The 49,887-nt window shown below is 46.3% G+C and carries 35 protein-coding genes, 2 tRNA genes, 1 pseudogene and 1 other annotated feature; of the genes and pseudogenes, 10 read left to right on the top strand and 28 right to left on the bottom strand.

What is annotated here, in order from left to right; all coding sequences use genetic code 11:
* Positions 1-340 precede the first annotated feature (340 nt).
* The 4 genes from QUA02_RS23235 to QUA02_RS23220 form a co-directional block, all read right to left on the bottom strand.
* Complete coding sequence (locus QUA02_RS23235) at positions 341-1,270, bottom strand: J domain-containing protein (protein ID WP_333031100.1); 930 nt, start codon at positions 1,268-1,270, stop codon at positions 341-343.
* Positions 1,271-1,372: 102 nt separating this feature from the next.
* Complete coding sequence (locus QUA02_RS23230; protein ID WP_333031097.1) at positions 1,373-2,188, bottom strand: inositol monophosphatase family protein; 816 nt, start codon at positions 2,186-2,188, stop codon at positions 1,373-1,375.
* 304 nt (positions 2,189-2,492) lie between these two features.
* Positions 2,493-3,008: a thermonuclease family protein gene (locus QUA02_RS23225; RefSeq protein WP_333031093.1), complete on the bottom strand. Its 516-nt coding sequence runs from the start codon at positions 3,006-3,008 to the stop codon at positions 2,493-2,495.
* A gap of 37 nt (positions 3,009-3,045) precedes the next feature.
* Positions 3,046-3,414 carry a 2Fe-2S iron-sulfur cluster-binding protein gene (locus QUA02_RS23220; RefSeq protein WP_333031091.1) on the bottom strand — a complete coding sequence of 123 codons (369 nt, stop codon included), beginning with the start codon at positions 3,412-3,414 and terminating at the stop codon, positions 3,046-3,048.
* Between the two features lie 214 nt (positions 3,415-3,628).
* Between QUA02_RS23220 and QUA02_RS23215 the strand changes: the two genes are divergently transcribed.
* Positions 3,629-3,713 (top strand) — tRNA-Ser (locus QUA02_RS23215).
* Positions 3,714-3,982: 269 nt separating this feature from the next.
* Here the strand turns inward: QUA02_RS23215 and QUA02_RS23210 are convergent.
* The 4 genes from QUA02_RS23210 to QUA02_RS23195 form a co-directional block, all read right to left on the bottom strand.
* Positions 3,983-4,381, bottom strand: a complete 399-nt coding sequence (locus QUA02_RS23210) for a helix-turn-helix domain-containing protein (RefSeq protein WP_333031089.1) — start codon at positions 4,379-4,381, stop codon at positions 3,983-3,985.
* The gene (locus tag QUA02_RS23205; protein WP_333031086.1) at positions 4,365-4,664 is read right to left on the bottom strand and encodes a type II toxin-antitoxin system HigB family toxin; all 300 of its coding nucleotides are present in this window, start codon (positions 4,662-4,664) and stop codon (positions 4,365-4,367) included. Before QUA02_RS23205 ends, QUA02_RS23210 begins: the two co-directional genes overlap by 17 nt.
* 163 nt (positions 4,665-4,827) lie before the next feature.
* Positions 4,828-5,268: a HEAT repeat domain-containing protein gene (locus QUA02_RS23200; RefSeq protein WP_333031085.1), complete on the bottom strand. Its 441-nt coding sequence runs from the start codon at positions 5,266-5,268 to the stop codon at positions 4,828-4,830.
* 82 nt (positions 5,269-5,350) lie between these two features.
* Positions 5,351-6,160, bottom strand: a complete 810-nt coding sequence (locus tag QUA02_RS23195; RefSeq protein WP_333031083.1) for a pentapeptide repeat-containing protein — start codon at positions 6,158-6,160, stop codon at positions 5,351-5,353.
* A gap of 70 nt (positions 6,161-6,230) precedes the next feature.
* Between QUA02_RS23195 and QUA02_RS23190 the strand changes: the two genes are divergently transcribed.
* A complete protein-coding gene (locus tag QUA02_RS23190) occupies positions 6,231-7,133 on the top strand; it encodes a phosphodiester glycosidase family protein (RefSeq protein WP_333031082.1) in 903 nt (300 codons plus the stop codon).
* 369 nt (positions 7,134-7,502) lie between these two features.
* On the opposite strand, the gene QUA02_RS23185 is transcribed toward QUA02_RS23190, so the two are convergent.
* Complete coding sequence (locus QUA02_RS23185) at positions 7,503-7,631, bottom strand: hypothetical protein (RefSeq protein ID WP_333031104.1); 129 nt, start codon at positions 7,629-7,631, stop codon at positions 7,503-7,505.
* Between the two features lie 107 nt (positions 7,632-7,738).
* The gene (locus tag QUA02_RS23180; RefSeq protein WP_333031078.1) at positions 7,739-11,962 is read right to left on the bottom strand and encodes a chemotaxis protein CheB; all 4,224 of its coding nucleotides are present in this window, start codon (positions 11,960-11,962) and stop codon (positions 7,739-7,741) included.
* Positions 11,963-12,151: 189 nt separating this feature from the next.
* Here QUA02_RS23180 and QUA02_RS23175 point away from each other — a divergent pair.
* The 3 genes and pseudogenes from QUA02_RS23175 to QUA02_RS23165 form a co-directional block, all read left to right on the top strand.
* Positions 12,152-12,349, top strand: a pseudogene (locus QUA02_RS23175) (phycoerythrobilin:ferredoxin oxidoreductase); the annotation flags it as partial.
* Between the two features lie 809 nt (positions 12,350-13,158).
* A complete protein-coding gene (locus tag QUA02_RS23170; protein ID WP_333031075.1) occupies positions 13,159-15,066 on the top strand; it encodes a ribbon-helix-helix protein, CopG family in 1,908 nt (635 codons plus the stop codon).
* A 184-nt stretch (positions 15,067-15,250) separates the two neighbouring features.
* Complete coding sequence (locus QUA02_RS23165; RefSeq protein ID WP_333031072.1) at positions 15,251-16,858, top strand: FAD-dependent oxidoreductase; 1,608 nt, start codon at positions 15,251-15,253, stop codon at positions 16,856-16,858.
* 409 nt (positions 16,859-17,267) lie between these two features.
* Here the strand turns inward: QUA02_RS23165 and rplL are convergent, their stop codons facing one another.
* From rplL to rplS, 9 genes are all read right to left on the bottom strand, one after another.
* On the bottom strand, positions 17,268-17,654 hold the full coding sequence (rplL, locus tag QUA02_RS23160) for a 50S ribosomal protein L7/L12 (protein ID WP_333031069.1): 387 nt from the start codon (positions 17,652-17,654) through the stop codon (positions 17,268-17,270).
* A 124-nt stretch (positions 17,655-17,778) separates the two neighbouring features.
* Positions 17,779-18,435, bottom strand: a complete 657-nt coding sequence (gene rplJ / locus QUA02_RS23155; RefSeq protein WP_333031067.1) for a 50S ribosomal protein L10 — start codon at positions 18,433-18,435, stop codon at positions 17,779-17,781.
* A gap of 29 nt (positions 18,436-18,464) precedes the next feature.
* Positions 18,465-18,637 (bottom strand) — a sequence feature (ribosomal protein L10 leader region).
* A gap of 109 nt (positions 18,638-18,746) precedes the next feature.
* Positions 18,747-19,460 (bottom strand): 50S ribosomal protein L1, encoded by a 714-nt coding sequence (rplA, locus tag QUA02_RS23150; RefSeq protein ID WP_333031065.1) that lies wholly within the window; start codon positions 19,458-19,460, stop codon positions 18,747-18,749.
* A gap of 249 nt (positions 19,461-19,709) precedes the next feature.
* Positions 19,710-20,135: a 50S ribosomal protein L11 gene (gene rplK, locus QUA02_RS23145; protein WP_333031062.1), complete on the bottom strand. Its 426-nt coding sequence runs from the start codon at positions 20,133-20,135 to the stop codon at positions 19,710-19,712.
* A gap of 3 nt (positions 20,136-20,138) precedes the next feature.
* Complete coding sequence (nusG, locus tag QUA02_RS23140) at positions 20,139-20,777, bottom strand: transcription termination/antitermination protein NusG (protein ID WP_332953948.1); 639 nt, start codon at positions 20,775-20,777, stop codon at positions 20,139-20,141.
* Positions 20,774-21,007, bottom strand: a complete 234-nt coding sequence (gene secE, locus QUA02_RS23135; protein WP_172186534.1) for a preprotein translocase subunit SecE — start codon at positions 21,005-21,007, stop codon at positions 20,774-20,776. The genes nusG and secE overlap by 4 nt, the downstream gene beginning before the upstream one ends.
* 151 nt (positions 21,008-21,158) lie before the next feature.
* Positions 21,159-21,368 (bottom strand): hypothetical protein, encoded by a 210-nt coding sequence (locus tag QUA02_RS23130; protein WP_172186533.1) that lies wholly within the window; start codon positions 21,366-21,368, stop codon positions 21,159-21,161.
* Positions 21,339-21,411 (bottom strand) — tRNA-Trp (locus QUA02_RS23125). The genes QUA02_RS23130 and QUA02_RS23125 overlap by 30 nt, the downstream gene beginning before the upstream one ends.
* Before the next feature lie 134 nt (positions 21,412-21,545).
* Complete coding sequence (gene rplS / locus QUA02_RS23120) at positions 21,546-21,929, bottom strand: 50S ribosomal protein L19 (RefSeq protein ID WP_333031059.1); 384 nt, start codon at positions 21,927-21,929, stop codon at positions 21,546-21,548.
* Between the two features lie 67 nt (positions 21,930-21,996).
* On the opposite strand from rplS, the gene QUA02_RS23115 reads away from it, so the two are divergent.
* A complete protein-coding gene (locus QUA02_RS23115) occupies positions 21,997-23,406 on the top strand; it encodes an inorganic phosphate transporter (RefSeq protein WP_445305199.1) in 1,410 nt (469 codons plus the stop codon).
* A 32-nt stretch (positions 23,407-23,438) separates the two neighbouring features.
* On the opposite strand, the gene QUA02_RS23110 is transcribed toward QUA02_RS23115, so the two are convergent.
* The 5 genes from QUA02_RS23110 to QUA02_RS23090 form a co-directional block, all read right to left on the bottom strand.
* Complete coding sequence (locus QUA02_RS23110; protein ID WP_333031057.1) at positions 23,439-27,566, bottom strand: non-ribosomal peptide synthetase; 4,128 nt, start codon at positions 27,564-27,566, stop codon at positions 23,439-23,441.
* Positions 27,567-27,658: 92 nt separating this feature from the next.
* On the bottom strand, positions 27,659-28,261 hold the full coding sequence (locus QUA02_RS23105; RefSeq protein ID WP_333031053.1) for a HEPN domain-containing protein: 603 nt from the start codon (positions 28,259-28,261) through the stop codon (positions 27,659-27,661).
* 9 nt (positions 28,262-28,270) lie between these two features.
* A complete protein-coding gene (locus tag QUA02_RS23100; protein ID WP_333031051.1) occupies positions 28,271-29,305 on the bottom strand; it encodes a ParA family protein in 1,035 nt (344 codons plus the stop codon).
* A 36-nt stretch (positions 29,306-29,341) separates the two neighbouring features.
* Positions 29,342-34,156 carry a non-ribosomal peptide synthetase gene (locus QUA02_RS23095; RefSeq protein ID WP_333031048.1) on the bottom strand — a complete coding sequence of 1,605 codons (4,815 nt, stop codon included), beginning with the start codon at positions 34,154-34,156 and terminating at the stop codon, positions 29,342-29,344.
* A 560-nt stretch (positions 34,157-34,716) separates the two neighbouring features.
* On the bottom strand, positions 34,717-34,872 hold the full coding sequence (locus tag QUA02_RS23090) for a hypothetical protein (protein WP_333031046.1): 156 nt from the start codon (positions 34,870-34,872) through the stop codon (positions 34,717-34,719).
* A 227-nt stretch (positions 34,873-35,099) separates the two neighbouring features.
* On the opposite strand from QUA02_RS23090, the gene QUA02_RS23085 reads away from it, so the two are divergent.
* Positions 35,100-36,842 carry a DUF262 domain-containing protein gene (locus tag QUA02_RS23085; RefSeq protein ID WP_333031042.1) on the top strand — a complete coding sequence of 581 codons (1,743 nt, stop codon included), beginning with the start codon at positions 35,100-35,102 and terminating at the stop codon, positions 36,840-36,842.
* 349 nt (positions 36,843-37,191) lie between these two features.
* Here QUA02_RS23085 and QUA02_RS23080 read toward each other — a convergent pair whose 3' ends face one another.
* The gene (locus tag QUA02_RS23080) at positions 37,192-37,986 is read right to left on the bottom strand and encodes an SDR family NAD(P)-dependent oxidoreductase (RefSeq protein ID WP_333031039.1); all 795 of its coding nucleotides are present in this window, start codon (positions 37,984-37,986) and stop codon (positions 37,192-37,194) included.
* 599 nt (positions 37,987-38,585) lie between these two features.
* Positions 38,586-41,921 carry a non-ribosomal peptide synthetase gene (locus QUA02_RS23075; protein WP_333031036.1) on the bottom strand — a complete coding sequence of 1,112 codons (3,336 nt, stop codon included), beginning with the start codon at positions 41,919-41,921 and terminating at the stop codon, positions 38,586-38,588.
* Positions 41,922-42,459: 538 nt separating this feature from the next.
* Here QUA02_RS23075 and QUA02_RS23070 point away from each other — a divergent pair.
* The gene (locus QUA02_RS23070; protein ID WP_333031033.1) at positions 42,460-44,235 is read left to right on the top strand and encodes a DMT family transporter; all 1,776 of its coding nucleotides are present in this window, start codon (positions 42,460-42,462) and stop codon (positions 44,233-44,235) included.
* 76 nt (positions 44,236-44,311) lie between these two features.
* Here the strand turns inward: QUA02_RS23070 and QUA02_RS23065 are convergent, their stop codons facing one another.
* Positions 44,312-46,339 carry a bifunctional serine/threonine-protein kinase/formylglycine-generating enzyme family protein gene (locus QUA02_RS23065; RefSeq protein ID WP_333031031.1) on the bottom strand — a complete coding sequence of 676 codons (2,028 nt, stop codon included), beginning with the start codon at positions 46,337-46,339 and terminating at the stop codon, positions 44,312-44,314.
* A 256-nt stretch (positions 46,340-46,595) separates the two neighbouring features.
* Between QUA02_RS23065 and QUA02_RS23060 the strand changes: the two genes are divergently transcribed.
* Positions 46,596-46,760 (top strand): hypothetical protein, encoded by a 165-nt coding sequence (locus tag QUA02_RS23060; protein ID WP_333031030.1) that lies wholly within the window; start codon positions 46,596-46,598, stop codon positions 46,758-46,760.
* Positions 46,761-46,958: 198 nt separating this feature from the next.
* On the opposite strand, the gene QUA02_RS23055 is transcribed toward QUA02_RS23060, so the two are convergent.
* Complete coding sequence (locus QUA02_RS23055; protein ID WP_333031027.1) at positions 46,959-47,348, bottom strand: hypothetical protein; 390 nt, start codon at positions 47,346-47,348, stop codon at positions 46,959-46,961.
* Positions 47,349-48,004: 656 nt separating this feature from the next.
* Here QUA02_RS23055 and QUA02_RS23050 point away from each other — a divergent pair.
* Positions 48,005-49,887 (top strand): PAS domain-containing sensor histidine kinase (locus tag QUA02_RS23050; protein WP_333031025.1); only part of this gene is annotated, 1,883 nt, incomplete at its 3' end.

Genomic DNA, 49,887 nt, shown 5'->3' with positions numbered 1-49,887 from the left:
ATAGATAGTCTAGATGGAAGCTCATAACGGTAAATGTATTAGTAGGTACATTTTACACCATAAACTCAGGAGAGCCGTCTAACGAGTCAAGCTTAACATTCGACTTTAACAAATTAAGGTGTCATATCGTTTTTGTTATCGGAATTATCATTTTCCCCGTCAGTGCTGGCGTCCCGTTCTTTCTGGAGCATCCGCGATCGCGGGACGATCGCACTGACGGTATAATTTCGACTGCGATCCGATGTGATATCACCAACTCTTGATTTTTTTTCTCGTTCTCACTCCACTGCTGTGCAATCCACCACTTTTAAACTCTTCAAGACTCACAACTCACAACTTCTCACTTCTTCTTCCCGCCAAACAAACTTGCAAAAAATCCCGGTTTACCCTCACCTTTTTTGCTCTTTGCGGAAGCTTGTTCCAGCTTTTTCTTAACCTCCAAAGCCGTCGGTTCTTCAGGATTTGATGCTAAAGCTTTTTGCACCTCAAGTTTCGCCATTGTGGTTTGATCTTGTTGAAAGTAACACATGGCTAACATAGCGTGGGCCTGACTGTGTTTCGGCTCGCGCTTCAGGGCTTCCCTCAACTCCAAACTTGCTTTAGCGTAATTTTTGCTGTCCATGAATCCTTGAGCTCGGCGGCAAGATCCATCGGCCAGCGAGTCTTTGACTTGGACTTTGGGCTGCGGTGGCGGTGGAGTTGCGGCGGCTGGGGTTGCTGGTGGTTTTGTGGCTGTGCTAGTTGGGGTTGTGGCTTTTGGGGGCGAAACCACTGCAACCGCACCACCGCCGAGGCGCTCTTTTCGCAGCAGGTAAACCATGTTGAGTTCGCTAATTTGAGCGATCGCATCTTCGGTTTCCTTAACTGATTCGTACTGCTTGAGAGCGAGTTTGCTAACTGCTGTTTTGTAAGCTTCTTCCAAATCTTTAGCGGTAGCTAACTGTTTGGCTGCTTCGCTTTCAATTTGCATTTTCGCCTGTTCTTTAGCGACGCGCTTGCCTATGGCTGCTAATAGCAGGTTGTATTCTTTGCGATCGCTTTCCTTAGAGAATTTGTTGTAGGCCGGATTGACCACTTTTGACAAAAATTGGTTGGCCCAATCTTTATCGGCTTGGTCTTCAAAAGAGCAAGTATCCGAATGCAAGCGGCGGGCGATTTTCGTGTAGCGCTTGCGGATCTCGCTATACTCTGCGTCTAAGGGAACTCCCAAAATTGCGTGCTGATCTGTAAAGTCATACTTGAACAGCCCTTTTGTCATTTCAAAAGACATAACTTTTACTCTCGCTTTCCTGGCTTTTCACTATTCTTTAATGTAGCCTGAGTCAAGGGGTTCTGACCCCCGTACGATCCCTGAACCCTTGCCGAGGGCGCGCTACCTCCAGGAAGATAAGGGAGGAACTGCTAGCAGTGCGCCGCTGAGTTCGGCGTGTATTCTGCCGTTTGTGGCCAAAACGCGACCCGAGTCGATCTTAAAGGCACTGCCGTCATAAGCTGTAATTTGACCTCCCGCTTCGGAGACGATGAGTACACCGGCTGCTACGTCCCAAGGGGCGAGTCCCCGTTCCCAGTATCCGTCCGATCGCCCCATCGCGACGTGTGCGAGGTCTAGGGATGCCGAACCGCTGCGCCGCACGCCTTGGGTGAGGTGAGTGAGATGACAGAATTCGGCATAATTATTGTCTGCGGTTTCGCGCCGATCGTACGCAAAGCCGGTTACTAACAAGCTTTTGCTCAATTCTGAGATTTGGGAAACTTCGATCGGCGAACGGTTGCACGTTGCTCCCAATCCTTTGCCTGCCCGAAACAATTCGTTATGAAAAGGGTCAAAAATTACTCCTATTTGTGGTATGCCGTCGATTAAAAGTCCGATCGACACGGCCCAAAAAGGATATTGGTGAGCATAATTGGTTGTACCGTCCAAAGGGTCGATCGCCCACAGGTATTTGCTATTTGCATCCCCTAATTTGCCGGATTCTTCGGCGAGGATGCCGTGGTCGGGTACGTGGCGGCCGAGAATTTCTAAGATGACGGCTTCTGAGGCTTTGTCGGCTTCTGTCACTAAATCGCCCGATCGGCCTTTTTCTTGAATGTTTTCTAATTTTCCGCAGAAAGATTTCAGGACGGAACCGGCGGCTAGGGCTGCTTCTGTGGCTATTTCTAAGAAGTTTTGCAGTTGATTGTCAGTCATTTGTTAGTTGTCAGTTGTTAGTTGTTAGTTGTTAGTTGTTAGTTGTTAGTTGTTAGTTGTTAGTTGTCAGTTGTCAGTTGTCAGTTGTTAGTTGTCAGTTGTTAGTTGTTAGTTGTTAGTTGTCAGTTGTTATAGCAGTCCTAAATCAGTCGCAAAATCGATCGAGATCAGAATCCTTGTAGTGCGAGCATCTTGCTCGCGTACTATTTTTCAAATCATTTAGGATTGCTATAGTTGTTAGTTGTTAGTTGTTAGTTGTCAACAGTCAACAGTCAACAGTCAACAGTCAACAGTCAACAGTCAACTATTTCTGATTTTGCTGGCGAAATTCTCCGGGGGTTTGGCGCAAAGCTCGTTCTGGATTCCACAGCCCTTTACCCATGAGTCTCGCCCATTCTTGAGCGTTGATGAGTCGCTGTTGATATTTTGTGTTGCGCGATCGCGCTGAGGCCAAAGCATAACCTTCTTTGACTAGCAGTTCGTTGAGCAGAACTTTATCTTGCCACAAGTAGGCTAGTTTGCGATCGAACTGGTCTTTCTCTTCGATGTCTGATTCTAACAATACCTGTTTTCCCCCAATTAGCTGTTCTAGTCTTTGTTTAGCCGCTTCTCCCCAAGGCTGCTGTTTTAAATCCGGCGCATCAATACCAATCAGCCTGATTTGTTCTAATAAGGCTATTTTGTCGGCTGTACTGATAACTTCGATTGTTTGCCCGCTGATGGCCCTTTCTACTTTGGCGATCGTACCTTGGGGCATTTCTGGTTTTTGGCAGCTAGCTAACAACAGACAAAGGGCGATCGCAAATAACCGATAGAGCATGGATAATTATTGGTAGTTGATAATTTATAAAATTGCCTCACTCTTCATCTAATGGCAAACCGGCTCTAACTTTACCTTTGCCGAAGTAGCGGCCGAATTGCAGTTCGTACACTTCGTCTTCGTCTTGCGTCTCTACCTCGATGTTGGAACGGGGATAGCAGACGCACAGCAGGGCATAACCTTCTTTTTGCAGTTCCACAGAAAGCCCCATTGCTTCTGGCTGGTGCAGTTCCCCCGACTTGACGCGCACCGCACAGGCGGTACAAGCGCCGTTGCGGCAGGAAAAGGGCAATTCTACTCCTTGGTTTTCGGCGCTTTGCAGGATGTAGCGGTCTTCGGGTACTCGCACGGTGTGGCGCGCTCCCGTTTGTCTGTTATGAATTTTAATTGTGTAAGAGCGAGTCATGGAATTTTAGATTTTAGATTTTAGATTTTAGATTGGGGTTTGCGGGGCCAAATCCTTTAGATGAAAGAGTTTGCCACACAGGGAGGAGAATCCGGCCTGCCCGTTTGACACCCTACCCCCCATTAAACAGCAAATTTATGCCGTTACCCCTTCCCAAATCAGATTTGTTCTGCTAAGATAGTTTAGCTGTGGCTAAATGAATTAATTTAGCCCTGGAGAGGTGGCCGAGCGGTTGAAGGCGCACGCCTGGAAAGTGTGTTTAGGGCAACTTAACGAGGGTTCGAATCCCTCCCTCTCCGTTAAGCAAGCTGTTTAGGCAAAAAAAACAGCTTGCAAAAAAAATCTCTGATCTGAGATAAATACTTTGAGCGAGATCCCTTGAATTCTTTTAGAAAAATCAAGGGATCTCGCTTTTATATTTTTGAGGGTAAATTACGGGCGATCGCGCCGAGAATAAACGCCCAGATAATGCCAATAGTAGAAAACCATAGTGAAGATCCTCCACCAATCGCCAGCGATATGGTCTAAGAGCGTCACTTAATTGTTTTTCCCATGCCCAATTTCCACATTAAATAAACAAGCTAGGTGAGATTTTAAAATAATCTCCTAGTGCCTTAGCTTGTGCTTTGCTAATCGCTCTTTTGCCGTTTACAACCTCAGAAACCACGCCACTCGATCCAATGATACCTACCAAGTCCGCTTGACGGGTGCCGCTGGATTCCATGATGTGTTGCAAAATCTCATGAGGCTCGGATTTGTCCATCGGATAATTTTCCGTCTCATAAACTTCAATCAGCGTGACTAACAACTTGTATAAAGCTCTCTCCTCTGGGGTGCGGTTTTTAGCGAACGTTAGCCGTTCTGCCACTGCCAGGAGGCGATCGTATTCCTCTTCGGATTCGATCGCCTTTGGAGCGATTTCTGCAAGCAAGTTGCTATAAGTGACTCGATCAAAAGTAAGGATCATTTTTCCATTTATCTTTGTCGTATTCAGCGTGGGTTAGGAAAAATTTGTAGAAAATAGTTTGCTCCTGGTAGTCGATATCGACAATCAGGCGATAGTCATTGCCTTTGATATTAAATACGGTGAAGTTTCCTACTGATTCGGCATCCCCGTAAATCTTGCGAACATCCTCCAAATTCTGCCATTCTGCTTTCTTTACAGTTGCGTTCCAGCTATCAATTTGATTTTTGACATCGGGGTACTGGGCAGCATCTTTACGGAGGTTGCGGAGCGAAATTAAGTGCATCGGTTTTTCTTTTATTTTTTATTGTGTTTTGCATAGTGATTGCTAATTGTTGACAGTTTGGCGTTGCTGATTCGCGGTATGAATCAACTTTTCCCTTGAAGTTACAAAACTCACCCTCAAGCGGGCTTATAGCAATTGGGAAATCTTGAATTCATACGGTGAATCAGCAACGCCGACAGTTTTGGTTGCATACTATGCTTATACTCTCATTTTGAGAGGCAAATGTCAAGGCCCGATCGAGTAAAAATTCTTTAACGCCCTCCAAGTGGGTTTTGTGTGTATAGGCGCGGTTAGAAACCGCAGGCTTTGTCTTTAATCCCACTCTGCCTCCCCCGACTCGATCCTCATCCTGTAAAAAAGCTTCTAGCAGCGTGGTTCGGGCGATTGCCTCGCAAATCAGAGTCAGCGTTTTAGCAGAGGCTCTACGCACGACAGGGTTGCGGTGATGTGCTAGAGCTTCCAGCAAAAAAGGAGTTGCAGGTTTGCCAATTGAGGCGAGAGTGTCGGCTAAACTCAGCCTCACCATTCCCTGCGAATCTCCCATACATTCGACCATCTTTTTGAGCAGTTCGCTGTCGTTGGGATTAAAAGTTGCGAGGGCCATTTGCTCCCTCACCGTTTGCAGCAAAGCGTCGCTTTCTGCTGGCTCAATTGCTGTTTGAATATCAGTCGGGGAATTTTAGATTTTAAATTTTAGATTTTAGATAGAGGTAATTTATATCGAACTTAGCATCAGCGAGATTTGCCCCTCTGAACGAAGTACCCTCAGCATTTCCAATCTCTCGAACAATCGCCGAGAAAGACACAAACGCAAACCAAAGATACAGCAGCGACAGCAAACCGAAACACATACCCCAAAACAGTTTGTGAGTGCTCAGAAAAGCGATCGCCGTTGCACTGAACAAAAAAGCCGCTGCGTAAGTCGCCACACTTCCAGCCGATGCGATCGCCACCTGTGCAAATTGGCCGCGAATCCGGGAACTCACAAAAAACATGAACACTCCGCCGATCGCCATTCCAGCAATAGCAGCCTGGGAATTATTATTAGTTGCAGTGCCAGCATAGAAAAATCCCAACAAAGCTCCTGATAGAATAGCAGAAATTGTTCGTGCCAATCTACCCGCTTTTGAGGTTTTTCGCTGTTTGCTGGCGATCGCCGAAGCGAAACCAGCAGCGCTCAAAACCCCGTACAGCAACAGAACAAAAGGCCAACTGGGAGAGTCCGGTACTTGTCCTTGGGTTCCCAAAATCAGTCGAGTCAGAACATCGCCCACAACCAAACAAATCGCGATCGCCCCAGCACTCAAAACAGCAATCTGTCGCCGAGAAAGCCCGATTTTCGCACCGAGAAAATTCGCACCCGCTAACTGAGCATTTCTAAAATTGCAGCCTCTAACATCCGCACCGCTGAAATCAGCACCGTTAAGAACTTGTCCTTGGAACGATCGATTTCGTAAAATTTGATTGCTAAAATTATGGGAATCCGAATACTTCATATTAGTAGAGGATGCTGGAAAATATATAAATCTGTGAGTGTTCCCGTCCCAGTTCAAAATCTAAAATGGTATGACTTATCGGCCCACTATCAAACAAATTTGGCATATTCTCGGTCTCGGAATATTGCTCGCACCAATACTACTCTACAACATTCCCTACTTTTTTCGTCCCCAACAAACAAACGAAGCCCGATCGCTCTTTCAAGGAATAGGCTACCGCAGGGAATTTCGGACTAATCCGCGTCCCACCCTAATTCACATTGTTAGCATCGACCTAAAAGCGCCGGGAATAGGAATTTTTGTCACTCCCGGAAACCCAACACCCGATTTAACAGAAACCCATGCCCGCACCGCTACTGAATTCCTGAAAGAATTTAAATTGCAATTAGCAGTCAACGGCAATTTTTTTTATCCCTGCATCGAGGAAGCACCTTGGGATTACTATCCCCGCAGTGGCGATCGAGTAAATAATGTCGGACACGCCATTGCCAAAGGCCAAGCTTATTCTCAACCACATTCAGGCTTTCCCACCCTTTGTTTTGATGCCAAAAACCGCGCTCAAATCATCGAAAACGGCACTTGTCCAGCAGGAACAGCCTATGCAGTTGCCGGAGATACTTTGCTGGTGAAAAATGGCAAACCCGTAGCCCAAAGTCACAAAGAACGCAAACAGGATAAACCCTATCCCCGTGCAGTCGCGGCGATCGACAAAACAGGCGACAAGTTGTGGTTAATTCTGGTCGATGGCAAGCAGAGGCTTTACAGTGAAGGGCTGAAACTGAGCGAAATAACTGATATTTCGATGCAGTTGGGAGCCGAGACAGTGCTAAATTTAGATGGCGGCGGGTCGGTAACTTTTGCAGTAGCATCGCCGTCAGGAGCGAAACTGTTGAATGCTCCGATTCAGAATAAAATACCCATGCAGGAACGTCCAATTTCCAATCATTTAGGATTTTATGCGCGGGAAAATTAGGGTTTTAAATTGTGCTTTAATCTCCGAGAAGCTGGGTTGAAAATAATTGTGTTGTCCCTTGCACCCAAGCCGCTGATTGTAAATGATCGGCGGTTTTAAGCACTTTTACAAAAAAAAATATGCCTCCGCCGACCAAATAAAGAGGGAACTTACTGCCCACTTTTTTAATAGAAAGTTTGGCTTTTATCGGCGTTATATTTCTTATTTGCTTTTGTCTAAAAATTACTGTGAGTAATTAAAAGTACAAAAAAGGATATTAAAATAACCGTTAAGTAAGCATGAGATAATATTAACTAAAGTACCTCACACTCTCAATATAATGATTAAAATAAGGAGCTAACTTGGCTCAGTATCCATAATTGCAGCGCTTCAAAATAGCCGCTTTGATACCTGGCAAACCCTGCACATTGCCAGCACAGAAACGGCAAATTGTTGATAAAGCAAATTCATGTAATGCAGTCCTTCATCGCTGGTAAATTCGGCGGTATTTCCCGCAATTCCATAGGTAATGCAGCGGAAAAAATGCCATAACTATCGCCCACAAGCTTCAGCCCTGGCTGGGGGATAAAGGTCGCCTCCCGGCTGAGAAATATGGGGATATTCCGCTAAACCCGCCCAGCTAAAGAAGCCACGATCCATGCCAATTGAGCTGACTCAACAGGTTTAGCAACATGAATCTGAAAACCTGCTTTCATCGCCTTTTGACTATCGTCCTCTCTAGCATAGGCCGTTAGCGCGGCAGCAGGAATTTGTCCCCCACCCTCGGCACTCAGTGTCCGTACCTGGCGAATTAGCGAATAACCGTCTTGCTCCGGCATTCCAATATCAGACAAAAGTACATCATATTTCTCAGGATTTGCCGTCAACATTGACAAAGCCTCAGTTGCCGAGGCGGCCGCGCAAGCTTCAACTCCATACTGCTCCAAGATTGTGGTGAATACCTCACGCATATCTAATTCGTCATCCACAACCAGAACTCGTATACCAGCCAATGATGGAATGTCAGCCATTGTCACTGCTGGTTGCTTTGGGCAATCTACTGGTTCTAAAACACTCTGCGTCGAACTTTCTTCTATGTCTGTTCGCAGCGGCAACCTCACGGTAAACGTTGCCCCCTGTCCCTCACCTGAACTGTCTGCATCAACAGTACCGCCGTGGAGTTCTACCAAATGGCGGACTATCGAGAGCCCTAGCCCCAACCCAGAGTCTTTTCGAGAGTAGCTGCTATCCGCCTGACGGAAGCGATCGAACACGTGGGGGAGAAAATCGGGGTGAATCCCCTTACCAGTATCCCGAATTTGGATTTGAGCCATGCCATCAATGCAGTCTAATGCGATGTCAACTTTGCCTCCGGCTTGGGTGAATTTAATCGCGTTTGAAAGTAGATTCCACAGCGTCTGCTGCAAGCGGCTCGGATCGCCCAACACTTTTGCGGTTAAAGGAGTGACGCTGGATTTAAGTTGAATATTTTTGGCTTCTGCTGCTAAACGAACCACCCCGATCGCATTTTCCACCAGTGGAGTCAGCTCAATTGGATAAGCGTCGATCCGAAACTTGCCTGTGGTAATGCGCGAAACGTCTAAGATGTCATCGATGAGCTGGTTTTGTGCTTTGGCGCTCCGCTCGATCGTTTTTAGCGCCTCGTCGGTTTTAGCCGCATCAAATTTTCGCAGGCGCAGCAACTGTGCCCAGCCAATCATCGCATTCAGCGGTGTCCGCAGTTCGTGAGAAAGCACGGACAAAAACTCATCTTTGGCGCGGTTGGCGTCCTCAGCAGCCGCACGAGCCAATTGTTCTTCAATCCGAAGGCTGCGTTCTGTCTCTAACTGTTTTTGCTCCGTGATATCCTCGATCGCCACCAGAATCATCTGTGTATCGCCGATCGGAGGCATTTTGCGGGCATTGAGCCGCATTATTTTACGCCCGATCTGCTCAAAGTCATGCTCGACCTCAAAATCTTTAAACTCGGTCTTTCCTGCCAGAATTTCTGTTAGGAGCGATCGCAACTTGGGAATATTCCACTGTCTGTTACCGAGATCGAATATCGAGTGTTGCTCAGTTTGGATCGGCATCACCTGAAACGTCTGGTAGAAAGAACGGTTGGCCGTGATCGCCCGCAGGTTTAGATCGAGCACTAGCAGCGGTTCCCGCACGGTTTCCACGATCGTTTCGGCGTAGTTTTTCGCTTCCATCAACTGCTGGGCGCTTTGTTTGAGTTCGTGGATATCCACCAACATCACCACAGCCCCGTCAATCTTGTTGTCGATCGTCCGATACGGTCGAATGTGCAGATCGTACCAACGACCGTCTCGATCTTGAACCTCCTTAACTTTCAAATTAAGCGTGCGGATCACCTCTAAAATCAGTTGCTCTAAGTCCGGCACTATCAACTTGTGAGTGATGTCGCTCAAAGAGCGGCCGACATCGCTAGAAATCAAGTTGAAGATGCCTTCGACTGCGGGAGTAAACAGGCGGACTCGCAGGTCGCCTCCCAGCATCAGGATCGGAATATTGATGCTGCCCAGCAGGTTCTGCAAATCGTTGCTGACCTTGGTTGATTCCACATTGCGCCGCTGCAATTCGTCATTAATCGTGTTCAGTTCTTCATTGGTTGCCTGAATCTCTTCTTTGGCGGTTTCGAGTTCTTCGTTCATGCTTTGCAACTCTTCGTTGCTCGACAAAATCTCCTCGTTGGCGGCTCTCAAATCTTGGTTGGCGGCTTGATGCTCTTGGACGATCGCTCCGAGGTGTTCTTTTGTGGTTTTCAGTTCCTGTCGCAGCCTCGCAATCTCCAGACTTTCATCGGTTTTCGGCTCGGAGTTGACTCTACCATTGTCCGCTACCTCCGAAGACGCAGCGGTCTGCGGCTCGTCTTGAAACAGCACTAAAAAATAGTCTTTACTCGCAGCGCCGACTTGGAATGGAATCACATTAATTCTCACCTGCCGGAGGATCTCGCCCTCTCTAATTTGCAACCTTTCGCGGGCGATCGGCTGCTTCTGCTGTGAGGCCTGTTGAATTGCAGTCCGCAGTTCGACGCGCAATCCTTCTTTTGCCATTCTCAGCAGGTTTAAGCTCGCCCTACCGGGTGCCGGTTCTAGGTAGGCATTCGTCTGTCCCCGAAACTGCAAAATCTCGCTGGCGCTGTTAATCACGACCCCGACAGGGGCATAGTGATTCAAAACAATGCGATCTGCCTCTTTCTCCATTTCAATTTCGTCCAACCTTTCCGTCTGCACCGGTAAAGTATTGATGGCTGTCAGATGATAGCTGCTAGCAGTTAAATCAATGTTGAGCCAATGCGACAGCAGTTTTTTAGCATAAATTTTGTTCTTTTTGTCGAATAGCGCAAACAATTCTGCAAAGTCACCAACCGTTTCTGAAGTGCCTAACATCAAAAAGCCGCCAGGGCCGAGTCCGTAGTGGAACATTGGCAGCAGTTTTTTTTGCAGCGGGGTTCCCAGGTAGATCAGCACGTTCCGACAGGTAATCAAATCCATCCGCGAAAACGGCGGATCGCTAATCAAATTTTGTCTGGCAAAAACGCAGAGTTCGCGCACGGGCTTAGCGATTTGGTATCCGCCCTCGACTTGAACGAAGAACCGGTGCAGGCGTTCGGGCGAAACATCGGCGACTTGGCCCGCCGCATAGAAGCCGCTGCGGGCGTGGGCGATCGCACTTTCGCTGATGTCTGTGGCATAAATTTGAATCGGCAGGTTAGTAGTTCGATCTGCTAAAAACTCTAGCAAACAGATGGCGATCGAGTAAGCTTCTTCACCCGTCGAACAGCCGGCAATCCAAATTCTGATCGGTGTTTTCGGCGATTTATCTTTGACGATTTCGGGAAATATCTTGCTGTTTAAGGCCTCAAAGCTTTCGGGGTCGCGGAAAAAGCTGGTGACATGAATTAAGACATCGCCGTACAGCGCCGTTACTTCGGCCGGGGTGTTTTGGAGATATTTGGCATAATCTTCGATCCGATCGAGTTTGTACAGCAACATCCGCCGCTGCATCCGCCGCTTCAAGGTGGTTTGCTTGTAGTGAGTAAAGTCAACTCCTGTAGCCGATCGCAGCAAACTGTAGATAATGGCGATCGCATCTTTAGATGCGATCGCATCTTCGCCGGCGACCGATTCTGTTGGAGGCCGATCGGCAATGTAGGGATGACGGCCGATCTCTGCTATTTTTTGGGCAATTTTTTCCGGTGTCAAGATAAAGTCTACCTGACCCGTCGCCACCGCAGTGTTCGGCATACTGCTGACTTGTGCCGATTCTTCGCATTGGGCAAAAGTAATACCCCCTGCTGCTTTAATCGCTTTTAATCCTCGGGCACCATCGCTGTCGCCCCCGGACAGAATGACGCCGATGGCTTTGTTTCCCCGTTCTTCGGCGAGGGAAAACAGAAAGGTATCGACGGACATAAATATGCCCCGTCCTGTGCCCCGAGGCAGGAGCTTTAGCATCCCCCGATCGATGGTCATGCTAACATTTGGGGGGATGACGTATACCTGATTTGGTGCTACAGCCATCTCGTCTGTCACCTCATGCACCTGCATCTGGGTCGATCGACCCAGAATTACACTCAACGCACTTTCCTGATTCGGCAACATATGCTGAATTATTACAAACGCCATGCCTGTATCGATCGGCAAATGGCTCAGTAATTCGATAAATGCTTCCAATCCACCTGCAGAGGCTCCAATTCCGACGACTGGAAATAAGTCGTTTTGATTGTTTTGCTGGTTTCGAGCTGCTTCGATATCAGCTTTCATATCTGCTTTCATATCTGCTTTAGGTTGAGATTTCTTGGAATACTTTCCTGGAGTCATTTTTTTATACCAAATATCTTGCTTTGTCGGTATTATGTGGGTATTATCCTAATATTTTTATGGCATATATATACACATTATCTATATGCCATAAAATAAAGGATGAGGCATCTACCTGCCGATATATTTAGGCGAACTCGGCGCGTGCGATCGGGCGATTTTATCCTGATGTTTTAATTCTTATGGTGGAGATCCCCCAAGGAAACGGAAGTTGTGGAAACTCTGGTTTTTACAGCGTTCAAAGACTATTTGGGTAGTTATTTAGATTTTGTCGATCGCGCCGAACCGGTGACATCGGCCGCAAAGTTAGATAATATCTTACCAGCTCAATTGCGCTATCTGCGGTATCGTTCCGAAAAAGACCCGACCAGGGGAATGTTTAACTAAACAAGCGAGAAGTCCCGCGCCAAACACGGTACTCCTTTGAGCGACGGGATGAAAGCGCACAAAGTAAGTGGATTGAATACCCAATTACTTTGTAATTATCTTTGCCGATCGGCAAAACTTTTGATAAAATTTTTACTAAAATAGTAATTACCAGTAAAGTAAATGCTGCACAAGGTTGTGAAAGTTAGTTTATAAAGCGCAGTTAGCAGGAATCGCTGTGAAGGTTATTGAAGAAAGTTACACTTCCAAGTTTTCTGTTTGAGAGAATGAACCTTGTGTCAAGCATTCGGAGTATTCTGATGCCTTCATTCCTGATATTTGTTGCAGCATTACCATCTCTATCTCGGTCAGTACCGAGTGTGAGGACAAACCCACTCGCGAATACTAAAGACGGATGGAACAGCCGTTTCTGCTGTTGGAGGGAAGGTAAGTCCAATCTTTTATGAGGCTGCATAGAATCTGATTCCCCCTAACCCCCTTTAATAAGGGGGGGACAAGATTCTTTTCTTTCGTCCCCCTTCTTAAGGGGGATTTAGGGGGATCGTGATATGTGCAACTTCACATTAAATTGGTATAAGTCCAATTTAAGGCACTCCCCTAGGAAGACAGGAGCCCGCGCTGTATGCGATAGCATCAGCGCTGGGTAGTTCGCGCGGTTCTACGGCAAGAAATGGACCCAAGAGTATATTCACGGCTTTTTGTTCAATTTGGAACGGAAGCTGCCACAATTGGTAAGTAACAAGAATTAATTTTAATACAAGCTTCAGCCACTATACTAATAAGTGTAGGTTGGCATGAGGAAAATGCCAATGGTCAAAAAAAATCGCAATGTAGTTAGTTCCAATTCAGAAAGCAAAGTCAAAATCGGACTTTCGCTGACTCCTTCTAGTGCCGATCGATTAAACGCGATCGCTCGAAAGCTCGGAATATCAAGGTCGGAACTCCTAGAACGCTTGGCAAAAGGCGCTCTGGATATTTCCAGCGACAAGACGGAAGTTACTGTCACTTGGAAAAAAGGTGAAGAAACTGCGGTAGAGTCCGCTGACTTGCAAGAGGAAACAGCCGAAGAAAGCGACATCAATGACGCTGTAACGGCAGAAACTCTATTGGACTCGGTGAGTGTACAGCCAAATCCGCTGCAAGCAAGTTACGAATCTTTACAGCAGCAGTTGGCTGAACGGGAAAGTTCGATCGCTTCTTTGCAGCAGCAATTCGCCACCGAAAAGCAAAATCTCGAAAGCCAATTAGCCGAAACTGTAGCGAAGTCGAGTTACGAATCTTTACAGCAGCAGTTGGCTGAACGGGAAAGTTCGATCGCTTCTTTGCAGCAGCAATTCGCCACCGAAAAGCAAAATCTCGAAAGCCAATTGCAGGAAACTGTAGCGAAGTCAAGTTACGAATCTTTACAGCAGCAGTTGGCTGAACGGGAAAGTTCGATCGCTTCTTTGCAGCAGCAATTCGCCAGCGAAAAGCAAAATCTCGAAAGCCAATTGCAGGAAACTGTAGCGAAGTCGAGTTACGAATCTTTACAGCAGCAGTTGGCTGAACGGGAAAGTTCGATCGCCCAATTGCAGCAGCAATTCGCCACCGAAAAGCAAAATCTCGAAAGCCAATTAGCCGAAACTGTAGCGAAGTCGAGTTACGAATCTTTACAGCAGCAGTTGGCTGAACGGGAAAGTTCGATCGCCCAATTGCAGCAGCAATTCGCCACCGAAAAGCAAAATCTCGAAAGCCAATTAGCCGAAACTGTAGCGAAGTCGAGTTACGAATCTTTACAGCAGCAGTTGGCTGAACGGGAAAGTTCGATCGCTTCTTTGCAGCAGCAATTCGCCGAAAAAGACCAGCGGGAACAGGAGTTTCAGCAGCAGCTAGCAGAAAAATCGAGTTCGATCGAATCTTTGCAGCAGCAGTTGGCTGAAGGGGAAAGTTCGATCGCTTCTTTGCAGCAGCAATTCGCCACCGAAAAGCAAAATCTCGAAAGCCAATTGCAGGAAACTGTAGCGAAGTCAAGTTACGAATCTTTACAGCAGCAGTTGGCTGAACGGGAAAGTTCGATCGCTTCTTTGCAGCAGCAATTCGCCAGCGAAAAGCAAAATCTCGAAAGCCAATTGCAGGAAACTGTAGCGAAGTCAAGTTACGAATCTTTACAACACCAGTTGGCGGAACGGGAAAGTTCGATCGCTTCTTTGCAGCAGCAATTGGCCGAAACAGAACACCGGGCACAGGAATTTCAGCAGCAGCTAGCATCCAAGTCCAGTGCTCTGGAATCTTTGCAACAGCAAGTCGCCCAAACAGAAAGTTCGATCGCCCAATTGCAGCAGCAATTAGCTAGCGAAAAGCAAAATCTCGAAAGCCAATTAGCCGAAACTGTACCGAAGTCAAGTTACGAAAGTTTGCAGCAGCAATTAGCTACCGAAAAGCAAAATTTCGCACAGCAATTGCAGCAAACCGTGTTGAAGTCGAGTTACGAATCTTTGCAGCACCAGTTGGCAGAAAAGTCAAGTGCGATCGGCGACTTCCAAGTTCAACTGACCAAGTTGCAATATCTGGAAAATCAATTGAACCAGAGTGCGGCGATACAGCGAAATTACGACGCTTTGCAGCAACAGTCTCAAGAACAGCTAAGAACCATCAAAGCTTTACGGGAACAGCTAGCTCAAGTGCAGGCTGTGGCTGGGATTGGCGAAGCTTATCTCAACAAGTGGCGCCGTCGCTGATTCTCTCATCAGCACGGCACAGTCTAACGCTTCGGGTGCGCCCGGAGCAATTTACCCCTAAAACAAAACGTCCTCTAAACTCGGCCTCCTTCCTCTTGTAGCCATAGATTTCAACCTGTGGCTACAAGAGCTTTTTATTGCAAAATATGAGCATACTATTAAGAAATATTACAATAAATAAATTATGACGAGCGATCGCACCTCTCAACGCAAATCCCGCGTGACGGTCATCGGAGGCGGAATTGGCGGGCTCACAGCAGCAGCCCTGCTGGCCCGCAGAGGATACAAAGTGCTAGTCTTAGACCAGGCGATCGTCCCTGGCGGGTGCGCTTCCACCTTCAAGCGCAAAGGCTTTACCTTCGATGTCGGCGCCACGCAGGTTGCAGGATTGGAACCCGGAGGAATTCACCACCGAATTTTCTCAGAATTAGACATAGAACTTCCCGCCGCCACACCCTGCGATCCCGCTTGTGCGGTGTTTTTGCCGGGAGAAACCGCACCGATTAGCGTCTGGCGAGACCCGCAAAAGTGGCAGCAAGAAAGGCAGCGGCAGTTTCCCGGAAGCGAACCTTTTTGGCAATTATTATCTGCATTGTTCAAAGCTAGCTGGAAATTTCAAGGACGCGATCCAGTTTTACCGCCCAGAAACTTATGGGATTTCTGGCAATTAATTCAAGCAGTTCGGCCCGATACTCTAATTACTTTGCCATTCACTTTTATGACGGTGGGAGATGCTTTGCGGCTGTGCGGGTTGGGCGACAATTTGCGCTTGAGAACTTTTCTGGATTTGCAGTTAAAATTGTATTCTCAAGTTGATACTGAAGAAACGGCGCTGCTTTACGCGGCGACGGCTTTAGGAGTTTCGCAAGAGCCCCAGGGATTGTATCATCTACAAGGAAGTATGCAGGTATTGAGCGATCGACTCGTAGGCGCGATCGAACTCTACGGCGGCCAAGTGCTGTTGCGGCATACAGTTGAAAGTATTGTCACCGCCAACGGCAAAGCCACCGCTACAGTGATTCGCAATCAAAAAACAGGCGAAGTTTGGACAGAAACTGCCGATCGCATTGTTGCCAACGTGACCGCGCAAAATTTAGTAAAATTGTTGTCAACCGAGCCGATTTTAGGAAATTTAACTGATAATTTAACTGATAATTTATCCGTTAAATCAGAAAGTTCAGAGACAAAAAACCAACTCCCCCATCAAATGGCAGGCTACAAATATCGAGTCGATAAATTGGCGCCCGCATCCGGTGCTTTCGTGATATATTTGGGAGTGCATGAAAGCGCCATTCCAGCAAATTGTCCGCCCCACCTTCAGTTTCTCTACGATTACGAAGGCGAGATTGGTGAGAATAATTCATTATTTGTGTCTGTCAGTCATCCGGGAGATGGCCGAGCACCGGAGGGAATGGCGACAATTATCGCTTCGTCATTTACTGATACTCGAATGTGGTGGAATTCGGTTGATTATGAGGGATTGAAGGAAAAATACAGCGCAGGGGCGATCGCCCGTTTGAGCGAATATTTCAATTTAACAGCAGGGGCGATCGTACATCAAGAAGCCGCCACACCCCGCACCTTTGCCCGCTATACAGCGAGAGATAGAGGCGTTGTGGGTGGTATCGGGCAGCGAATACCAACCTTCGGCCCCTTCGGATTTGCCAACCGCACACCAATTAAAAATTTGTGGTTAGTCGGCGACTCCACCCATCCCGGAGAAGGAACTGCCGGTGTTTCTTATTCTGCTTTAACAGTCGTGCGGCAAATGGAAGCCGCCTCTAAAATCTAAGAGGACACGGCAATGCCGTTTCCCTACACCAAAAATAATTAATCGCGCTGGTGAAAGAGGACACGGCAATGCCGTTTCCCTACCCCAAAAATAATTAATCGCGCTGGTGAAAGAGGACACGGCAATGCCGTTTCCCTACCCCAAAAATAATTAATCGCGCGACAGATGTAACTATCGCGCGATTAATTTTAGGGAATAGTCAACAGTTAACAGTTAATATCAATTCCGGTTGCATCGGAATTAATATCACCCGAAATCAGGAGACGGCAGTGCCATGTCCCTACAATAAATCTGGCGTAGGGAAACGGCACTGCCGTGTCCTCTATATCATTCCGGCGCAGCCGGAATTGATATAACAGTCAACCATCATTCCGGTGTCACCGGAATTGATATCAACTACATTCTCTAACTACTTGATAGAAATCTTTGCGCCCACAGCTTCAAGCTGTTTCTTCAATTCTTCAGCAGCTTCCTTAGCAATAGCTTCCTTAACTGCCTTCGGTGCGGCTTCTACCAAGTCTTTCGCTTCCTTCAGGCCCAGACCGGTAATCGCCCGGACTTCCTTCAGAATCGCGATTTTCTTGTCAGCAGGAACTTCTTCCAACATGACAGTAAACTCAGTTTGTACTTCTACTTCTTCTTTCTCAGCAGCAGGGCCACCCATCATCATCATGCCGCCGACAGGAGCAGCAGCGCTGACGCCAAAAGCTTCTTCAATTTGCTTGACCAATTCAGATGCTTCGAGCAAAGTCAAAGACTTAAGTTTATCCAAGATTTCATCAGTTGCAGTAGACATTTTTTGAACTCCTAGTTCGATTTGATTAATTGTCAGTTGTCAGTTGTCAGTTGTCAGTTGTCAGTTGTGAATTTTAAGTTCCAGATTTCTTAATTCAAAACTCAAAGTTCAAAACTCAAACTATTTAAGCAGATGCGCTTTCTGCTTCAGGTTCTGCTTCAGGTTGTGCTTGTGCTTGTGCTTCTGCTTCAGGTTGTGCTTGTGCTTGTGCTTCTGTTTCAGGTTGTGCTTCTGCTTCTGCTTCTACTTCTGCTGAACCGCCGTCTTTTTCAACATAAGCTTTAAGACCGCGAGCGATCGAAGTAGGAACTTGATTGATACCCACAGCCAACTTGGTTGCGACACCGTTGATAGCGCCAGCAATTTGAGCCATGAGTTGTTCTTTGGACGGCAGATCGGCTAATGCTTTAACATCAGCTTCTTTCAGCACCCGTCCTTCCATCACGCCGCCGCGAAGTTCAGTCTTCTTAGAGACTTTTTGGAATTCTTGGTAAGCTTTAATCGCGCCGCCAATATCTTCTTGCACGAACACAAACGCCGACGTACCAGTTAGCAATTCCTGTATCGGCTGCCAAGTGTCGTTGCCTTCAACAGCAATTCGCATCAGCGTGTTTTTTGCCACTTGGCAACTGCTGCCTTTCGGACGCAAACGCCGACGCAAATCTGTGATTTCAGCAACAGTTAAGCCCGTGTAATCGATCGCGATTACCAGTTGAGATTCGCTCAAGGTTTGCTTGAGGTCTGCAATAATCTCATTTTTTACTGCTAAACTTTTGCCCATACTTATTTCACCTCCTTTTAGGATCGAAAATTGCCCGTCAAAAACCCCGACCTTCGAGCCGGGGCAGAGAATTAAAAATTAACAAGTCAGAATTAAAAATAGAAAATTTCTAATCTTTGAGTCTTGAGTTTTTATTTCTTCAGCCTCGGCAGGAAATTAAGCGATCGGCACCTGCGGTCTTCAGCTTATTGATTTTTGATTAGGCTATCATCAGAAGGCAGACATTAGCAAGGGTATGACACAAATCTTGTGAGAGACTTACACAGACAGCCGAAGCTGTCTTTTACCTTCTGCCTTCTGCTTAATTCTTTCTACGCAGCATCAAGTTTGGTATCGCGCAGAGCACTGATATCGACTTCGATCGACGGGCCCATTGTTGCGGATACGTACAAAGTGCGCCAGTAGCGACCTTTAGCACCCGAAGGACGGTTGCGGTCAACAGTTTCTTGCAAAGCATGAAGGTTGACCAGCAAATCTTCCGCTGAGAAAGCTGCCTTGCCAAACATAACATGAACGATGCCAGTTTTATCGGCACGGAATTCTAGTTTACCACCTTTAAACTCGTTGATCGCCTGAGCAATGTCAGTCGTCACCGTGCCACCTTTCGGAGAAGGCATCAAACCGCGCGGGCCCAACAACCGGCCCAATTTTGCCACCAACGGCATCACGTCTGGGGTAGCAATCAGACAATCGAAGTCCATCATGCCCTTCTGAATTTCATCGATCAACTCTTCAGAACCAGCAATATCCGCGCCGGCATTCAGAGCTTCTTTAACTTTTTCGCCCTTAGCAATCACCGCAATTCTGACTACTTGACCAGTTCCTTTTGGTAGCGATACAGTTGTCCGCAACTGTTGGTCAGTATATTTCGGGTCAATTCCCAAACGGATGTGAGCTTCAGCAGATTCGCCAAACTTAGCGGTTGCTGTTTCTTTCAAAAGTTGCAGAGCTTCCAGCGGTAGGTAAGGTCTCTCTTCAACTTTCTTTTGAAGTTCTTGCAGTCTTCGGGATACTTTCTTTGCCATTGTTATCTCCTGGGGTCAGTCGATTTTAGATTTTAGATTTTAGATTTTAGATTGAACTTATCAGCCAATCCGATCTCTAAAATTTGTTCGGTTCGATTCTTAGCGAAGCTTTGCTTCTCCCCCTGAATCGATCGATTTTGGATTTTGGATTTTGGATTTTGGATTGAAGATTTTACCTTCACAATCAGGAATTACTGACAACTGCCAACTATCAACTATCAACTGACAACTGCCAACTATCAACTGACTTTAATCCGCGATCGCCACGCCCATATTTTTAGCCGTTCCTGCCACAATTTTCATAGCAGCCTCAACATCATTAGCATTGAGGTCAGGCATTTTGGTTTCAGCGATTTCTCGTAACTGAGCCTGTGTAATCGACCCTACTTGCTTGCGGTTAGGTTCTCCCGAACCCTTAGCAATGCCAGCGGCTTTTTGAATCAAAACCGACGCCGGCGGAGTTTTGAGAATAAACGTAAAACTGCGGTCTTCAAAAACCGAAATTTCTACCGGAACAACTAGACCTGCTTGGTCTGCGGTTCTAGCATTGTACTCCTTGCAAAACATCATAATATTGACGCCGTGCTGACCCAGGGCTGGGCCGATCGGAGGAGCTGGGTTGGCTTTTCCCGCCGTAATCGCCAACTTAATTACTGCAACAACTTTCTTTGCCATTAGTTAGTTCTGTTTCTGAACCTGATTGAACTCCAATTCTACAGGCGTATCGCGCCCAAAAATCGAGAGTAAAACTTTGAGCTTGTTTCGTTCCGGGCTAACTTCAATCACATCACCTTCAAAATCCTTAAACGGCCCGGAAAGTACCACAACGTGGTCTCCAGCAGACATCGATACTTTGACAACTGGTTCTGATTCCTGAGCGTTTCTGAAGATCCGTTCTACTTCCGAATGACTCAGAGGTAGCGGCTTGACGTGACCCCTGCCGCGCCCGTAGCGGCGTTTCTGCTCTGCCCCGACAAAATTAATTACATTCGGGGTATTCTTGATCACCTGCCACGTATCCTCGTCCATAAACATACGGATGAGTACGTAGCCGGGAAAGATTTTTTCATCTGACTGCCGCCTGGAACCGTCTTTGCCGACTTTGATCGCCGGAGTTTGCGGAATTTCGACTTGAACGATGCGATCGGCAACATCCAAAGTTTGAATCCGCTGCTGCAAGTTTGCCTTCACGCGCTTTTCGCAGCCAGAGGCAACTTGAACAGCATACCAGCGAGCATCAATCTCCGGCACATCTGGCGATGCTGCCTGTCCCGTCGCTTCTGTGGAATACTCAGATTCTTCTGATGCAAAAGTCATGGCCCAAACACCTTTCCCGCGCCCCAGTTAAAGAAATTATCCACCAAATAGATCAGGCTTGCTGAGAGGATTACCATCAAAAGCACGGCCAAAGACTCGCTGATTAGCTGCTGCCTGCTGGGCCAAACCACTTTGTCGAGTTCTTCTCTAGTTTCCTTAAAAAAACCCGCAGGGTTAAACCCAGGCGCCGTTATTTCTTGAGTTTCTTGAGCTTCGTCTTTTTTCGCCACGATTCAATCCCCCTTGCGATTTTAGATTTTAGGTTTTAGATTTTAGATGGTGTGAGTGGCCCGCGGCTCTCAGATTTTGTGACACTAACCACTTACGCCCAAGTCCCAAATCTCTAATCTAAAGCCACGACTTTTTTACAAGCCCAACCAATCAACGGCGTAAATGCCGATCGCCGAAACCGACGATCGAAAAGCCACACCGAGCATTTGTTGATGGCATTTTTTGCGAACCGCCCACAAAAACTAATTCTACCCGAAAGTTTGCGGTTTTGACTGTTGCCAGCCAATAGTCCGGGCGCTTTCGGGCAGAATTTAAAGTTTGGTGATTCAGCGCGCCCTGGAGGACTTGAACCCCCGACATCAGGTTTTGGAGACCTGCGTTCTACCAACTGAACTAAGAGCGCACAGGTGAGGTTGCTGAAATTCGCTTAACCTCTAGATTTCTATTTTAACACAGTGCGCTCGTAAATGGAAAACTTTTTTTTGATTTTTTTTGATTTCCCATGAACCATGAACCAAGGGAAAGCTGGGTGCATTCCTACAGGGAGCGATCGAACCGCTGTTTGACGCGAGTAGCTTTGCCCACCCGATCGCGCAGGTAGTAAAGTTTTGCTCTGCGGACTTTCCCGCGGCGCATCACTTGGATCGTGGCGATGCGGGGCGAGTGAATCAAAAACACCCGTTCCACTCCGACGCCCTGAAACACTCGGCGGACGGTGATTGTTTCATTAATCCCGCCGTTACGCATGGCAATTACAGTCCCTTCATAGGGCTGAACCCGTTCTTTGCTGCCCTCTTTAATTTTCACGCCGACTCGCACTGTGTCGCCGACGTAAATTTCGGGGAGTTGTTTATTTAGTTCTTGCTTGACTCTATTTATTTCTTCCGTTTCTATAGAACGGATTATTTCTGCGCCTTTCATGGGATTTACCAAAACTCACAATCCCTTATCATATATCGAAATGCCCGTTTTATGTCAAAAAATTTCTATGTTAGATAGCTCTGGGGTCGTATTTCTGCAACTGGGGGCAATGGCTGCACTGGCCTTGTACGTCGCCGCCAACTTGGGGGCAAACGATGTCGCTAACTCGATGGGGACATCAGTAGGCTCGAAGGCGCTAACCCTGCAGCAGGCAATAATTGTTGCAGGCATACTGGAATTTTCCGGCGCAGTGCTGTTCGGCCAAGGAGTTTCCGAAACTCTGGCAACAGGAGTTGTGAATGCAGATGTGTTCTCTACTCAGCCGCAAGTATTTTTAATCGGGATGGTGTCAGTGCTGATAGCTTGCGGGATCTGGCTGCAAATCGCTACCAGTCGAGGTTTGCCGGTTTCTTCATCCCATGCAGTGGTGGGCGCGATCGCGGGTTTTAGCTGCGTGGCGGCCGGAATTAATGCGGTTGATTGGCGAACCATCGGCACCATCTCCCTAACATGGGTGGCGACACCTTTTGCTAGCGGTGCTTTAGCCGCGCTATTTTACAGTGGGGTGAAGTATTCGATTCTCGATCGGCCAGATCCTCTATCTCAAATGCGCGAGTGGATACCTTGGCTGAGTGCAGCACTGCTGAGCGTATTTGGCATAATTGTACTGCCGTCTATTGTGGATGTCGCTTTGGTGCAGACAGGAGCGATCGCCGCCGCGCACGATCGATTTGGCTGGAATCTTCCCATTCACGATATTGTCATTGGCATCGGGAGTATTGGGGCGATCGTCCTCACACTCAATAGCTGGAAAAAATTAGAATCAGTTGAGAAGGAAGAAGGTTCGGCAGCGGATTTTGTAACGGATGTAACGGATGTAACGGATGCAAGGAATAAGAAAGAGGGAATATTTTCCCAATCTCCCACTCTCCCCCTCTCCCCCTCTCCCCCTCCCCGCCACTCTCTGATCGAGCAACAAATGGCGAGATTTCAAGTTTTGAGCGCCTGTTTTGTAGCATTTGCCCACGGTTCCAACGACGTAGGAAATGCAGTTGCTCCCCTAGCTGCGATCGCCTACATCCGGCGCACAGGTTCCTTTCCCTCAGAGGATTTCAGCGTTCCCCTGTGGATTTTAGTCGTCGGAGGCGTAGGAATAGTCATCGGTTTAGCAATTTGGGGCAAAAATGTAATTGCCACAGTCGGCGAAAAGATCATCCAACTGCAACCCAGCGGCGGATTTTGCGCCGAATTAGCCACAGCCACCACAGTCTTGCTAGCATCCCGCTTCGGTTTGCCAGTTTCCACATCCCACGCTTTAGTCGGTGCAGTTGTCGGAGTCGGACTTGTCAAAGCTTGGAAAACAGTACGCTGGGAAACTTTGCTGTCAATTGGTTCGGCTTGGCTGGTGACAATTCCGATCGCAGCCGCTTTGGGTGCTAGCATTTTCAGCATCGCCCAATGGATTTTAGTCAAATAAACGCAATTCGATCGATCGCGCCCAACGGCCGCTCAATCACTTAATTTCTGTTTCAAGCAAAGGTTTAGCTGTCTGGCCAGCACCTCAACACAGGGCTTTCTCAACATAGTAAGGTGATTGCCAGGAACTCGAATCACTTCTACTCTTTGGGTCGTTAAATCGCTCCAGCCAAGAGTCGGATCTTGATGGTTCGTGCTGAGCTTTTCCCCGGATCTAAACAAAGTAATTCGGCGCGGATAAATTTTCGGTACATAGCTGAGAGTTGCTTGACTGTTAGCCTGAAATACAGTAAACATTGAGGGAATTGCCAGCTCGCGCCAGCTTTTTTGTTTTGACTCCTGAGATAAGATACTAACCATAACAGCCTGTTTCCAATTCCAGCCATACCAAAACTTAGTTACCCAATTAAGCAGCTTATTTAAATTAGGGAACCGCGCTGCAATTCCGCCAAAATGGACATTTTCCGCAGCCGCCACCAAGCGAAAATAATCTAATATAAAAGGCCAAATAGAGCGCGAAACAGTAGTCAGAATAAACTTGCAACCGTCCCAAACAGAAGGTTTGTTAGCAGGAATCGGCGCTAAAGTATCGAGCACAGCCAGCAAAGCCACTTCATCCCCCGCTGCGAGTAACTGTTGAGCCATCTCAAAAGCAACCAAACCCCCAAAAGACCAGCCTCCTAAAAAATAAGGCCCTTTTGGTTGAACGGTACGCAAGGCTGCGATGTAGTCAGCCGCCATGTCTTCAATGCTAGTTAACGGAGAACTTTCGCCGTCAATTCCTTTAGGTTGCAGCCCGTAAAACGGTTGATTTTCTCCTAGCTGAAATGCTAACTCGACATAAGGAAATACCACGCCAAAGATGGGATGGACGCAGAAGAAAGGCGGATTTTTACCGCGAGGCTTAATTGCCACTAACGGCGACCATTCCTCAGAATTTGTTCCTGAATCTAGCGAATCTGCTAAACCTTCAATTGTCGGATTTAAAAAAAGAGCAGACAGCGACAACTCGCGCTCAAATTGCTGGTTGATCTCATTGATGAGGCGGATTGCGAGCAGGGAATCTCCACCCAAATCGAAGAAGTTATCCCGAATGCCAACAGGCTCTGTGTTAAGGATTTTTGACCAAATTTTGGCGAGGGTTGACTCGGTTGGCGTGCGAGGTGCAATGCAGCTTTTATCTGTTGAATTGCTAGTGAGATTCTGCGGCGATATTAGGCGGTTGCGATCGATTTTGCCATTGGGAGTTAGGGGCAGAAAGTCGATCGCCACAAAGACATGGGGAATCATGTAATTGGGCAGTTGTTGTTTGAGAAAATTACGCATTTCCCAGGGATTAAGCGTCTGATTTTGATGGGGAACGACATAAGCAACTAGGCGCTTGTTTCCAGACAAATCATCTTCAGCAACCGCCGCTGTTTCTTTGACTGCGGGATGCTGAAGCAGCAGCGCTTCAATTTCTCCCAATTCTATTCGATAACCGCGAATTTTTACCTGTTCGTCAGTGCGGCCTAAAAACTCAATATTGCCGTCGGGAAAATAGCGAGCTAAGTCACCAGTTTTATAAATTCGTTCTCCCGCTTTCTCGCTAAACGGATTAGCAATAAATCGCTGGGCGGTTAATTCGGGGCGGTTCAGGTAGCCTCGCGCCAATCCGCTGCCGCCGATGTACAATTCACCGGGAATTCCAACGGGTACAGGCTGTAAATTTTTATCTAAAATATAGAGTTGAGTGTTAGCTATTGGGCGGCCGATGGGCGGTTTTTTGCGTGAAGCGAAGCTATCCCGCAGGGAATCGCAAATTTCGGACAAACTCGACCAGACAGTCGCTTCTGTAGGGCCGTAAGCGTTAAAAAATCTGCGCCCAAAACCCCAGCGTTTCACCACATCCGGGGAACAGGATTCGCCAGCACAGATGATTGTTTGCAGTGCGGGAAGTTCGGCGTTTGGAAGGACTGCTAGCAGCGACGGCGGGAGGGTAGCGTGGGTAATAGCATTGTCCTGCAAAAATTGGATTAATGTTTGTCCTGGCAACAAAGATTCTTTCTTGGCTAAGTAAAGTGTTGCTCCGGTTCCCAAGGCCATGACAATCTCAAAGATTGAGGCATCAAAACTCAGGGAGGCAAATTGCAAAATGCGGTGATTTGAGTTTAAGTTAAAAGCTGCTATTTGAGCTAGGGCTAAGTTGTAGAGTCCCCGATGTTCGATTAAAACGCCTTTGGGTTTTCCGGTTGAACCCGATGTGTAAATGACGTAAGCTAGGTTTTCTGGTAGGATATTTGTAGTTGAATTTTTAGAGCTTTGTCTGGCGATAATTTCTCTGTCGGAGTCCAAACACACTACTGAAAAAACTCCGTAATTTTCCGGCTGCGTCAAGTTTTGGGCTAAGTGCTGCTGAGTCACCAAAATCGACACCTGAGCATCTTCTAACATGAAGTTAAGGCGCTCTTGAGGATAAGTTGGATCTAAAGGCAGGTAGGCTGCGCCTGCTTTTATAATGCCTAAGATGCCGACGATCGCATTTAAGGAACGTTCTACACAAAGCCCTATTAAAACTTCCGGTTTGGCTCCCAATTGCTGCAAGTAACGTGCAAGTTGGTTGGCTTTGCTGTTGAGTTGGCGGTAGGTTAACTGCTGGTTTTCAAAGACGGCGGCGACAGTATCGGGCGCGAGCTCGACTCGATCTTCAAATAGCTGATGGAAACACTGGTTTTGCGGATAATCTCTCTGAGTGTCATTCCAATCATTTAATAATTGCTGGTATTCTGGTGCTGTCAGCAAAGCCAAGTCGCTGAGGCGCTGTTGGGGATTTGCAACAATGGCTTTTAGCAGCGTTTGGAAATGTTCCGCCATGCGCGCAATTGTGGCGCGATCGAATAAATCTGTGCTGTAAACAAATTGCCCTTGAATGCTTCCTGCATCTTCCCACAAGTGGCATTCTAAATCGAGCTTGGCGGTTCCCGCGTCAAAGTCGATCGCCTCGACAGCGATTCCCGGCAATTCTAGCGCTGCTACAGGAGTGTTTTGCAGGCTGAAACTAAGTTGAAATAGGGGGTTGCGGCTCAACTCGCGATCGGGCTGCAATTCCTCAACCAACTTCTCGAAGGGCAAATCTTGGTGGGCGTAGGCTGCCATTGCGACGTTTTTTACCCGATGCAATAGTTCCCGAAAAGTTGGATTTCCCGACAAATCTGCACGCAGCACCAAACTGTTGACAAAAAAACCGATTAATGCTTCTATTTCGCTCTGGTTGCGATTGGCGATCGGCGTTCCTACTGCAATATCTACTTGTCCTGTATAGCGGTACAGCAAAGTTTGAAAAGCGGCTAGCAGAGTGATAAATAAAGTCGCGCTTTCTTGCTGGCTCAATGACTTTAGCGCCTCGCTCAAAGCAGGTGATAGTGTTATAAATTGTTTAGCGCCGCGGTAGGATGGAACGGCTGGTCTTTGCCTGTCTGTTGGTAGATTGAGTGCGGTAATTCCGTTTAACTGCTGCCGCCAATAAGCTAACTGGGTTTCTAATACTTCGCCCTGCAAGTATTGGTGCTGCCATTCTGCAAAGTCGGCGTACTGCACGGGCAGTCCTGGTAAGTGCGAGATCCCGTTTTTTACAAATGCTGTGTAGAGCGTTCCCAGCTCTCGAATTAGCACTCCAATCGACCAACCATCAGCCACAATATGATGTAAATTCAGCAACAATATATGTTCTGTTTCATTAAGTTGTAGCAGCGTTACTTTAAATAACGGCCCGGCGGCTAAATCGAAAGGGCATTGCGCTGCATCGGTTGCGAGTTGCAGCGCTGCTGTTTCTTGCTGAGTTGGCGAGAGATTTTGTAAGTTGATTGTGGGGAGGGATACGGTTAAAATGGGAGCAATAATTTGTACGAGTTCCCCTTCCAAAATCGTAAAAGTGGTGCGTAAAGTTTCGTGCCGCTGCACAATTTCGTTGAAGGTTTGCTCTAAGGATCTGAAGTTGAGGGAACCTGTTAAGCGGAGCGCTGTTGAGACATTGTAGAAAGGATTGCCCGGTGCTAATTGATTGAGGAACCAAAGCCGCTGCTGGGCAAATGATGCCGGGAAGACGAAAACATCTGTTTCTTGGGGAAGATTAAGCTTTTCTTCACCAGCCGGGAGGGAATTGTCGGAAAGATACTGAGTCATATCAAATTATCAGGAAAGCCTTAAAGGAAAGCGCGTACAAAGTAGCCTACAAATATTACATAGAGAAGATTTCATTTCTTTCATTAAAATCTTTACCAAGGCAATACTAGACTATAACTCGTTTCGATATGCTGCTTCATGCCGAGGTCGGTAACATTCACAAGATGTGTAAAAAACACATCAACATCGTCTATCGCTTTAGCCGTAAGCCGAACTTTTCCAGTTGCTGTTTGAGTCCAAGAAAGCGCGGGAATAGCAAAACCATGTGCAAAACTGTGCCGCACTCTTAAAATCTCATTGAGCCTCTGCCGAACGGCTAATCCGCTCAGGCTTCTTGCAGACAAAACCCAATCGCCAATAGGATCGTAACCAGTGTTTTGAATCAGAAGGTTTCGCGTGTTCTCCGCGTTTGGTGTATTAAATCTTTCAAGTGCGCGTTCCGCCGCATCTCTAGCAATAGAATGTACGGCATGAAATTTGGGATCTAAAGGATTTGCAGTTGCAGCGAAAAAATTGCGAACGAGTTCGTTTATGTAAGCATCCCATGCAGCAACGAATGCAGCTAGAGCGGAGTGGTAGTAGACTTGTGTTTGACTGCGCGATATTGGTTGCAAGCGGGGATCGGTAGCGGTTTCGCGAAGTGTTCTAGCCGTGTTGGACGCTGTTTTGTACTTCAAGGCTGCTGGTGACGGCACGGCGATTTCCTAAAGACAGTTCACGAACTTTTCAAGTGCATCTCGGTACCTTTGCAATGACTCTGCATTCAATTGCACCTGCTCGCCCGCGATGTTTTTGGCTGCTAGTGTGAGTTTGTGCAAGGGCGTGCCAGTCGTAGCAGCGAGTACAGAACCGCTGGCAAAATCTGGGATTTCAATGAAGGTGTTACTCGGCTTGTCTTTGGAGTTAGCAAAAATATGACGGTGCTTCTTGTGTATATCATCCATCATCTGCATAATTGTCTGGTTTACAGCTTCGGATGCCTGGCTCGCTCTCCCTTCGTACAAAGTCAAATGTTGGATCGCGAATGTATGTAATTTTGGTACAGGTACACCTTCTTCCTTAGCGCGTTTTGCAAAAGCAATTCGTGCGTATGGCGCAGTATGCGGGTCGGTTATGGCATAGAGAATTGCCAGGACATTCTCGATCGCAAGACGTGAAGTATAGTCCGCTATAAATGGTACAATCAAGTTTTCGGCAGCCACAAGAGCAAGCTGTGTAGAAATAGCAAAATTAGGACTACAGTCTATGAAGAATATGGTATCGCGATCGCCACTATACGAACGCAGGGCAACCGTCAAATCTCGTCCCCAACTTAGCACCTGTTTCCACGAGTCATAAGGTATTTCCAACTGGGATGTTTGTCGGATTGCTTCAGAAATTATTTCCAGGTAATTGTCCCCGCATACAAGTCTTAGATTCTCTGGTATATTCGGATTGAATTCTTTCGGTTCGCATATATATGGCGATACGTCTGCAAGCATCCGAAATGGAGAATTTAGACGCGCTTCTAGATAGCCTGCTACTGTTGCGCGCGGAGTTTTGCTCATTAAAAAATGCAGCGCATCTGGGCTAGTGAAATATCCGCCAAGTAGCATTTCCGACACATTCGCCTGCGGACATAAATCAATTACATAGACATCTGTATCGGGGTAACGGTAAGCATATTCGGAAGCTGCTGCAAAGCAAAGGAAGCTTTTGCCGACGCCGCCTTTATTGTTCCAGAAAGCGTATGAACTCATTTGGTTTATTTCTTGGAAGGGACGATAACCTTTTCATCATCTCTCTTTACTTTCTCTGTTCAGCGAGGATAGCTTCACGCGGCGATTATCGCGAGAAACAGGCACTAAAGCAGGAGCTTTAATATTAGCATCGCTCTCTTTTAAATTCTCCACAATCTTAGATAATTCTGCAATTGTCGGTGCTTCAAAAACGCGGCGCAAAGGCAACTCTACCGCGAAAGCATCTCGCACTCTAGAAACAAGCTGAGTCGCCAGCAGCGAATGGCCTCCTAATTCAAAGAAATTGTCGCGGATACCCACTCGCTTTATCCCCAAAACCTCAGCCCAAATTTTCACTAAAACTTCCTCAATAGAAGTATGAGGCGCAACATAACTGCCAGCCCATTCTAACTTAATTGGCTCCGGTGCAGGCAAAGCGAGGCGATCGACCTTTCCGTTAGCCGTCACAGGTAGCGACTCCAGCACCACAAAAGCCGACGGAACCATATATTCCGGCAGTTTTTCTGCTAGATAAGCCTGCAACTGTGGCACTAATTTCCGTGCTGCTTTAGCTTGTAAGGGATTGTTAGCATAAGAGCGCCAAGGACGCAAGTTATCGCTTCGGGTTTCTCGCACAAAATCTCTAGTTTCGCCCCGTGCAAACACTACATCGTAGCGCCCTTGACTGTCGGAATTAGACCAACTAATATTAACATTATACGGAACTTCCAAAGCATACCACGCTTCGGGATCTACTCCTAAATCATCGATTTTTTCCACGGCTTTTTGCAACTGACCTGCTGTGGAAAATTTATCGACAACTGACAGCAATTCTGCCGCCTTAACTGCTGCCGTTACCCGCGCATTAGGCACATTAGCAATTCTTAAAACATCGAGTTGATTTTGCAATAATATTTGTTGCACCTTGGTAACAGTCAGATTCTGATTTTCATCCAACCAGTCCAGCCGTTTTTCTGCGCCCCACTCCCCTTTTAACGATGATTTTTGGCGTGCTGTTTCAGACGCAATATGCAAAATAGCATTGTACCGAAAATCAGTTAACTCATTGTGATAACTACCGCGAATTAATTGAATCTCTACGCCGCCAATCTGCGGAAAGCAGTGTTTTAATGCGCTAAAAAACTCTGGTTCAATAACTAACTCTGTTTCTTGAAAAATTTGCATTTGTACTCGCTGCTGCAACTGTTCGCCAGCGAGAGAAGGTTCGGCTTGATACAGTTGTACCGAAGCATGAAAAGCTGCCAGCAACGGCAAGCTACGCACATCTCCGATGAATATAAAGCCGCCTGGGGCAGTTGCTTTCACCGCACCTTCTAGCACCTGCACGAGATAGTCGATAGTCGGGAAATATTGCACGACAGAGTTGAGAATTACTGCGTCAAAAGCTGCTATCTCTACTCCTTGAAAGTCTGTCGCCATTTTCTGAAGCAGCGTTACATTAGCTAACTGTTGATTTGCCAAGTGCTGCTGAATATAGTTGAGCGAAATAGGTGAAAAGTCTGTGCCGCAATATTGAGTGCAGCGAGGCGCAATTTGGAACAGCAACAAACCTGTGCCGCAGCCAATTTCTAACACTCGGCTGGGTTGCAAAGCTAAAATTTGGGCGGCTTGATTGTTCGCCCAGTCACGCACCTGTTCTGCCGGGATTGGCTGATTAGTATAACTGCTATTCCAGCCGACAATATTAAATGTGGGATCTGAGTCAACAGCAGGTTGATTGTAAGTTTCATTGTAGAGCATTTGCCACTGCAAAACCTGTTCGTCCTGCAATTGCATTATTTGGTTGGTTTCGCTGGCACTGCTATATTCTGCATTCAGCGCAATATAAGCTACTAAACGTTTATCTCCCTGTCCATCTTCCGAAGTTGTTACTACAGTTTGTTGCACCGCCGGATGTTGAGTTAATACTGTCTCGATTTCTCCTAATTCGATGCGGAAACCGCGAATTTTTACTTGTTCGTCAATGCGTCCCAAAAATTCAAGGTTGCCGTCGCTTCGGTAGCGCACTAAGTCGCCTGTTTTGTAAATTCGCTCTCCTGAATTTGGTTTAAAAGGATTGACAATAAAGCTTTGTGCGGTTAAATCTGGGCGGTTGAGGTAGCCGCGAGCGAGTCCGTTTCCGCCGATGTACAATTCGCCAACAACCCCCATTGGTACGGGCTGCAAATATTTGTCTAATATGTAGATTTGAGTGTTAGCAATGGGGCGGCCAATTGTCGGGGCGATGTCTGTTTGCTCTGTTAAAGGAATATAACCGGAAGTTGTGACGACAGTGTTCTCGGTTGGGCCGTAATTATTTACTAGCTTAAATGGATGGGATTTTAAAGGATGTTGTTGCAGTTTTTCGCCGCCTGCGAGCAAGATTCGCAACGCTGTATTTTGAGGCCAATCTAATAGTAAAACTTTCTCGGCTAAAGGTGTTGGCAAAAAGCTAATTGCGATGGCGTTTGATACTAACCAGTTTTGCAGTTTTTCAGGATCTCGCCTGATATCATCTTCTGGAAAGTAGATGCTAGCTCCCGCGGCGAGATAAGGCCAAATTTCCCACCCGCAAGCATCAAAGCCGATCGCTGCAATTTGCGTTGCCCGATCGCCCGCTGACACCCCAAACTCTCTTTGATGCCAAAAAACGAGATTTAACAAGCTCCCGTGCTCAATTTCTACTCCTTTCGGCTTTCCCGTGGAGCCGGAGGTGTAAATCGCGTAAACCAGATTTTCGGCTGTGACTGCGCTGGTGGGATTGTCGGCGATTTCTTGGGAAATCATCTCCCAGTCTGTGTCTAAACAAACTATCTGTAAATTGGGCGAGCGCAAATTCTCTACCCATTGCTGCTGAGTTAACACCACAGATAATTGAGCATCTTTTACCATAAAGCTCGATCGCTCAGCAGGATAGCTCGGCTCTAAAATTAGGTAAGCTCCTCCCGCTTTCAGGATACCCAACATCCCCACGATCAGATCGAGCGATCGCCCGCAGCAAAGCCCGACTAAAACTTCCGCGCCAACCCCAATTTTTTGCAGATAACGTGCTAGTTGGTTGCTGCGGAGATTTAGCTCTCGATAGGTGACTGGCTCATCTCCAAATACTAGCGCCACCGCATCCGGTGTCCGATCGGCCTGCATTTCAAATAGCTGATGGATGCACAAAATTTGCGGATAATCTGCCTGAGTATTGTTGCATTCAACTAACAAATGATCGCGCTCTTGGGCGCTCAAATATTGCAAATTTGCGATGCGCTGTTCGGGATTTGCAGCAATACTTTCTAACAGAGTTTGAAAATGCCCGATCAGGCGGGTAATCGTAGCTTCATTAAATAAATCGGCGCTGTAAATAACCATGCCGCTGATGCCCTCCGAGCTATCAACCCACAGCTTATTGCTGGGCGATTGGTTGCTTCCCGAGCTGTTGGGCGATCGCTCCCACAAATGAAACTCCAAATCAAACCGCGCTGTACCCACATCTAACTGCTGCGGGCTGAGTGTTAATTCTGGCAATTCTAACCGATTCCCCGGCGCGTTTTGCAGCGCAAACGCCACCTGAAATAAGGGATTTTGGTTCAACGCGCGATCGGGGTGCAGTTCTTCTACTAACTTCTCAAACGGCAAATCTTGGTGAGCGTAAGCTCCTAATGCTACCTCTTTGACTCGGTTTAAAAGTTCCCGAAAAGTTGGATTTCCCGACAAATCTGTACGCAGCACCAAACTGTTGACAAAAAAACCGATTAATGCTTCAATTTCACTGCGGTTGCGATTGGCGATCGGCGAACCTACTACAATATCTTCTTGCTGGGCGTAATGGTAAAGCAACGTTTTAAAAGCTGCCAGCATTGTCATAAACAGCGTCACTCCTTCGCGCTGGCTCAACGTTTCTAAAGCCTCGCTCAGTTGTTTTGGCAGTTGCAAAAATTGCCTTTTGCCTCGGTAACTTTGAATTGCTGGCCTGGGTCGATCCGCAGGCAAATTTAGCATAGAAATGCCGTTTAGCTGCTGTCGCCAGTAAGCAAGCTGCGTTTCTAAAACTTCCCCTTGCAGCCATTCGCGCTGCCATTTTGCAAAATCAGCGTACTGGATCGACAAAGCCGGTAAAGGCGAAGGTTTTTCGCTAGCAAATGCCGTGTAAAGTGTGCCTAATTCCTGAATAAGCACTCCGATAGACCAACCGTCGGAGACAATGTGGTGCATATTCAGCATTAGTAAATATTCGGCATCATCTAACTGCAATAATGTGACTCGCAGCAACAAGTCCTTGGACAAATTGAAAGAGCGTTGAGCTTCCTGGGCCGTGAGCCGGTTTGCTTCAGTTTGTCGAGATTCCTTTGGCAAGTTTCGCAAGTCCACTACATTAATCGGGAGGTGGAAAGCAGCAGCTATTCTCTGAACAGGTTGGCTCGAAACTACTGCTAAATTCGTCCGTAAAGCTTCGTGGCGGCGCACAATTTCATTGAAGGTTTGTTGCAGCGCCGTCAAATTGAGCGCACCTGTCAAACGCAATGCTGCGGGAACATTATAAAAGGGATTGTTTGGGACTAATTGGTCGAGAAACCACAAGCGCTGCTGTGCAAAGGAAAGCGGTAGATTTCCGTCGCGCCCCATAGGAACAATCGGTGTAGGAGTGAAACTAGAAGTACGATTAGCTGCTTTTAAAAATGAAACTATTTCGGCTTTTTTCTGAGAAATTTCGGCCCGTAGTTCTGGTGTAATAATTCCTTCAGGAGCGTTGCAACGCAGGATCTCGCCTTCAACAAAAATATTAATATCTAGACTGCGAAGGTAAGATAAAAACTCAACTAACTCAACCGTGACAGAATCTCTGGCATTTGGCGATGAACTCGATATTTTTGGATCGGGCATTTTGAGTCATCCTGTCATTACTTGGGCAAATATAAAAGAAATTCCAACAGCGCACAAATTAAGAGCCAGGACTTACGGAAGTGTCACAATTAGTAAGGTGCGTCAGATCCGAAACCCTTGATAATCCGTTCATAATCAAAGTCTGACGCACCCTACAAGTCGATTCGAGCGTGCTATTGCAACTAAGTAGGCTGCGATCGCACCCATCCGGCGGTTACGCGATCGTAAGAAGGCGGCGCGGAGGATGGTCGCAAAAAAAGTGAGGCTATCCTACCTGAACTTCCTGCTCAGTTTGAACCTTTGCTAAAGCCGCTTTGAGATTTGCTTCAATCGACTCCACCTCACCCCAATGCTGGCAGTAAACTAGCAGCTTGCTACCTCTCTGAAGGATGAGATTTTGATTCTAGGTAGCTAGACATCAGGCATTGCTTTCTAAATCTTGGCTTTGAAAAATAGCAGGTGTGTCAAACTGTGTCCAGGAAAGATGGCAGCGCGATCGGCAAGGAGTAGTAGCGGAACATCGCCCCTCGTTCCATAAATTGCTCCATCACCAGCAATCTTTACTGATTACTTTCAAGTATTGCCTTCGCCTGCAAAAGTCCTTGAATATTCGTGCCGCGATCGCTGCTAGCTGTTAAATAGATGCGATCGCCATTGGAGTTAAAAGATACCCTCGCATCTTTGACATTAAAACCTTGCTGTGGTATGACATACATGAATAGAGCAAGATAGTGATTAGAATGCTGATAAATAACCAAACTGGGATAAATTTACTGGGTTTGAGCGATCGCCTAAAAATTACGACTCACAGTATTAGCGATCGCCTTTAGTAGATGATCAGTGTATAACACATCATTGGTGTGGACAAAAGCGTAGTATTCTGGTGAAGAGTAAAATTTCTCTTGCACTCAATTAATCCGTTAGCCGAAAACAGAGGACATAAATGTCGAAACTCAATGTTGATCAAAAGTCCATATTTGACTTATTATCGGACAAAAAATCTGACTTCCTCATCCCTGATTACCAAAGACCATATGCTTGGGATGATCAACAATGTCAAACTCTTTGGGATGACTTATTTTTATTTTCTTTTCCAAATAATAATTGTGATGCATTCGACGATAACGAAGAATATTTTCTTGGATCAATAGTTACATTTAAAAATGAAAATGGGAAGTCAGAGGTGATTGACGGGCAACAGCGACTTACTACACTACTATTAATCCTTCGTGCCTTTTATGACAAATTTTCAAATATGCAGGACAGAAATTCTATACTTACTAGGGAACGAATTGAGAAGTGTATATGGAAAACTGACACCTTTGGTAGCGCAGACAAATCACTATTAAAAATAGACTCCGAAGTAGCTACCGACAACGACAAAGATGAATTTCTTGAACTGCTAAGGACTGGCGATGTAAAGGCTGGTGCTAAGAGTCAATACGTTCAAAATTACAAATTCTTTCAAAATAAAATTGAAGATTTTTTACAAGATTTTGCTGGTTATTTTCCATATTTTCCTGCTCGAATTTTAAACAACTGCATTCTTTTACCTATTGAGGCAGAGTCCCAAGATACGGCATTACGAATTTTTTCGACACTAAACGATCGTGGTCTTCCACTCTCAGATGCTGATATTTTTAAAGCCCAGTTTTATAAATACTTTAGCGACTCCAATAAGAAAGATGAATTTATCAAGGACTGGAAAGAACTTGAGGAATTATCAAATACAGTGTTTCATCCAATAACTGGCACACCAATGGATGATCTATTTTCTCGATATATGTATTTTCTGCGAGCAAAAGAGGGAAATAAAAGTTCAACTACGGAATCACTGCGAAAGTTTTATGAACGGAATAAATATCAATACTTAAAGGAAAAAAATACTATAGGTGATCTAAAAACACTGGCTATTTTTTGGAAAAGCATCATCCTTCAAGACAAAGGACGATTCTCGGATAGCATTATTAAAAAACTATTTGTACTACATTTTGCTCCAAATGGTATGTGGCAAAATATTACATCTGTCTATTTTTTGCAAAACAAGAGCAGCGAAGGTCTTCTTGAGGAAAGCGCTTTTGGCACTTTCCTTGATCGAATCACGGCTTTTATATTTGCATACGCAATAACTAATCCTGGAGTAAATGCCCTTCGTACTCCTGTGTACGATGAAATGATTACCATTGTTAATGGGTCAATCGCTACTTTTTCAAAGTATAAGTTTAATGAGACTCAATCTCGCGCTCAATTTGAAAATTATACATTTACGAACAAAAGGTCAATTACACGCTCCATGATAACTTGGTATGCCCATTCTTTCCCAGAACAAAAACTCCTTGATTTGAAGCAAGGATTCGATATCGAACATATCTATTCGAGAAAGCGACAAGATATCGAAGGTGGTTTAAAAAACGAGAGCAATCTTGAATCCTTGGGGAATAAAATACTTCTGGAAGAAAGTATAAATATAAGAGCATCTGATTACCGATTTGAAGATAAGAAGAAAATATATAGTGGTATACAGCGTCGTGGGAAATTTAAAGACCCAAGCCAAATTCATGAAATTAAGAATATTATTGAGTTGAAGGAGTTTGACGAAAACCAGGTGATTACAAGAAGTAAAAATATTCATGATCGTTTTTTTCAATTTTTAAATGAACAAGACCTGATTGAGGTTCAGCAGTGAATCGGCAATAAATATTCGCCTAACAAAGCGTTCACCTCACGCGGAAGTCGCGCACATGAATACCGAAATTATACCGAAGCCGATACACTTATTAAAATTGTCTGTTTTTAGCACAGATTAGGTAATCAAAATTAATTTGCTTCGTTGATGAGTTCAAAGAGGTTCTAGGCGATCGCAAAGACAAATAATTACTAAACGATCGCCTAAAAATCACGACTCACAGGAATAGCGATCGCTTTAGGGTGAGTTAATGAAATGTAACGCTCCTTATTTTTGTTTGAACGAAAGCATTCTGTTCGGAAATGTAGGGAGTGAGAGATTTTCCCAGCACATCAAGGTAAAAACTTCGCTACACAATCGATCGCACCACTCCACCCTCAACTCGCAGGGCTGCACCATTAATCGCAGAAGCTAAGGGACTGGCAACAAACGCAACTAACGCAGCAACTTCTGACGTTGAAGCAAATCGCTGAATTAGCGAAGATGGACGCATCTTGGTAAAAAACTCTTTCTCAACTTGTTCAATCGAAATATTTTGCTCCTTAGATAATCCCTCGATGAAGTCTTCCACCCCTTCGGAACGAGTTGGACCAGGCAATACCGTATTGACAGTCACATGGCTGCCCGCAGTTGTTTCCGCCAAACCGCGACTCAATGCCAATTGTGCAGTTTTAGTCACGCCATAGTGAATCATTTCGGCGGGAATATTCAAGCCAGATTCACTAGAGATGAAAATAATTCGTCCCCAATCTTGCTTCAGCATCAGCGGCAAATAATGGCGCGAGAGGCGAACACCGCTCATCACATTCACTTCCAGAATATTCATCCACGCTTCATCGGAGATATCTTCAAAAGCTTTGGAGGCATAAATTCCTAAGTTATTCACCAAAATGTTGACGAATGGCACTTTTTGAAGTAACAATTCAACGCCTGCTTGCGTTCCCAAATCGGCAGCAATTCCCTGAAGTTTGGCATTAGGGACTGTTTGCTGAATGCGATCGATCGCATTGTTGACGCGCTCTTGCGTTCTGCCATTGACAATGAACGTCGCTCCTTCTTCGGCAAGTGCGGTAACGATTGCCAGTCCAATTCCACCTGTTGAACCACTGACCAATGCCACCTTTCCTGATAGTTTGAGATCCATACTTTGTTAAACCAAATATAGCAGTTGACAGTTGACAGTTGACAGTTGACAGTTATGGTACCCGAATTAAACCGTCGATCTAGCGCTCCTTTGAGACTCTATTCATTAGGTTATTGATGCCCTAACCGATGTGGCGATTGCTATAATGTCAAATAATTATCTACGACTATGGCCTAATCAATTGGTCGCTACCTAATCCAACTTTACCACCATTTTGCCAAGATTTTTTCCCTCAAAAAGACCGATTAACGCGCCTACCGCTTGGTCAATTCCTACTACCACTGTTTCCTGATTTTTCAATTTTCCAGCGAGGATTCAGTCCCCAAATTAGCTCAACATTTAGATGCCAAAGATTACATCTGTTGGAGTTCTATTCCTCTGGTTTCCTGCCACCAATTTGATTGCACTTAGACACACACTTTTTGGGAGCATCTCATATTTGTAAAAACACTTCTTTTGGCTCCTTCCTTCTTCCTCTTTCCTCCTGCCTCCTGCCTCAAAACTCCAATTTCTAGCTTGCCTGCAAAAGTGAGATGCTCCCCACTTTTGGACGGTCATTCCACAAAACAATCAAAATCATCCCGCAATTATCTAAGGCTTTAAAATTCCACATCTTCTCGCTCATTTTCGTCGGTTCTGGGAGTATCCAAACCTTTCGCAGCCCAGCGCATTGTTTCAATGTATTTTGCCAGACTTGCCACAGTCGGAGCCTCAAACAAATTGCTGACCGATAACTCGACTTGCAAAGCGTCTCGGATGCGAGAAATCAACTGAGTTGCTAGCAGGGAATGCCCGCCTAGTTCAAAGAAATTATCGTAGATACTAACCTGCTGTTTTCCCAAAACTTTAGCCCAAATTTTCCCGATCGCCTTTTCGAGATCAGTCCGAGGCGCTACATAATTTTCTGTTATATCCTCGCTGTCTGTATCTATATCAGGCAAGGCGCGGCGGTCTACTTTGCCATTAGGCGTCAGTGGCATATTCTCCAACACTGCATAAGTTGCAGGAACCATATATCCTGGTAACTTTTCTTTCAAAAATTGGCGCAAGTCACTTGACTTAAGATTGGGAATTTCTAATTTTTCATTAATGCGGTCAGGAATAACATAAGCTACCAAATGTTTATCGTCGGGGATGTCTTCCCTCACAATTACTACTGCTTCGCGCACTTGTGGATGCTGGCACAAAGCCGCTTCAATTTCTCCCAATTCGATGCGGTAGCCTCGAATTTTTACTTGGTCGTCAACGCGACCTAAAAACTCGATGTTGCCGTCAGCTAAATAGCGACCTAAATCACCTGTTTTATAAAGGTACGAACCAGGTTTATTGCTAAAAGGGTTAGGAATGAATGCAGCAGCAGTTAAATCAGGCTGGTTGAGGTAGCCTTTCGCCAGTCCGTCACCGCCGACGTACAATTGACCTATAACACCGATCGCCACCGGCTGCAAATCCGCATCGAGGAGATAAATTTGCGTGTTGGCGATCGGGCGGCCGATGGGGATAGATGTTGCGGTTTCGGGTACGTCTTGCACGCAATAATAAGCCGAAAATGTGGTATTTTCTGTAGGCCCGTAAACGTGAATTAATTGAGTGCTTGGGTTTTTTTTGAGAACTTTTTTAACCCATCTCATATCTACCGCTTCTCCGCCAAACAGCAAGCAGCGCAGCGAATCAAAAGCTTGCGGTAAAACTCTAGCAATTTGTTGAAATAAGGCAGTTGTTAAAAACAAAACTGTGATGCCTTCTTGGCGCAGTTCTAAGGCTAAATCGTGAGGCGAAAGGGTAATATTTGTGCTAATTCCCACGAGTTGAGCGCCGTTAAGCAAGGCTCCCCAAATCTCGAATGTGGCTGCATCGAATGAAGCGTTTGATGCTTGGGCAATTTTATCGGTAGGTTCTATTTTTATATAGTTGGTGTTGAGTACCAACCGATTTACTGCTTTGTGGGTGACAGCAACTCCCTTGGGTTTTCCTGTAGATCCAGATGTGTAAATAACGTAAGCTAGGTTGTCTGCTGTTGCGGTGTTGGCGGGATTTTCGGCGCTTTCTTTGGCTATGTGTTCCGAGTCGCGATCGAAGTAAATCACCGAGTTTGAGAAGTCTCGGAAATTCTCAATCAATTTATCTTGAATTAGCAAGACTTTAACTTGAGCATCTTCCAGCATCAAGTTTAGCCGATCGCGCGGATAGCTCGGATCTAACGGTAGGTAAGCCCCTCCCGCTTTCAGTACAGCCAACATCCCGACAATTAGATCGATCGATCGCTCTGCACAAAGCCCCACTAAAACCTCCGCCCCCACGCCCAGTTTTTGTAGGTAGCGCGCCAGTTGGTTGCTGCGACTGTTGAGTTCTCTGTAAGTGAGGTGCTGGCTGTCGAAAGTTAGGGCGACATCCTCCAGATGCTGCTGGACTCGCTCTTCAAATAACTGATGAATGCACTTATTTTTAGGATAATCTGTGCGAGTATCGTTCCATTCTCTGAATAATTGATTCACTTCATCCTCGCTCAATAAAGGTAAGTTAGCAATTCTTTGTTCTGGATTAGCAACAATGCTTTCCAGCAGCGTTTTAAAATGCCTCAGCATTCGGGCGATCGTAACTTCATCAAATAAATCCGTATTGTACACAGCTAAGCCTCGGAGGCCTTCCGAATCTTCCCAATGTTCGCCGTATCTGCTCCTAAAGTTATCGGAAGCTTCCCACAAATACAGCTCTAAATCAAAGCGCGTGGTTTGAGTCTCCAAAGGAAAAGAACTCAACTTTAATTCTGGCAATTCTAGCTCGTCCAGCGGCCCATTTTGCAGCCCGAATACCACCTGAAACAGCGGGTGGCGATTCAACGATCGCTCTGGGTGCAATTCCTCGACTAGCTTCTCAAAAGGCAAATCTTGGTGAGCGTAAGCTCCCAGGGTTACTTCCCGCACCCGGCCCAAAAAATCTCGAAACGTCGGGTTTCCCGAGCAGTCTGTTCGCAGCACTAAGGTGTTGACAAAAAAACCGATTAATGCTTCTATTTCGCTCAGGTTGCGATTGGCGATCGGCGAACCGACAACAATATCTTCTTGTTGCGAGTAGCGGTAAAGCAAAGTTTGAAATGCTGCGAGGACTGTCATAAATAAAGTCGCTCCTTCTCGCTGCGAGAGCGCTAAGAGTGCGTTTTTCAGCTTTTTAGGCAGTTCTAAATATTGAGTTTTTCCCCGATAATTTTGCCGAGCTGGTGCAGGGCGATCCGTCGGCAAATTTAACGCAGAAATCCCGTGCAATTGCTGCCGCCAATAAGCAAGCTGAGTTTCTAATACTTCACCTTGCAGCCATTCGCGCTGCCACTCGGCAAAGTCGGCATATTGAAGTGATAATTCTGGCAGGGGAGATGGCTGTCGATCGATCAAAGCTGTATAGATAGCCTCCAGTTCTCGAATTAGCACGCCGATCGACCAATCATCGGAGGCTATGTGGTGCATATTTAGCAAGAGAATATGCTCGGTCTCTGTCAGCCGCAGGATGGTTACTCGCATCAGCGGCCCGGTGGATAAATTGAAAGGGCGAAGAGATTCTGCTGCGGCGAGTTTATTTGCTTCTGTTTCCCGTTGTTCCGATGGCAAATTTTGCAAGTCTAATACTTTTAAATTAGTCTTGAAAGCGGGAGAGATTATCTGCACTGGTTGCCCTGATACTGCGGCAAAAGTCGTTCGCAAAGTTTCGTGGCGCTGCACTATTTCGTTGAAGGTTTTCTCTAAGGCTGTTAAGTTGAGGGAACCAGTTAAGCGCAGTGCTGTTACTACATTATAGAAAGGGTTTTCCGGTGAGAATTGGTCGAGAAACCACAACCGCTGCTGGGCAAATGATGCCGGAAAGACAAAGACTTCGGCTTCTGAGGAAATATTCAGTTTTTGTCGATCGTTTGTAAAGGAATTGTCATAAATTTCTGATGCCATATCTATTGCTCTTGGGGGATGAGGTGTGTTAATTTTTTGATGGCGCGGGGTTGGTTTTTGACGGTGCGATCGCCTCTTAAAACTTTCGCGAGCAAAAGATGGGAACCTTTAATATAATAAATCTGGGTTCGGGAGTGCGGGAGAGACGCGGGCAAAAGAAACGGGGTTTTTGCCTGCAGGATCGAGTGATCCGTTAAGGGGCTAGGAGTGCCACCCCCCAATCAAATTTAGTCGCAGAAGGGGTCATTAGGCTTGTGCTTCGGGTGCGATCGGGTGAGTTAGATGCGAGAATTACCGGGAGCAATCCGTGGAGAGGTCAAGCTGTAGTATGATTTCTAATTGCACAAAGTGTTCTTGGGGCGATTAACAGCGGGATAGCTTTGCTTCACGCAATTTTCTCACATTTCTAGCTTAGCGACTACTATTGATTCAACAGTGTCGGCAATCTTTTAGATCAACTCACTAGAACTTGCGACCTGATGCAGCCAAAATACTTAAGAACACTGAACGTGCAGTTTAAATTAGAGGTTATAGGCTAATGGCGCAGCGGAACGTATACTCGTCAAAGGGCGAGCCAGAGGATGCACAATCAGCAGAAGAAGTCCTCCACTCAGTAATGCAAGAACTGGACGCTTTGCATCAAAATGTCAAAGGCCAGTTAAATCAGGACATTACTCGGCTGCAAACTGAAAAAAATCACCTGATTGACGATATTGAAGACCTCCGGGAGCAATATCGCAAATTGCAGTCTCAGCAAATGGAATCTCTGTCGGGGCGATACATTCAGCAGCAGCAATTGTGGCTGAAGCAGTTGGCTCAAGTTTTGGCTCACAATTTGCAGGATTTGTTGGTGCAGCGGTTCAACGAACTCAGCGCTAACTCGGGACATTCTCTCAGCAGCCCTATTCCCAGCGGCGAGTTCCCCATACCCCTGCCGCCGAGCAACTACGACGAACGGGCCTCGGAGTTGCTGGCGGCGCTGGATGAAAGGATCGATCGCAGTTTCCAGATGCTGGAACAAGATTTAACCAGTTACGAAAGCGAGCTTTCCGTGCGGCTCAACAACATGAAAACCCTGGAACTGCAAGGGGAAGAACTGTTACAAAATCTCGTAAACCGCATCAGGGAAGAACTCGAAGAAGAAGAAGCATATCTTGAGAATCCTTTCGATGCTCAAGATTCCTATCCCGAGGAATCAACTAATTCTGTTAATTCTGTCCGCCCGCAATTTCTCCCGCCCACACCTGCGGATGCGCCGCGGGAAGCCGTGCCGCAGCCGTCTTCAGCGCCTGCTGCACCCGCTAAAGCAGCTTCTCAAGTGCAGACAGGTTTGGTGCTGGCTTTGTCTTCGGCGGTGGTATTGTCGCTATTTAATGTTTGTTTGAGAATTCTGATTAAAGGCAAAAATCCTCGGATGGTTTTTGGCTTGTTTGAATTTTCGGGGGTGGTGACTCCAGGTTTTGGAAATTCTTTGTTGATTTTGTTGATGCGGCTGATCGTGGTGATGGCTTTGATGCCGATATTGGCGACATTTTTGTATCCTTCTGTATGGAAAGATATTAGACGGTTGTTCCAGTCGGGCGATCGAGCTTTGTGGAGCAAGGTTTTAGGAAGTGCATTTTTTCTGTTTTTGTCTCAGGTTTTGATTTATTTGGCGATCGGCAATATTCCAGCGGGGATTGCGATTACCATTTTCTTTATTTACCCGATCGTCACTGTACTCGGTTCCTGGATCTTGTTTGGTGCTCGCCCCAGCACAGTCGGCTTTTTGGCGATGTTGGGAATTACCGCAGGTCTGATTTTGGCTGGGTCGCCCAGTTTTGCTGTGCAAGCTCCGGGCGGCGGCAATGTCGGGGTGGGAGTCACGGCGGCACTGACTTCTGGGATTACCTTTGCAGGTTACGTATTGCTGACGCAAATGGCCGCGGGCAAGCTGCACCCGATTCCTTTTAGTTTAGTTAATTTCGCCGCAATTTTTGTATTTTCCTCGCTGAGTTTGTGGGTGCCGCTGTCGGAAAATTTGGCTCCTAAAATCGACCAAAATGTTTGGCCGGGTTTGATTGTGGGAGGCGTTGTTTTAGGGGTGCTGACGCTGTTTAGCTATCTTTTGAATAATTTTGCTATCCGGTTTGCGGGGGCAGCCTTAGCGTCAGTAATTGGCACTTTGGGGCCGGCGATGACGGCACTTTTTGCGTTGATAATTATCAATGAGAAGTTGAAGCCTGTGGCAATTCTCGGCATGGCTGTGGTGACGTTGAGCGTGGCTGCTATGAGTGTGGAACGCATGGTGGCTCCGCAAAAGAAAGCTGGTTGAGGCAAAAATTTGGGCGATCGTCCATTCAGAAACCCGGTTTCTTCAAGAAACCGGGTTTCTCTGTGCCCAGACAAGATCAAACAACAGAAACCACCACTCGAAAACCGACAATACTAGCCTTACAATCCGGCTGATATCGCAGGCGGCACGCGCTGCGACAATTCGGAGGACGATCGTTCCATGAACCACCTCGCAACAGCTTCAGCGAAGAGTCGCCCTCAGACTCCCAAACGCTGCCATCCGCAGGCGCACCGTTATAATTATTGTGCCAAGAATCCGCGCACCATTCCCAAACATTTCCGTGGAAATCGTACAATCCAAAAGCATTAGGTTTAAAACTGCCGACATCTGTTGTTTGAAAGCGATAAAGTCCCTTCGGAGCCCCAGCGTAACTAGAAGTTCCGTTGTAATTTGCCAACTCGCTGGTAATCGTTTCTCCAAAGTGAAAAGGTGTAATTGTTCCCCCCCGGCAAGCATATTCCCATTCAGCTTCACTGGGCAAGCGATAATTCTTACCAGTTTTTCGAGAAAGTCTAGCGCAGAACTCCACAGCCTCGTACCAAGATACATTTTCTACAGGTCGATTTTCACCTTTAAAACGGGAAGGATCGGGATTGAGAAATGTTTTAATTTCCGGGAGCGCCGCAACTGCTATCCACTGTGCCTGAGTAACTGGAAATTTGCCAATATAGAAAGATGCTAGATTTACTTTGTGCTGCGGTTTTTCATCGCTATCACCCTCATTTTTTGGGGAACCGATGAAGCAATTACCCCTAGGAATAGACACCATTTCTATTACTATACCGCTGCCAATAACTTCTTCAAAAAAAACTGCTTTGCCGCTATTTATATTAATCGTATTCCCGCTGTTTTCTACGGTCAACACTTCAAATTTAAACGTAGTTTCAGCATTGATTGTCGCCGATTTACTACTGTTGTGAGGGGGATTAGTATTGATTTGCAGACTCTTGTTAACCTGGGGATTGGTATTGAGTTGCCTGCTATTCCTAGGGGTATTGACAGCAAGTTGCCCTGGTTTTGCCAGAGAATTTATCGCTAATTCACCTCCTTTCGCCAGAGCAGAATTTATCGCTAATGGCCCTCCCTTGGAAAGGGCTGGAGGTTGGGGGGGTAAAGAATAAAGATTTAAAGCTTTGATTACTTCATCGGCAGATTGATACCTATTTTTGAGAGAATCTTGAATTAATTTATCTAAAACTTTTCCCAAGTCGCTGCTGATAGTTGTGCCAGCAGGCAACCTTTCTCTCCAAATCCAGCCGCCACCGATCGCGTCGTAAAGCTCATCATAACCGTCAGCTTTTGGCACACAGTGAGTTAGCAGTCGAATGCAAGTTATTCCTAAACTGTACAAATCGCTTCCGGGAAAAACTTGGCCGCGCATTTGTTCCATCGGCGAATAGCCTGGTGTTCCCACCGTCGTGCCGACTTTACTCATTAGCGATCCCGTCACCTGTTTGGAAACGCCGAAATCGATCAGAACTAACTCGCCTCTTCCTCCCCTTCCGAAGGCAGAATTGCGCGAATTTCCACTCTGTGGTAGAGATGAGTGAAGAGATGTGCGGCGGCGGATTATATTCTCAAGTTTGATGTCTCGGTGAATGACATGGCGATCGTGCACAAATTTCAGCACCGGCAACACATCTGCCAGTAACTGCCGAATCTTTGCTTCGTTAAAAACGCCCTGCTGAGTTAATTCTGCTAGTAAAGTTTGCCCCTCAATCAACTCTTGTACTAAATAAAGCCGCTTGTCTTGTTCAAAATAAGCAATTAAGCGAGGAATTTGGGGATGTTCGCCGAGTTCGTAAAGTCGTTTCGCTTCTTCTTTAAATAATTCTGCGGCTTTTTCAAGTGCTGAGGTTCCTTGAAATTGGGGTAAAAACTGCTTGATTACGCAGGGATCGTCCATGCGATCGGTATCTACCGCTTCATAAGTTCTGCCAAATCCCCCTTCGCCCAACAGTCGAATCACGCGGTAGCGGTTTCTGAAGAGAGGCGTGAGGCTTTGCGATCCGCAACTTTGACAAAATTTAGAGTTGTCGGGATTGAAAGGATGGGAGCACCTGGGATTAGAGCAGTAGAACATATCTGGGAAGAAATGATCCGGTTAAGGTTATGATATCATGTCGGGTTGATTTGTTAATTGATACTCGGCTGGTAATTGGTAATTGGTAATTGATAATCGGTGGGTATTACCCCTCATTTGTGCGTTCCGAATATATTCTGACTTGGGAATTATAACTTACTGACTCGCTCATTATTCTTTAACGCCGATATTCCTCGCTACAGTCGCCAATCCACTGATATCAATCCCTCGATTTCTTAAACATCGGGTTAAGCAGATGACATCTGCTGCATCCCGGATCGAACCAAAAACCCTAGAATTATCTGCTAAATGTTGGGAAGCGGGCATCAAGATATTTAAAGATAAATCCCGATCGCACTTTTGGCATGGATATTTCCGTGAGTTCCAGACACCAGCCACATTCCGTTTAATACGCCGTTAAATTGGGAGTAAACTGCGATCGGCCGATCTATCTAAATTCATCGCAATTGGGGGAATCAGTAATCTCTTTACAAAGGCCAGTATCCGTATAACAATCAGACTAGAAACCCCAAGAGCGATCGCGCGCAGATAATTTTGAAATATTCGGTATTGCGATCGAGTGTGGGAAACTACAATTCATCAAATGAATGATTAAATATTACTTTGTAGTTTGGGGCAACAATTGATTTAGTGCACCGCACAAGTATCCCTTCACCGTGTCTTTACTTGCACCCACCCCACTCGGAAGGGTAAAGATCATCTCAACATTTAATAGATTGCCGTCCATTGAGGCAAATACGTCAATTGGCAAAGCACGCTGAAATGCTGTTGCGGGATTTTCGGCTTTCATTACACCTAAGTTCAGATCCGTGCTGAGAGTCTTGATGCCCTCGCGGGCCAAAATGGGTCGTAATTGGGAAAATGCTCTCTCTATCGATAACCCCTCAACCTGAACACGTGCAGAAAAGGCGGCACCATTCAAAAAATCCCCCTTTTTTTGAAAGCTTTCCTCGCAGGTTGTGGCAACAGCGGGGGTGGCTAAACACATGAGAGCTAGACTCAAGACAAGCGATCGCATATTAACTGAGTTATAAGAATGAAACAATCATCAAGATAGTGATGAACCATTATAGGATTATTTGGCAAGTGATGCAAATGCCTTTGATGGTTTTTAGTATGAGTTGCAGTCCGGTTAGTATTCGATTTTATTCTAGCAAGTATATAAACTAGAAGAATTAAGGGTAAAGACTAAAAGGGCGAGCGCACCGAATTAAAGGGCGATCGATCTACTGGTATTTTTAAAGTATTGGTATTGCGAGCGCTAGCTAACGGCACATTAAACAAAGTGAAAAGATTCTATTGAGTCCGTTTCAAATGAGATATTGCAACCTTCTCGCTCGCGCAGGCTTTTCGACCTGTTCCACAAAAAGTAAATGAATTTTCTTGTGGGGAGTAGGGGTTGGGCAGAAGCTCCCTTCGAGTGAAAAGCTTATTGCAACTCGTGCAAGATATCAGTTCCAACGAGTTGTGGCGATCGAAAGTGCGAACGCTAATAACCTCAACTGATTAGGCCTCAATATTTCACCGCTACATTAAATCGAGCTGACAATTTTAAGCCCGAGAATGAAACATTAGGTATTTGTTTTTTTCTTGATTGTGGCAATTACACTTGTATCACAATAAAATTACTTTTATCTGCTTGTTATGGAAATAGATCGCGTGCCATTCCTGAACCGCCTCCGGCGCACCATGTCGTCTGTGGAAACTTGGGGGTTTAGTCTAGTCGGATTTCTGACCTGGTTTACCTTAGTGCCGTCGGTGCAGGCAGAAATTGGCTCGGCATCTATGTGGGTATGGATTCCAGGCGTTATCGTCGGAATATTGATTAACCTTCAAGTTCAGAGTTTGGGTGAGAAATATCCAGATGTATCTGGGGGAACACCAAATTACACCACGCGACTGCTGCATCGTTACCCAGCCCTGGGGCGCTACTTGGGGATTGCCTACTACTTGGGGTGGGTTTCCTTTCCGGCAATTAATGCGATCGTCATCACAGATTTGATCCAATTCCATTTAGAACCGATGGGGCTGAATATTCCAGAAAAATTGTTTGAGATCGGTTTTACTGCGATCGCTTACTTTGTAGCATTCAGTGGCACTCGCGCGATCGCCATTGTGCATCTGTTTTTTGTCTTTCCTTCGATCGGCTGTCTACTCCTGTTCTGCGTTCAGGGTTTAGGCTGGCTTGCCTTTTCACCCCAAAGCCCCGGACTCTTGCCCAGCAAGATTGATGCCATCAGTGTCTATGACTGGCTGAAATGGTACTTTTATGCCGCTTATACCTTCTATGCCTGCGAAACAGCTTCATCCTTTGTAGCAGACAGTCTCCACCCAAAAGACACCCTCAAGGCGCTGTCTTGGGTTGCCTGGTTCATGCCTCTGGTGTTTGTGGGTGGCACTTTAGTGTTGTTGCAGTTGGCAACCGATCGCAGTTTAGGAAGCAATTTGTACGGCAATTTCCTGGCGGCTGCCAAGCCTTTCTGGGGAGACGCTGCCCCTGTCATAGTCACATTGCTGGTTGCGTCTAGCTGCTTGTTGGGAACTGCGACTAGCGTTTGCAATACACCCCGCGTCCTGTTCCAACTCGCGCAGGATGGGCTGTTGTCTCCGGTGTTTGGCTCGGCATCCCGTCGGGGTGCTCTAGAACCTGCACTGGTATTAACTTTTATCTGTAGTTTAGGATTTTTAGTATGGGGTGACACGACTCGAATTTTCGTGGTGTCAGGGGTGTGCTGGTTCGTTTCGATCGTGGGGTTGCACTTGGGGCTGTGGATGCAGCGCCACGATCCCGCCGTGCGCTGGGGGCGACTATCTCTGGTATTGGTAGCGGTGGAATCAATTATCTTACTGGTGGGTGGTGTTGCCTGGGGATGGATGGATTTTGGCATCGGGTTGCTGTTGCCGTTCGGCATGATAGCCCTCGACGCTGCAATTGGGCGGATTCCGTGGGAACCTTTGCACTTACCGTGGTGGGATCGACTTCATGCCAAGCCAGTAACTCCTCCTAAAAACGGAGATTTTGTGGTGCTTCAGGTGGCAATTTTGATTGCGCTGATTTGCGGTACAGCGACGATCAGTTGGCTGATCAGATCCTGGCTGCGGGTAGAAGTCGGAACCAACAATCTCTATCTGATGATTATTGTGTTGATGACGCTGGCATTTGTGGGAGTGGCGATTGCTTGCTGGACAACTCTGCCCCAGGTTGCTGCGATCGAAGAACTAGCAATTTCCTCGATCGCGCAAACCAAAGAACTGGAGAGGACTCTCAACGAACTGCAAAAAGCCCAGATGCAAGTTATCCAAAGCGAAAAAATGTCTAGCTTGGGACAGTTGGTTGCCGGAATTGCCCATGAAATCAATAACCCGGTCAACTTCATCCACGGTAATCTTACCCACCTGGACGAATATACCCAAAATCTGCTGCGGATGATCGAACTCTATCAACAGCGCCATCCCAGCAACGATTCAGAGGTGCAAGCAATGGCAGAGGAAATCGATTTGGAATTCGTCACTGAAGATATCCAAAA

Origin of the sequence: Microcoleus pseudofavosus SVA1_A4 (genome assembly GCF_036700565.1) — a bacterium.
In the GTDB taxonomy this organism is placed as follows: Bacteria; Cyanobacteriota; Cyanobacteriia; order Cyanobacteriales; family Microcoleaceae; genus Microcoleus.
The sequence above is the reverse complement of the archived record's forward strand: the minus strand, read 5'-3'. Positions and strand labels throughout refer to the sequence as shown.

Coding starts and splice junctions, on each gene's coding strand:
- QUA02_RS23235 (WP_333031100.1), bottom strand. CDS start 1,270: ATGTCTTTTGAAATGACAAAAGGGCTGTTCAAGTATGACTTTACAGAT.
- QUA02_RS23230 (WP_333031097.1), bottom strand. CDS start 2,188: ATGACTGACAATCAACTGCAAAACTTCTTAGAAATAGCCACAGAAGCA.
- QUA02_RS23225 (WP_333031093.1), bottom strand. CDS start 3,008: ATGCTCTATCGGTTATTTGCGATCGCCCTTTGTCTGTTGTTAGCTAGC.
- QUA02_RS23220 (WP_333031091.1), bottom strand. CDS start 3,414: ATGACTCGCTCTTACACAATTAAAATTCATAACAGACAAACGGGAGCG.
- QUA02_RS23210 (WP_333031089.1), bottom strand. CDS start 4,381: ATGATCCTTACTTTTGATCGAGTCACTTATAGCAACTTGCTTGCAGAA.
- QUA02_RS23205 (WP_333031086.1), bottom strand. CDS start 4,664: ATGCACTTAATTTCGCTCCGCAACCTCCGTAAAGATGCTGCCCAGTAC.
- QUA02_RS23200 (WP_333031085.1), bottom strand. CDS start 5,268: ATGGCCCTCGCAACTTTTAATCCCAACGACAGCGAACTGCTCAAAAAG.
- QUA02_RS23195 (WP_333031083.1), bottom strand. CDS start 6,160: ATGAAGTATTCGGATTCCCATAATTTTAGCAATCAAATTTTACGAAAT.
- QUA02_RS23190 (WP_333031082.1), top strand. CDS start 6,231: ATGACTTATCGGCCCACTATCAAACAAATTTGGCATATTCTCGGTCTC.
- QUA02_RS23180 (WP_333031078.1), bottom strand. CDS start 11,962: ATGACTCCAGGAAAGTATTCCAAGAAATCTCAACCTAAAGCAGATATG.
- QUA02_RS23170 (WP_333031075.1), top strand. CDS start 13,159: ATGGTCAAAAAAAATCGCAATGTAGTTAGTTCCAATTCAGAAAGCAAA.
- QUA02_RS23165 (WP_333031072.1), top strand. CDS start 15,251: ATGACGAGCGATCGCACCTCTCAACGCAAATCCCGCGTGACGGTCATC.
- rplL (WP_333031069.1), bottom strand. CDS start 17,654: ATGTCTACTGCAACTGATGAAATCTTGGATAAACTTAAGTCTTTGACT.
- rplJ (WP_333031067.1), bottom strand. CDS start 18,435: ATGGGCAAAAGTTTAGCAGTAAAAAATGAGATTATTGCAGACCTCAAG.
- rplA (WP_333031065.1), bottom strand. CDS start 19,460: ATGGCAAAGAAAGTATCCCGAAGACTGCAAGAACTTCAAAAGAAAGTT.
- rplK (WP_333031062.1), bottom strand. CDS start 20,135: ATGGCAAAGAAAGTTGTTGCAGTAATTAAGTTGGCGATTACGGCGGGA.
- nusG (WP_332953948.1), bottom strand. CDS start 20,777: ATGACTTTTGCATCAGAAGAATCTGAGTATTCCACAGAAGCGACGGGA.
- QUA02_RS23130 (WP_172186533.1), bottom strand. CDS start 21,368: ATGTCGGGGGTTCAAGTCCTCCAGGGCGCGCTGAATCACCAAACTTTA.
- rplS (WP_333031059.1), bottom strand. CDS start 21,929: ATGAAAGGCGCAGAAATAATCCGTTCTATAGAAACGGAAGAAATAAAT.
- QUA02_RS23115 (WP_445305199.1), top strand. CDS start 21,997: ATGTTAGATAGCTCTGGGGTCGTATTTCTGCAACTGGGGGCAATGGCT.
- QUA02_RS23110 (WP_333031057.1), bottom strand. CDS start 27,566: ATGACTCAGTATCTTTCCGACAATTCCCTCCCGGCTGGTGAAGAAAAG.
- QUA02_RS23100 (WP_333031051.1), bottom strand. CDS start 29,305: ATGAGTTCATACGCTTTCTGGAACAATAAAGGCGGCGTCGGCAAAAGC.
- QUA02_RS23095 (WP_333031048.1), bottom strand. CDS start 34,156: ATGCCCGATCCAAAAATATCGAGTTCATCGCCAAATGCCAGAGATTCT.
- QUA02_RS23090 (WP_333031046.1), bottom strand. CDS start 34,872: ATGTATGTCATACCACAGCAAGGTTTTAATGTCAAAGATGCGAGGGTA.
- QUA02_RS23085 (WP_333031042.1), top strand. CDS start 35,100: ATGTCGAAACTCAATGTTGATCAAAAGTCCATATTTGACTTATTATCG.
- QUA02_RS23080 (WP_333031039.1), bottom strand. CDS start 37,986: ATGGATCTCAAACTATCAGGAAAGGTGGCATTGGTCAGTGGTTCAACA.
- QUA02_RS23075 (WP_333031036.1), bottom strand. CDS start 41,921: ATGGCATCAGAAATTTATGACAATTCCTTTACAAACGATCGACAAAAA.
- QUA02_RS23070 (WP_333031033.1), top strand. CDS start 42,460: ATGGCGCAGCGGAACGTATACTCGTCAAAGGGCGAGCCAGAGGATGCA.
- QUA02_RS23065 (WP_333031031.1), bottom strand. CDS start 46,339: ATGTTCTACTGCTCTAATCCCAGGTGCTCCCATCCTTTCAATCCCGAC.
- QUA02_RS23060 (WP_333031030.1), top strand. CDS start 46,596: ATGACATCTGCTGCATCCCGGATCGAACCAAAAACCCTAGAATTATCT.
- QUA02_RS23055 (WP_333031027.1), bottom strand. CDS start 47,348: ATGTGTTTAGCCACCCCCGCTGTTGCCACAACCTGCGAGGAAAGCTTT.